General features: G+C 59.1%; 54 protein-coding genes and 1 pseudogene. 17 read left to right on the forward strand and 38 right to left on the reverse strand.

Translation table 11 applies throughout. The features are described 5' to 3' along the window. The 30 genes from DWX39_RS06120 to DWX39_RS06265 all read right to left on the reverse strand — a co-directional run. The coding region (locus DWX39_RS06120; protein ID WP_147336378.1) for a hypothetical protein at window positions 1-397 on the reverse strand (397 nt) is incomplete at its 3' end. 383 nt (window positions 398-780) lie between these two features. Further along, window positions 781-1,347 carry a hypothetical protein gene (locus DWX39_RS06125; RefSeq protein ID WP_117758844.1) on the reverse strand — a complete coding sequence of 189 codons (567 nt, stop codon included), beginning with the start codon at window positions 1,345-1,347 and terminating at the stop codon, window positions 781-783. An 8-nt stretch (window positions 1,348-1,355) separates the two neighbouring features. Further along, window positions 1,356-1,868 (reverse strand): hypothetical protein, encoded by a 513-nt coding sequence (locus DWX39_RS06130; RefSeq protein ID WP_117758845.1) that lies wholly within the window; start codon window positions 1,866-1,868, stop codon window positions 1,356-1,358. Between the two features lie 21 nt (window positions 1,869-1,889). Then, window positions 1,890-2,441: a hypothetical protein gene (locus tag DWX39_RS06135; RefSeq protein WP_117758846.1), complete on the reverse strand. Its 552-nt coding sequence runs from the start codon at window positions 2,439-2,441 to the stop codon at window positions 1,890-1,892. A gap of 9 nt (window positions 2,442-2,450) precedes the next feature. Continuing rightward, entirely contained in the window at window positions 2,451-2,660 is a 210-nt protein-coding gene (locus DWX39_RS06140) for a hypothetical protein (protein ID WP_117758847.1), read from the reverse strand. Between the two features lie 107 nt (window positions 2,661-2,767). Next, the gene (locus DWX39_RS06145) at window positions 2,768-3,304 is read right to left on the reverse strand and encodes a hypothetical protein (RefSeq protein ID WP_117758848.1); all 537 of its coding nucleotides are present in this window, start codon (window positions 3,302-3,304) and stop codon (window positions 2,768-2,770) included. A gap of 16 nt (window positions 3,305-3,320) precedes the next feature. Then, window positions 3,321-4,499 (reverse strand): hypothetical protein, encoded by a 1,179-nt coding sequence (locus tag DWX39_RS06150; protein ID WP_147336379.1) that lies wholly within the window; start codon window positions 4,497-4,499, stop codon window positions 3,321-3,323. Between the two features lie 203 nt (window positions 4,500-4,702). Beyond that, window positions 4,703-6,664: a hypothetical protein gene (locus tag DWX39_RS06155; protein ID WP_117758850.1), complete on the reverse strand. Its 1,962-nt coding sequence runs from the start codon at window positions 6,662-6,664 to the stop codon at window positions 4,703-4,705. Window positions 6,665-6,846: 182 nt separating this feature from the next. Continuing rightward, complete coding sequence (locus DWX39_RS06160; protein ID WP_117758851.1) at window positions 6,847-8,175, reverse strand: hypothetical protein; 1,329 nt, start codon at window positions 8,173-8,175, stop codon at window positions 6,847-6,849. Between the two features lie 2 nt (window positions 8,176-8,177). Further along, complete coding sequence (locus DWX39_RS06165; RefSeq protein ID WP_117758852.1) at window positions 8,178-9,965, reverse strand: hypothetical protein; 1,788 nt, start codon at window positions 9,963-9,965, stop codon at window positions 8,178-8,180. Window positions 9,966-10,246: 281 nt separating this feature from the next. Next, window positions 10,247-10,888: a hypothetical protein gene (locus DWX39_RS06170; RefSeq protein ID WP_117758853.1), complete on the reverse strand. Its 642-nt coding sequence runs from the start codon at window positions 10,886-10,888 to the stop codon at window positions 10,247-10,249. Window positions 10,889-10,994: 106 nt separating this feature from the next. Beyond that, window positions 10,995-11,531, reverse strand: a complete 537-nt coding sequence (locus DWX39_RS06175) for a DUF5067 domain-containing protein (protein WP_117758854.1) — start codon at window positions 11,529-11,531, stop codon at window positions 10,995-10,997. A 120-nt stretch (window positions 11,532-11,651) separates the two neighbouring features. Then, window positions 11,652-12,281, reverse strand: coding sequence for a CPBP family intramembrane glutamic endopeptidase (locus DWX39_RS06180; RefSeq protein WP_117758855.1), 630 nt, complete (start codon window positions 12,279-12,281; stop codon window positions 11,652-11,654). After that, window positions 12,278-12,700 (reverse strand): hypothetical protein, encoded by a 423-nt coding sequence (locus tag DWX39_RS06185; RefSeq protein WP_147336380.1) that lies wholly within the window; start codon window positions 12,698-12,700, stop codon window positions 12,278-12,280. The genes DWX39_RS06180 and DWX39_RS06185 overlap by 4 nt, the downstream gene beginning before the upstream one ends. Before the next feature lie 35 nt (window positions 12,701-12,735). Next, complete coding sequence (locus tag DWX39_RS06190; protein WP_117758857.1) at window positions 12,736-14,847, reverse strand: DNA topoisomerase; 2,112 nt, start codon at window positions 14,845-14,847, stop codon at window positions 12,736-12,738. Continuing rightward, window positions 14,813-15,196 (reverse strand): helix-turn-helix domain-containing protein, encoded by a 384-nt coding sequence (locus DWX39_RS06195; RefSeq protein ID WP_117758858.1) that lies wholly within the window; start codon window positions 15,194-15,196, stop codon window positions 14,813-14,815. Before DWX39_RS06195 ends, DWX39_RS06190 begins: the two co-directional genes overlap by 35 nt. 5 nt (window positions 15,197-15,201) lie before the next feature. After that, complete coding sequence (locus tag DWX39_RS06200) at window positions 15,202-16,392, reverse strand: type IV secretion system protein (protein ID WP_117758859.1); 1,191 nt, start codon at window positions 16,390-16,392, stop codon at window positions 15,202-15,204. After that, complete coding sequence (locus DWX39_RS06205; protein ID WP_117758860.1) at window positions 16,389-17,288, reverse strand: hypothetical protein; 900 nt, start codon at window positions 17,286-17,288, stop codon at window positions 16,389-16,391. The genes DWX39_RS06200 and DWX39_RS06205 overlap by 4 nt, the downstream gene beginning before the upstream one ends. 24 nt (window positions 17,289-17,312) lie before the next feature. Beyond that, complete coding sequence (locus DWX39_RS10995; RefSeq protein ID WP_158561627.1) at window positions 17,313-20,309, reverse strand: phage tail tip lysozyme; 2,997 nt, start codon at window positions 20,307-20,309, stop codon at window positions 17,313-17,315. Window positions 20,310-20,417: 108 nt separating this feature from the next. Beyond that, window positions 20,418-23,219 (reverse strand): VirB4-like conjugal transfer ATPase, CD1110 family, encoded by a 2,802-nt coding sequence (locus DWX39_RS06215; RefSeq protein ID WP_117758861.1) that lies wholly within the window; start codon window positions 23,217-23,219, stop codon window positions 20,418-20,420. After that, complete coding sequence (locus tag DWX39_RS06220) at window positions 23,219-23,719, reverse strand: PrgI family protein (RefSeq protein WP_158561628.1); 501 nt, start codon at window positions 23,717-23,719, stop codon at window positions 23,219-23,221. The genes DWX39_RS06215 and DWX39_RS06220 overlap by 1 nt, the downstream gene beginning before the upstream one ends. Before the next feature lie 4 nt (window positions 23,720-23,723). Continuing rightward, window positions 23,724-24,014 carry a hypothetical protein gene (locus tag DWX39_RS06225; RefSeq protein ID WP_117758863.1) on the reverse strand — a complete coding sequence of 97 codons (291 nt, stop codon included), beginning with the start codon at window positions 24,012-24,014 and terminating at the stop codon, window positions 23,724-23,726. Window positions 24,015-24,516: 502 nt separating this feature from the next. Further along, window positions 24,517-26,622: a type IV secretory system conjugative DNA transfer family protein gene (locus DWX39_RS06230; protein ID WP_117758864.1), complete on the reverse strand. Its 2,106-nt coding sequence runs from the start codon at window positions 26,620-26,622 to the stop codon at window positions 24,517-24,519. After that, window positions 26,622-28,097 carry a hypothetical protein gene (locus DWX39_RS06235; protein WP_117758865.1) on the reverse strand — a complete coding sequence of 492 codons (1,476 nt, stop codon included), beginning with the start codon at window positions 28,095-28,097 and terminating at the stop codon, window positions 26,622-26,624. Before DWX39_RS06235 ends, DWX39_RS06230 begins: the two co-directional genes overlap by 1 nt. A gap of 146 nt (window positions 28,098-28,243) precedes the next feature. Beyond that, a complete protein-coding gene (locus DWX39_RS06240) occupies window positions 28,244-29,965 on the reverse strand; it encodes a hypothetical protein (protein ID WP_147336381.1) in 1,722 nt (573 codons plus the stop codon). 18 nt (window positions 29,966-29,983) lie between these two features. Then, window positions 29,984-31,405 carry a hypothetical protein gene (locus DWX39_RS06245; RefSeq protein WP_147336382.1) on the reverse strand — a complete coding sequence of 474 codons (1,422 nt, stop codon included), beginning with the start codon at window positions 31,403-31,405 and terminating at the stop codon, window positions 29,984-29,986. Then, on the reverse strand, window positions 31,338-31,796 hold the full coding sequence (locus DWX39_RS06250; protein ID WP_117758868.1) for a hypothetical protein: 459 nt from the start codon (window positions 31,794-31,796) through the stop codon (window positions 31,338-31,340). The genes DWX39_RS06245 and DWX39_RS06250 overlap by 68 nt, the downstream gene beginning before the upstream one ends. Window positions 31,797-31,806: 10 nt before the next feature. Then, window positions 31,807-32,139, reverse strand: a complete 333-nt coding sequence (locus tag DWX39_RS06255; RefSeq protein WP_117758869.1) for a MarR family winged helix-turn-helix transcriptional regulator — start codon at window positions 32,137-32,139, stop codon at window positions 31,807-31,809. Window positions 32,140-32,347: 208 nt separating this feature from the next. Beyond that, window positions 32,348-32,824 (reverse strand): hypothetical protein, encoded by a 477-nt coding sequence (locus tag DWX39_RS06260; protein WP_117758870.1) that lies wholly within the window; start codon window positions 32,822-32,824, stop codon window positions 32,348-32,350. Window position 32,825: 1 nt separating this feature from the next. Then, entirely contained in the window at window positions 32,826-33,113 is a 288-nt protein-coding gene (locus tag DWX39_RS06265) for a hypothetical protein (protein WP_117758871.1), read from the reverse strand. A gap of 243 nt (window positions 33,114-33,356) precedes the next feature. On the opposite strand from DWX39_RS06265, the gene DWX39_RS06270 reads away from it, so the two are divergent. Both DWX39_RS06270 and DWX39_RS06275 read left to right on the forward strand, forming a co-directional pair. Then, a complete protein-coding gene (locus DWX39_RS06270) occupies window positions 33,357-33,782 on the forward strand; it encodes a helix-turn-helix transcriptional regulator (RefSeq protein ID WP_117758872.1) in 426 nt (141 codons plus the stop codon). A 123-nt stretch (window positions 33,783-33,905) separates the two neighbouring features. Then, window positions 33,906-34,325, forward strand: coding sequence for a helix-turn-helix transcriptional regulator (locus tag DWX39_RS06275; protein WP_117758873.1), 420 nt, complete (start codon window positions 33,906-33,908; stop codon window positions 34,323-34,325). A gap of 85 nt (window positions 34,326-34,410) precedes the next feature. On the opposite strand, the gene DWX39_RS06280 is transcribed toward DWX39_RS06275, so the two are convergent. Then, the gene (locus DWX39_RS06280) at window positions 34,411-34,665 is read right to left on the reverse strand and encodes a hypothetical protein (protein WP_117758874.1); all 255 of its coding nucleotides are present in this window, start codon (window positions 34,663-34,665) and stop codon (window positions 34,411-34,413) included. 361 nt (window positions 34,666-35,026) lie between these two features. Here DWX39_RS06280 and DWX39_RS06285 point away from each other — a divergent pair, with 361 nt between their 5' ends. Then, the gene (locus DWX39_RS06285) at window positions 35,027-37,588 is read left to right on the forward strand and encodes a hypothetical protein (RefSeq protein WP_117758875.1); all 2,562 of its coding nucleotides are present in this window, start codon (window positions 35,027-35,029) and stop codon (window positions 37,586-37,588) included. 399 nt (window positions 37,589-37,987) lie between these two features. Here the strand turns inward: DWX39_RS06285 and DWX39_RS11230 are convergent, their stop codons facing one another. After that, window positions 37,988-38,815, reverse strand: coding sequence for a DNA cytosine methyltransferase (locus tag DWX39_RS11230; RefSeq protein ID WP_233512206.1), 828 nt, complete (start codon window positions 38,813-38,815; stop codon window positions 37,988-37,990). Window positions 38,816-39,154: 339 nt separating this feature from the next. After that, window positions 39,155-39,652: pseudogene (locus DWX39_RS11350) on the reverse strand (DNA cytosine methyltransferase); the annotation flags it as partial. Between the two features lie 277 nt (window positions 39,653-39,929). Between DWX39_RS11350 and DWX39_RS06305 the strand changes: the two are divergent. Next, window positions 39,930-40,238, forward strand: coding sequence for a BrnT family toxin (locus DWX39_RS06305; protein ID WP_117758891.1), 309 nt, complete (start codon window positions 39,930-39,932; stop codon window positions 40,236-40,238). Beyond that, window positions 40,228-40,458 carry a hypothetical protein gene (locus DWX39_RS06310; RefSeq protein WP_199411453.1) on the forward strand — a complete coding sequence of 77 codons (231 nt, stop codon included), beginning with the start codon at window positions 40,228-40,230 and terminating at the stop codon, window positions 40,456-40,458. Before DWX39_RS06305 ends, DWX39_RS06310 begins: the two co-directional genes overlap by 11 nt. A gap of 423 nt (window positions 40,459-40,881) precedes the next feature. Here DWX39_RS06310 and DWX39_RS06315 read toward each other — a convergent pair whose 3' ends face one another. Continuing rightward, a complete protein-coding gene (locus DWX39_RS06315; protein WP_117758876.1) occupies window positions 40,882-41,712 on the reverse strand; it encodes a PBECR4 domain-containing protein in 831 nt (276 codons plus the stop codon). A 731-nt stretch (window positions 41,713-42,443) separates the two neighbouring features. Between DWX39_RS06315 and DWX39_RS06320 the strand changes: the two genes are divergently transcribed. From DWX39_RS06320 to dcm, 3 genes are all read left to right on the forward strand, one after another. Beyond that, the gene (locus tag DWX39_RS06320; RefSeq protein WP_117758877.1) at window positions 42,444-42,746 is read left to right on the forward strand and encodes a hypothetical protein; all 303 of its coding nucleotides are present in this window, start codon (window positions 42,444-42,446) and stop codon (window positions 42,744-42,746) included. Window positions 42,747-43,059: 313 nt separating this feature from the next. Next, a complete protein-coding gene (locus tag DWX39_RS06325; protein WP_117758878.1) occupies window positions 43,060-44,520 on the forward strand; it encodes a MutH/Sau3AI family endonuclease in 1,461 nt (486 codons plus the stop codon). A 199-nt stretch (window positions 44,521-44,719) separates the two neighbouring features. Continuing rightward, window positions 44,720-45,982 (forward strand): DNA (cytosine-5-)-methyltransferase, encoded by a 1,263-nt coding sequence (gene dcm / locus DWX39_RS06330; RefSeq protein ID WP_117758879.1) that lies wholly within the window; start codon window positions 44,720-44,722, stop codon window positions 45,980-45,982. Window positions 45,983-46,014: 32 nt separating this feature from the next. On the opposite strand, the gene DWX39_RS11355 is transcribed toward dcm, so the two are convergent. Next, entirely contained in the window at window positions 46,015-46,647 is a 633-nt protein-coding gene (locus DWX39_RS11355) for a zinc-ribbon domain-containing protein (RefSeq protein ID WP_117758880.1), read from the reverse strand. An 85-nt stretch (window positions 46,648-46,732) separates the two neighbouring features. Here DWX39_RS11355 and DWX39_RS06340 point away from each other — a divergent pair, with 85 nt between their 5' ends. The 4 genes from DWX39_RS06340 (at window position 46,733) to DWX39_RS06355 (ending at window position 50,189) form a co-directional block, all read left to right on the forward strand. Continuing rightward, window positions 46,733-47,560, forward strand: coding sequence for a hypothetical protein (locus DWX39_RS06340; RefSeq protein ID WP_117758881.1), 828 nt, complete (start codon window positions 46,733-46,735; stop codon window positions 47,558-47,560). A 404-nt stretch (window positions 47,561-47,964) separates the two neighbouring features. After that, window positions 47,965-48,618 (forward strand): hypothetical protein, encoded by a 654-nt coding sequence (locus DWX39_RS06345; protein ID WP_117758882.1) that lies wholly within the window; start codon window positions 47,965-47,967, stop codon window positions 48,616-48,618. A 76-nt stretch (window positions 48,619-48,694) separates the two neighbouring features. Next, window positions 48,695-49,753 (forward strand): hypothetical protein, encoded by a 1,059-nt coding sequence (locus tag DWX39_RS06350; protein WP_117758883.1) that lies wholly within the window; start codon window positions 48,695-48,697, stop codon window positions 49,751-49,753. Between the two features lies 1 nt (window position 49,754). Continuing rightward, window positions 49,755-50,189, forward strand: coding sequence for a DNA-binding transcriptional regulator (locus DWX39_RS06355; RefSeq protein ID WP_117758884.1), 435 nt, complete (start codon window positions 49,755-49,757; stop codon window positions 50,187-50,189). Window positions 50,190-50,284: 95 nt separating this feature from the next. Here the strand turns inward: DWX39_RS06355 and DWX39_RS06360 are convergent, their stop codons facing one another. Further along, entirely contained in the window at window positions 50,285-51,772 is a 1,488-nt protein-coding gene (locus tag DWX39_RS06360; RefSeq protein ID WP_117758885.1) for a site-specific integrase, read from the reverse strand. An 827-nt stretch (window positions 51,773-52,599) separates the two neighbouring features. Then, entirely contained in the window at window positions 52,600-53,553 is a 954-nt protein-coding gene (locus tag DWX39_RS06365) for a DUF6273 domain-containing protein (RefSeq protein WP_117758886.1), read from the reverse strand. A gap of 246 nt (window positions 53,554-53,799) precedes the next feature. Between DWX39_RS06365 and DWX39_RS06370 the strand changes: the two genes are divergently transcribed. The 5 genes from DWX39_RS06370 (at window position 53,800) to DWX39_RS06385 (ending at window position 56,681) form a co-directional block, all read left to right on the forward strand. Next, complete coding sequence (locus DWX39_RS06370; RefSeq protein ID WP_117716125.1) at window positions 53,800-54,048, forward strand: hypothetical protein; 249 nt, start codon at window positions 53,800-53,802, stop codon at window positions 54,046-54,048. Window positions 54,049-54,050: 2 nt separating this feature from the next. Next, on the forward strand, window positions 54,051-55,469 hold the full coding sequence (locus DWX39_RS06375) for a hypothetical protein (RefSeq protein WP_117758887.1): 1,419 nt from the start codon (window positions 54,051-54,053) through the stop codon (window positions 55,467-55,469). A 362-nt stretch (window positions 55,470-55,831) separates the two neighbouring features. Further along, window positions 55,832-55,993, forward strand: a complete 162-nt coding sequence (locus tag DWX39_RS11005; protein WP_158561630.1) for a hypothetical protein — start codon at window positions 55,832-55,834, stop codon at window positions 55,991-55,993. A gap of 29 nt (window positions 55,994-56,022) precedes the next feature. After that, the gene (locus DWX39_RS06380) at window positions 56,023-56,286 is read left to right on the forward strand and encodes a hypothetical protein (protein WP_117716127.1); all 264 of its coding nucleotides are present in this window, start codon (window positions 56,023-56,025) and stop codon (window positions 56,284-56,286) included. 155 nt (window positions 56,287-56,441) lie between these two features. Next, window positions 56,442-56,681 (forward strand): hypothetical protein, encoded by a 240-nt coding sequence (locus DWX39_RS06385; protein WP_022093933.1) that lies wholly within the window; start codon window positions 56,442-56,444, stop codon window positions 56,679-56,681. A gap of 450 nt (window positions 56,682-57,131) precedes the next feature. Here the strand turns inward: DWX39_RS06385 and DWX39_RS06390 are convergent. Continuing rightward, window positions 57,132-57,608, reverse strand: a 477-nt coding sequence (locus DWX39_RS06390) for a hypothetical protein (RefSeq protein WP_233512207.1), incomplete at its 5' end; no start/stop codon positions are given.

The following is a 57,608-nucleotide window of genomic DNA, read 5'->3' on the forward strand; positions in this document are numbered from 1 at the left end:
TTGACCACTTTGTGCCGACATCCATCGCGGCCTTCACCTTAGAATATGCGGGAGACGCCTCGCCCTTCGCGGCGATGTCCTCGGCCACGGCCTTCTGCTCACCGAGCGTCCAGTCCTTCGCGTCCTTGGCGACGGCCGCCTGGACGGTCGCGGAAGCGGCACCGGTGGAGCCTCCGCCGGATGCGCCACCGCTCTCGGTGCCAGCGCTTGTCCCGCTGTTCACCGTATTGCCGGCCAGGTTGAACTGGTTGCGGATGGCGCCGGCAACGCCCTGGCCTGCGAACACGATAACCAGGCCGATAATCGCGATTAGCAGAACATACTCGATGATTGACTGGCCTCTGAGGCGGGTCGTCTTAGGAGCGACCCCCCCCCCGAGGCGAAAATGCCGCTGCATGCATATGCGGCTCCCTTCGCTCAGGGTTGGTAGATACGAGCCAAGGGTAGGGGTGGCGTAGGTTTTTGGGGTGGTCTTGCCGCTGCGGCACTCCAAGCAGCTCGGTACCTCACTTAGAACAGCAAACGGGACGCCTTTCTTGGCGTCCCGCAGTACAGCAACTTGTTATTATTCTCATCCCACCAAGGCTCTCTGAAGCAGCGCCACGCAGGTCGCTTCTTCTCACTCACCCACGAAAAAAGCCGTGCCAGATGAAATCACCCGGCACGGCGCCCCAAACACGATGGAGGGCGAGACAGGAAAGCTCTAGAGCATAACCCTCCATCTGCCCGAGTATCCCAAACGGCGAGAGGTGGCAACCCCTCGTGCCGCAAAGGCACACCTCAACGCTCCAAGGCAACTTCCACCTCATCCGCCTCAGCTTGGTCCCCATACACCTCTGCCAGTTCATCGAGCGAGACCGACGGCCCGTCCTGCTCACGCACCGTAACTCCGCGACGTTCATCCATATCTTGGTCGGCGTTGAGCCTGATTCGTCTAGAGACCTCATCGCCTGTCACACAGCTGGGCAGCTGATCGATGCAGATGGCGAGCGCGATGAGATAGTTCGTGTCATGCTCATCCACGACCTCCTCGAAGACGTTGTAGGGGATCATGGTAGCGGCACCAGAGTCGGCGGCAAGTGCCTCGGCAAACCGTGCCGCATCGTGCGCATCCCCAAGCGACCCGCGCTCCTGAATCGCCCCACCGCACGACCAGATTCCCGCCTCGTCGCGACTCCAGATCGTCACCTGTAAATCCCACCCGCGAGCAAGCGAGGAATCTTCGACGGCGTGGCAATCGACGAAGATAGGGGAGCGCTCAGGCTGCTTCACGACCCATGCGGCGCTATGGTGTACGAGGTCTTCTTTAGCCTTTTCCAGAAAATAGGGCTGATGGTGGGTTCCCATGTCGACTCCTAACGCTCATCGCTCGAAAGTTCGCAGTCCGCACCGCGCTCGTCCCGGCAAACAGGTTCAACGCTTACAGACCTTCCGTCCTCACGCCCGAACTGTTCATACATGTCAGGCGTGATATAGATGCCGAAACGCTCGGCGAGTTCCTCCTCGATACCCAGACCAGCATGCTCCACACCCACCGCGCACACGCCATCGGGCAGATTGAGTTCTCCTTTGCCGGCATGCTTGACATCGATATCGCCCCACGCATGGCCGCGGTGAAAGGTGGTGAGCTGGAGCGTGTACCCCGGATGGGACGTACGTGAGAGCATGTGCGAGACCCCGCGGCCGCTCGACCAGCAATACGCATCCATGGCGCCGTTCACGAGTCTCGAGAGCATGGCCGTCTCCTTGACCGTGTTGCGGGCGATGATCTCATCCGCCGCTTCAAAATCCCCAGACTTATACGCCACGATAATGAGATCCCTGACGGGCTCGAAATCGATTGGGTGGATGTTGCCGAAATTATCCATGGGTTGACTCCAACAGTTAATCTAGATGCCTACATGCAGGAGCTCCATTGCGCGGTCGCGGTCGAATGAGGCGGTGAGCTTGCCGAAGCGCTCGATATAGCCGATATGCTCGAGCCTCTTCACCAAGCGGCGGAACGGTTCATATTGCACGCCCGCCTGGTTGGAGAGCTCACGGATGGTAACGCGCTGCCCGACCGATTTCTCGAGCGCATCGATTGCCGCCATGTAGAACTCGCGCTCCGAGGGCGTCAGCTTGAAATGGCATGGGTCGCAACGGTCCGAGATCTTATCGACGGCCGTATCGGCGCGGCGGTACGCCTCGGTCGTGATGTGTCTCCCCGAGGCCTTCTCGAGGAGTGCGGAAACCCTGAGCAGCTGCAGCGCGGTGAGGGGGAGGGAGAAGTCGCCGCCGGTCGCGCTGACGGAGCATTTCTTGACGATCAGCTTTGCGATTTCGGTGGACGGCACTAGATTGAAGGACGAGTAGCCGCCGTCCAGCAGGTAGAGCTTGGCGAGCATCTCGACAAGCTCATCGCGGCTGAGGGTTATCTCGCAGGAGCCTTTGGCTATCATCGGAACCTCCTAGGCGATTGCCACGTTGCCAGACGGATCGAACTCGATGAGCTTCTTGACCTTGAGGGAAGTCAAAATCGACTCGAACGTGGACTCGACCGGCGCGGTGTTGATGTTTTCCCGAAGCTCGGCGCGGCTGACGGTATGGTCCCTGTTCTCGTATAGGTAGAAGAGCACCTGCTGTTCGGTCCTCTCGAAGATGTTGTCCTGTTCGTTCATCTTGTCTCTTTTCTCAGACGGCTCTATTTGCGGAACAGGATACGGGCATACGCGCGAACGCCGCTTTTCTTGCCGCAGCGGCACGCCTTCCGAAGGCGACGGAATCCCTATCGCTCCGTCAGCGGGGCCATATCGCCGAGATTGTCGCTCGCACAATACTCGTCCATGCGTTCCGCGATGTCGTCCAGCCCCTCTTCGAGCCTGAACCCCTCGGGGACATCGAGCGCACCGATGGAGCAGAGCTGGGTGATGGTCAAATCGAGATAGTCCCTGCCGCCGTCCTTTGACATTTCACCCAAAAGGGAAGGGGAGTTCTCAAGGTCGGGGTCCTTGATGGCCGCGTCGATGTTCCAATCGTTCGCCTCGATGCCCCTGCCCTCGAGAATGTCCGCCACGTCGCTGCGCGTCCATTTGACGGTGGCGTCCTCGATGATTTCCGGGTCGGCGATATCCCATGCGGCAGACAGGTCATCGACCTGCACGGCATCCCCCGACCACTCTCCGGTCTTGCCGTCATACCCATTCACGACTGCGAACGGCTCGTCTCCGCCGCAGAACAGAATCGCCGTCGAGCCGAACCTCACGAGCTCGACGTTTCCCTTCGGATCTGGTTTGATTCCGGTTTCCCGGATATCGATATCCATTTCGTCCCTCCTATAGTCAGGCTTTGACCCTTCCGCTACGCCCATACGCTTGCGTTGATTCGAGCTCGACGGCCTCCATGAGGTCGTCGAGCGACTCCATTCGCCCGTTGCCGCAGAAATCCCAACCGAAAATCGAGCAGATGTCCCGCTCGACGCCCGCGATATCGCCGCTCATCTCCGCCATGCGCACGATGAGGTTCTCAGCGGGCATCCCTCGCCGCATGCGCAGGCGCGACATCTCCCGGGCGAGCTCCGCATCTTCCATGGCGATGACCCTATCGCTCAGCGATTTGGATACGAACAGGACCCCGTATTTCCCGCCGCCGTGTGCCATGTGCGGGTTCTCGTCGAGGACCAGCTTGCCGTCTTCCACGACCAGCTCGAAATCCCGGGCATCGTCAACGAGGCGATAGCGCCCGCAGGCGAGATCGGACGCGAATTCGCCGACGCTGCGTGGCTGCGCCCTAGTGAAGGATTCGGTATCCGAGAACAGGTACTCGCAAAGGCCCGAGGCCGTATCCTCGAGGATCACGATGCGCCCCGTCGTGTCGATATCCTCGAGCATGGAGCAGACGTTATCGGTCGCGCTGGAATCGTAGAACTCCGCCTCGGACTCGAGGTCCCTGCCGAAGGCATCGCGGATGACGCCCCGCGCGAACCCGATATCCGAGCGCAGCTCGTCATAGACAGCCTTGTCTTCGCCAGCCGTCCGCCACGCGCTGTCCAGAATTTCATCGATAAGCCCGCCTGGAATCTCGACATCTGCAAAGTGCGAAGGGTCGGCGATTCGCGAGACGGCTTCGCGTGCCCAGCTCGCACCGATATCGTCGGCGAGCTCCTTGATTCGAGCAGGGCCGCTCGCCAAGACGACATGCCTGTCCGGTTGAGACGGGACCGCCGGCTCAGCTGCTTTGATCGCGATGGCCGCGAGGTTGCCGAGGTTGATTAGCCCATGGCTGCCTACCGCCTTTCCCAGAACCATCTCGTAGCTTTCCTCCTGGGGGATATCCCTCATCTCGCGAATCTTTTCAACAATCGAAAAAAGCCCGCTTGGGATGGCATAGATTCGCGCGGCTGCGGTGGCGCCGCCGTCACCTGACAAGATGAGCTGCCCGTTAGGCTCCGGGTAAAGGCGCTCCGAAGCCTCAACGCAACCGGAGATGAAGGCACCAGCGGCCGATCCGTTCCGTTCCACCGTCCACGAATCGCCTCGGCGGCAGAGAAGCGTCGCATCGGGTACCTTGAACCCTTCGAGAATGTCTATGGGTATTTCCCGCACCATCGCCGCTCCAGTCGAATTCGAGAATTACGCATACGTACATTCTGACTTTACGACCCCAAACGGCATCTAGCCCCCGCGGGGACAGAAATAGACCCGGACGGCCCGCCCGTCGGTCTCTAGAACTCGACGTCCTCGTCATAGAGATCGGGCTCTGGCCCCGCGATCACGAAGGGCCGGTCGCCCTGCCACGCATCCGCCTCGTCGCTCTTGGCGTCGCAGAGGTCATTCAGCGGCGCATCCTCGCCGCCGCCCTGCTGGTAGAACGCCAGAGCCGCGGCCTTGCTGCCCTGGCGTGTGGCCGCCCCATCGCGGTCCTCGAGCATCTTTTTGGCCTCCGCGGCGGCGGGGGACATTTCCGCACCTGAGGCAACTAGTTTTTCCTCGTAGTCGCGAGCGTTGAGCAGGCGTGCATCGTAGGCGTCCTCGATGCCGGCGACCAGGGCTCCCGCGCTGAACTCCCGAGGGCTACGGTAGTCATAGTCGAAGTTGTCGCGGGAATCCTCGCCGCTGACAGGATAGACGCGGACAGGCAATTCAGTTTGGAAGCTCGCCGTGAAGGGCTTACCGGACTGCGCATAGGGCAGCTGCCTGTCCGTGAGGAACTTGCTCACAATCATGCCGCCGAGGTCTTGGTTGCCGACCATGGTGTGGGGAGGCAGCTTGCACAGCAGGAAGTTCTTATCGGGGCCGTCCTCAACGGGAACGGTCTTGACCTTCATATCGCAGGGCGCGAAGGTGAGTCCCGTGTATTTGTAGCTCGCGGCACGGTGCGGCTCCGGCTTAGCGGCCTCCTTGCCCTGATAGGCCGCCGACACGGCAGCGGCCAAGTCACTCGGCATGATTGCCGTCTCGCCCTCGCCGGGATAGTCGATGCGTTGATTCTGCTCATCGTACTTGAAGAAATGTACATCGCGGTCGGAGCGGAAACCGTACTTGACCGCCTTTCCGGCATCCTTGTCCTGCTTCATGAACTCGCGGGCGGGCATGGAGACCTTCATGCCGGAAAGGTCCTTACCCCCGACAACGGTACCCTTCGGCATCGTCATGTTGATGCGCAGGCGCTCGTTGCCGTTGCGATCCGTATACGGCTTCACACGGACGTCCTTGTTCTCGAAGCTGATATTGATGTACTCGGGTTTCTTCGACTCGAATTCGTTTGCCATATCCTTCTCTGTATTCTTCTTATTCTTGTTCTCCTTGCCCTCATCCTGCCCGTGGGTTTCCACAGCCTTCGAATCGGCGGGTTCTGCCTCGCGAGCAGCCACCTCATCGCGGACGTCTTTGCGCCTGGATGCGGCATCGACTTCCGGCTGAACCAAGTCGCCTAGACTTATCGTCTTACCCGTAGGTTTCCTGACGGTCTCGATATGGATGCCGCCGTAGCCGTCCTCCAGGGCGCGGTCGACCATGCTCTCGAGTTTCATTCGCATTTCGCTTCCCTCGGGAAGGGACTTGATGGCCTCCTGCACGCTGATCGCCGCATTTTTGAAGCCAGCGATGACCTTCTCGCAATCGGGGGCGACGTCGACTTTCTCGACACTCTTTACGGGATGCTCCTTGCGGTCGAGTGCGACCTCGCCGCGGACGATGTCGATGATGTCGTGGTACCCGTAATCGAGCTGTCCGCTGATTCGCGGCCTGACCCCGCAATCCCTGAGAAAGGACCTGAACTGAGCAAGGGTATGCTCGGTAAGGCTGCCGCTGGGGACAAGCTCGTACTGGGCGGCGTCCAGCTCAAGCGCCGTCTCGATGGCGGCACGGTAGAAGGAGTCCTCGCGGTTGCCCTTATAGCTCCAGAAGCTATCGACTACAGGTCCGCAGACGATCACCGCATCCAGATCGGGGTCGATGGAGCGCTGGTTACGTTCGGCCTGCATGGACGCGAGCTCGACACAACTTTCGAGGGAGCCGTCCGTGAGCCGGATCGCCCGCTCATCGCCGCCCAATGCAGCGAGCTCCATCTCTCGGCGGCAGGACGGTACGGCGGCGGTACTGTAGCCCATCTCCGCAAGGGCGCCTGCGGTGAGATTGCCGAGCGTGTTGGTATTCGGGCCGTGCAGGTTGATGACCAAGGCCATGATGGCTCCCATCGTTCTCGCATTTCATATACGATTCAAAGTATGGGAGCCAATGGCCACCTGATGATCTATGGGACGGAAGTAGAAAGTGGGTCGCCCGTCTTTACCGGTAGTCTCCCGCGACACCAAAAAAGGGGCGCACCCGCAAATCGGCCGCGCCCCTTTTGCAATAAAGTCGAAACCTAGTAGTTCGCGAGATGTTCCGAGGCGTCGAGCATGGGAAGGCCGACGCCCTCCATGCCGTACCTCATCGATTCGGACACCTCGGTCTTCTCATCGCAAAGCGAATCAATGCTCTGCTCGCGTCCGACCGCCTTGTCGGGATCCATATACGGCTCGGTCGCCACGGACACGACCAGTTCGGCGAGCTCGCAATTCTGATCGATTGCGGCGGGCAGCTCAATTTCCTCGATATCGCCCTCGAACCCATCGGGACGGAAAGGCTCCAAGATAACCGAGTCATAATCCTCGGTATCGCGAGAATTGTTCGGGCGGTAGAAGTAGCAGGACTCGCCCTCGACCGTCACCGTTCCTTCGATGAAGTTGTCGTCGTTCGTGCAATCGATCTCGACTTGAATATCCGGCACGCCCGTGCGGATGCATTCCTCCGCCTGCGCCCGATTGGCGTTGAGGGTACGTTCCTCGGGTTCGATGCCGAAACGATCCGCCATCGTTTCGAGAAGCTCGGGGACTGACTGCGTGCTGATGACATCGCTGCCGGACAGGAGCATAGCCAGGCTGCCGAGGTCGACATCGTTGGAGCGGTCCCGCTCGGCAGAGTCGATAAAGGTCGGCTGAAAGGCGATGGGGTCGACAACAGGTCCGCTGTAGGGGATGTCAACTACGTTCTCGAATCCATGGAACAGATTCTCGTAGGCAAGCTCGGATGGGAAGACGTTGAAGACGCACGTGTCGCGGTCATGAAGACCGAGCGGGTCGTATTCAGTGGTCGTGACGAGGAGGTTGAACTCGGGAAAATAGCTCACCGTCTCACTCGACGTGAGCTTATCGAGTAGCTCCTTGGCGTCCGCCCCGACCGGACGCTCCGATATCTCGGAAAGCGGCTTGCCGTGCGACAGTTCAAAACTCTCCCGATTCGACATCAGGTGTTTTTGGTAATAAGAGGCGCGACGTACCATATCGGAAATGCTGCCGGCAGTGATGGTCGAACTCCACGAGAACAGGCGGGACAGCATATCGATTCGGCGGTCGTGGAAGGTGAATCCATCGGAATCCTGCTCGTATGAATCGATGATGGCGAGGGCCTTGCATTGCCCGCCCTCGAAAACCATATCGGATACATAGTCGCAGCCTTTGAAGAACTCACCGCTAGCGATCTCGTGGGTTTTGACGTTGAAGATGGCGGTCTGCCGTGTCTCCGGCTCTTCGCTCGGATCGAAACTGGAGGTGACTGCGAGAAGGTTGAACTCGGGGAAGAACGTCATGTTGTCGTCCTTGACGAGCATCTCGAGAAGCTGATCCTTGTCCTGGAAGCCATGGACTCTATACATAGCTACTCTCCGATTTCCGAATTGTCGTGATTGTTATATTCCTGGTCGCGATTGTCCGCATCGACATCCTGCGCAAGAGAGGCAACCTCGCAACGATCCTCGCACATATCGTCAAGGCTCTCGCCAAGCCCAACCACACTGTCGGCAAACTGCTGGCAAAACTCATGCGCCTCGCTAAGATCGGCGCAGAAACGACCGTTACCGCAGTCATGCCCATTGGTGAGAACCTTAGCATCGTAGCGTGCGCCCTGCTCATAGGCGAACGAATCCTTCTTGACCTCAGTAATCTGGAACTCGGTTTTCACGCCATCGTGATGCATGATGTATTCCTCGGCGGGCATATCGAGTGCCTTCTCGGCAAAACGCGGGCGGGAGCACATCTCGGGGTTGTCCCACAGGTCATGGATGAATGAGCTCTCATCTCCCTCTCGGTAGACGAACCCCATCGCCTCGATGCCATCCTTGGGAAGATGGAACCCGTCAACTGCTAGGTAATCCAAATAGAGGCGCCCGCCCTTGTCGGTCAGCTGGCGCATCTCCGCGCAGGCGTGTGCACCGAGGATTTCACAGATCGGGGCGTATCCGTCGGGAAGCGCACCGGTCAGGATCAGCGAACCGTTTTCATCCCAGATGCCATCGATTTTGCAGTCGGCGAAGATGTTGTCCCCGCTGGTATCGGACGGAGAGGTGTCCATCGCGTCAACGAAGTCCTCATAGACGGTGAATACGCAGGGCGTATCGCCATATCCATTGCGACCGCCCTTGACGAGAATCGGGTTTCCCCAGTTGTCGTTGATGAACTCAGATTGACCGATGCGGTCGGTATCGAAGAAATTATCGAGCTGATTGACCACTTCAAGGTAGCTATCGCCGACTCTTCCGATCATCCTATCGAAAACGATGCGCTGCTTGGGCTCAATCTCGGCATGCTTCTCGATGGCACGGTCGTTTTCCACATCGAAGCCCATCTTCTCGAGGGCTGATGCGATGTATTTACATTCCGAAGCCTCATTGGCAAGTGTCGCGCAATATGTCTCGCTGCAAAGCTCAACGTTGAACAGATTGTCTAGCGCCGCGATTTCAGGATCCTTGAGTACTTGCTTCAGGGAGTCCATATTCTTCTCGCAAGCGTCCGTCAGCTTGTCTGCACGTGCGGTTGAGAGCCTGCGCCCGTTCTCCTTGAAAAACGTCGCCTGCACCTCCTTGGTGCTGGCGCCATTGGCGTACGCGTTATAGCTCTTGGCTGTGGCGTACGCCACCTCTGCGATACCGATCTTCTCCGCATCGGTATCGTTCCAGCTGGTACCGTTGAAATTCGAGAAGCAAAGTGTTGCCTTTTTATCACCGCGGCTCAAATTGACCTCGATGTCATTGCCATGGTTATGGGAGGAACAGTCCACCTCGTTGATGATCTCAAACGGGTCTTTCGCATCGACAAACAACTCGACATCGGAGCTGACGTCCATAAGCTCATATCGGCTGGCACCCTCGAGCCAATCGATGATATCGTCGATGTTGTCGCGGGCATCTTCGAGCAGGCTCTCGTTGCTGACGGCCTCGAGGTGCCCATATCCGTTGAAGCGGTAGCAGTCGGCATCCGACTCAACGTGGCGGCTCTCGCTGAGAGCGGTCTCCACGTCCCAGCCGCAGAGCTTAGCGGCTTCCTCCACGGAATCATACGTATCGAAATGGCCGTACTGGTTTGCGGTATCATACGCTTTCGCGCAGTCCAGCAAATCGCTATCGCTTGCCTCATTGAGCAGGTAGTCTTTCAAACCGATGCGGTTCATAGTTCCTCCAGACAGTCAGGGTGGTCACACTCGAATCATCGCGCTCGGCACAAGCTGGAAATCCCAACGGGACACAAGTAGCTCTCGTGATTGCGTAAACGACTTCTACATATGCGAACTAGATTTATAGCCGTATGTGCTACGAACCCTTCCTCATCCGCATATCCCCCTGCTTTTCCTCGTTCTTATCCTTCTTTTTATTTTTCTTCTTCTTATTCTTCTTATCCGTGTAGCTCGGTAGCGCCTTATGCGCCTACCGAGCTACACACCAAGCCGAACCGTCAACGGTTTGCGTCCCCACGCTCCCCAAGATCCTCTTCGGCATCAAGCGAAGCTTCTTCGGTCTTCGCACTAACAAGCTCATCGAGCGACTCAGTGGCCTCGGGCTGCGCCTCGAGCTCGGCAAGGGCATCATCGACCTTCAACTCAACCTCCAGAAGCGTGAGCATCGAAGGCATGGTGAGTGTCTCATCGCCGAAAACCTTCTCAACCGCCTCGCTGGGCACATCGAAGAGGTAGCCGTCCTCATCGCGGAGCGTATCGACACCGGCGGGAGCAAGTTCATGGAACGTCAGAAGGGTCGGCGGTTCGCTGAGGACCTTACACGCAAGGGCTCCGCCGCACTCACCCCAGTCTGCACCATCGCGTGTAAAGGGGTGCTCATCGGGGATTGTATCGGCATCGCTGAGAAGGAAATAATCCCGTTCCCCCTCGGCACCGTACATGCGCTGCACGGCGAAAAACACCTGGCACTCCGAAGGTCGCTTTCCCCGATCGTCCATGGGAAACATAATGTCATCCAATGCAGCGAAGCATGCATCGATGATGGCATGCTGAACTGTCTCATCGTCCTCCGGATATTTGCTTCGAATCTCACCCCCGAAGGGCATGAAATCGTCCATCTTGTTCTCAATCTGACTCATAGCAGGTCCTTTCAAAGCGGTTTACCGCTTCCATACTCGATGTTTGCCGTCCACTGGCGCAGCAACGGGACAGAAGTAGCCCCACACCGCCAAGGCACCCAACTGCCTACTCGCCCTCTGTGAGCTTGCTTGGCATGATCGTCAGCAGTACCGCGCCGCCGCATTTGAATTTGATTTTCACGGGTGCCTGCAGGTTGTCGATATTCCAGATGGCAATCCCGCACGCAGTCTGCCCCGGTTCGACCTCGACCGACTCGGGGTTCCGATAGTTGCCCTCATCATCGTACAAAGCCCCGAATTGCAGGGTATCTCCATTTTGCGACGCAGACAGCATATCGATTGGCGAGATGATCATCTTGGTGTCTGAATTGTTCGTCAGCAGCAGGTCGCAGACGAGTACCTTCTGCACTCCGAGAGAACCGGACGAGGTTCCCGTCTCCGTTGAGGAATTGACCTCCCAAGACCCGCGTCCCAGGCGATATCCGACAACGCTGATATTCACCGAGGAATCGCCCAGTTCCGCACTCGCAGATTGAATGGTGTTTGATTGACCGCTCTGTATGCTTGCTCCGCAGCCAGCGAGACCCGCACCAAAACCGAAAACGGCGACAGCCGTCATTGCGGAAACGATAATTCGCTTCATGTCTTCATCCTGTCTATCTCGAAAGCCGCTTGGGGTACGGCCTATGACACAATGATAGCACGGCGATAAATTGCAGAAAGATTATCGGCTCGCCGTCGGAAATGCCCACAAGATCTATCGCTAGGCGAAGTAGGTGAGAACCAAGCCGAGAACCAGACCCGTCAGGTTGCAGACACAATGCGCGATGATGCTCGAGCTGATCCCGTCGCGCTGACTGAGACCGCCCAAGACCAAGGCGCAGACAAGGGCATATGCCGACTGCACGACATTGAAATGGAAGCAGGCGAACAGCACGGCTTGGATGAGGTTCGCAACCCAGAACGGCAAGCCGCACCGCTCCAATGCCGCCAGCGAGACGCCGCGAAAGCACAGCTCCTCCGCAACCGGATCGATAACGCAAAGCCGTAGCAGATAGGGGAGTGTGATGGCGACCGTCGCCGCGGTATCGATTTTAGAGACTATCGCGATAGTGCCGATTGAGACGGCTTGCAGCAAGACCCCGGCACTGACTGCGGAAAGCGCGGCAACCACCCCGAGGCGGCTGAATCCAAGACCGAAGAACCGATACAGCCAGGCCATGGCCGCAAGTGCGACCAGCGATGAGATGACATGCGCGGCATCTTCGGGCAGACCCACCGAAAGGGTTATCAACCCCGCGCCAAGAAGCGAGACACCGAACAGCGCGGGCGCGATGAAGACAATGCGCAGGGGGATACCATTACCTTCGGACTCGACTTCGACTTGGTTCACGCGAGCCCCCTCGCAAGCAGACGCCTACCGATGGCACGGCCGCCTTTCACGCAGGCGATGATACCGCCCGCTGCGAGCGCCGCAGTTGCAGCAAGTGCGACGACCCCGAGGGCCACGGTACCGGCATCAATTACAACCTCATCCTCAAGGGCTTTCTGCGCGATATAGCCCGAAAACCCGATAGACCCCAGGCATGAGAGCCCCGCCGCAAGCGCATCGCGCTCCGTACCATCCCACGTTTCAGTGCGGGGCTGGACGGAGAACAGGAACCCGTTCGCCAAATTGGCGAAGTCACCGACCTCAAGACCATTGGTCTCGAACAGGGGGCGGACGAGCCGAAACGCCTCGCCGTTATCTACATGTCTGCCGCAATCGGGCTTCCTGAGCACGATTACCGTGACCTCATTCGCTCTACCCATTGTACCCCTCGTGTCGCGACACCCTAATTCACCGTTCATTTCCGTTTCCCCTTCTCGTCGAACACGAACTCGATCTTGCCCGATTTGTCCGCAGCCAGCCTGAGCTTCGCACTGAATTCCTTACCGGTTTTCGACTTGAACCCCGAGATCTTCCCGGTTGTACCGCCCTCGAGCAGCTTTCCGAGCTGAGCCGCCGTCAGCTTCTTGCCCGCGACCGTCTTCCAGATGGTGAACCCGCATCCCTCGGTCTGGACCCAACTGCCGCCCTTATCGCGCTTGCCTTTGTTGGACGAGCAGCTGCACGCCTTCGCACCGGAACCTCGGTCGATGACGTCTGCACCGCATCGCGGGCATTTCCCGACGACCTTGGACCCAACGGGTCCCAAGCTGCCGAGCTTCTCGCCGTTTTTCTTCATGACCTCGATATCGTGGACAACCATATCGGTCACGGAGTTCACCACATCGTCCGCATCCAGCTCGAACCTGCCGACAGCCTCCATCTGGTTGAAGAGCCTCTCGGTGGCTTCAGGCGACGCTATCTGACACCCTCCGAGCAATTTGTAGGACACCGCGCCGCAGTCGGTGAGGGACAACGTTCCCTTCTTCTCCCTCATGAGGGCGCGGTCCTCGTCCTTGGTGATCTCGGCGAGCGTGCTGGTTCGCGTGGCGCCCGTGCCTACGTTGTACTTCTCGAGGCGCTTCGTGAGCCATTTCATGGTTGGCTTCTGCGGGCGCTTGTTGGCTCCCTCGAAACAGAAAGGCGTGGCAATCTTGCCGAATTCGGCGGTATTCTCCTTCTCGGCACCCTCCTGGGCTTCCTCCTGCGATGCATCGGAATCGAAAATCGCCTTGAAACCCCGCGACAGCGGTATCTGCGTCGAGCCCGTGAACTCGGGAAATTCCTTCACGTGCGCCTTCACGAGCTCATACTCATAGTCCTCCGCGAGCATCGACAGGTAGTTCTTGGCGAGCACGACGTAGATATCGCGGGCGCACTTGCCATATGCATCGAGCGCGGCGAGGGCAGTGGGAACGTTCAGTCCGGGTCGGTTGGCTCCGTGTGCACCGCCCTCCTTGACATGCGTCTTGCGGACGGTCCTGTGGGAGCAGATAGCGGGATCGACCCCGACGACCCCGCAGATCCTGTCAACGAGGGGCAACAGCTCATTGAACTGCTCGGGCGTGATCTGCTTGTCCTCGGTGCGCGGGTAGCTGACCACTTGGTCCTCATACATTTTCTGGTAGCAGGCCAAGACATCGGCGGGCTTGTGTCCGCGGCGGGCGAGGATGCCCGATAGCCCTGCGAGGTCGAGCAGCTTGCCGGGTGCGGTATGCTTCTTCGCCCTCGAGTCCTCGACCACGGCCGACTCATGGAGGACATTCAGGTCGACCTTGTCGGCGCTGTCGTGACGCCACGTGTCCCCGTCCTCATAGGTACGTGCGAAGACGTTCCCGTTCTCGTCGCGGAAACGCGCCTCGAAGAACGGCTTCTTGACATAGCCGTTGTACGCCTCGAGCTGGTCGCCCGTGAGCTTCACCATGACGGATTTCAGGCGCCCCTCGCGCACGACCGTGCGAAACCCGTGGTCGCGGGCGATGCAGGTCGCGGCACGCACGAACTGCATAGATGCGAGGTCCCACCGCTCACGCACGTGGGCCTTGACAAAGTCTCCGTCCTCCTCCATGGCCGCGAGCATCTTACGGCCCTTGAAGGCCTTCTGGACGCTCGTGGGAGCCTCGTCGGTGAAGTACATGCGGCTCGTCTTGCCGTGCCAGCCGCACTTCTCGAGCGCCTCCCATGCCAAAAGCTCACCCTCGCCGGAAGGGTCCACATCGGTCGCGATGCAGACCTCGTCCACACCCGTAAGCTCCCGCTTCAACTCGGAAATGACATCAGAGCAGCCCTTGAGCACGCCCTTCTTCCATGCGAATTGCCCGAGGTCCCAGGGCAGCCCTTCCAGCGACCATTTCTGCATGGCTTCGGACTGCTCGGCAGGCACCTGCTTGTCGGGCGGGAGCAGCCCCATGACGTGTCCTCTAAGGGCGCAGATTTTATACTGCACGCCGGCATAGGAGCCGGAGGTCCCGCTGAGCGCCTTTGCGAAGTTGCGCTTAGCACTCGGCTTCTCTGCGAGTATGAGAATCATTGCGGCTCCTTTCACGGGAGGGGAGGGTAGTAACTGGACTCTTCTTTTTACAGGCGCAATCGATATCTCGCGCTTTCAGCACGGCTCGGAGCATCGGCCCCTCATCGCTTCCCATGAGCCAGTCGCAGGGTACCCCCAGTGCCAGCGACAGGCGCAGGATGCATTCGTAGTTCGGCAAGCGCGTCCCCGACAGGTACTTCTTGAAGGAGTCCTTGCTGATGCCGCAGACGCGGCCGAGCTGATACAGGTTTTCGTAACCGCACGCCTCGGCGGCCCTGCGCAGGCGCACCTTGAAGCGGGCCTTGCGCAGGGCAACCGTGCGGTCGGTATCGGGATCGACCGCAACCATGGCTATCAGCCGCCGAGAGCGGCGCGGGCGAGCTGCGTCGATTTAGCAAGGGTCATGGCAACTACGCCACAGCAGGCGATGATTTTGACGAGCGTGTGGGCGACGTTCCCGATGCCGCTCAGGCCGGTTCCGATATCGCCGACAACCGATACGACCAGATAGGGGAACATATAGAGGACCACGACCATTACGACGCCGGCGAGACACAGCGCGAGGAACTGTCGAAGGTATCCCCATCCCCAGCTGCGGGTCTCATCGAATCCCATGAGGGCGAACGGGATGGGTGCGAACATGGCGGTAAGGTAGATCTCGATGGCGCGACCGATCATCATGGCGTACGAGATAATCAGGGTGAACTGTGCGACTATATAGGCAATGGCGACTTCGAGCAGGATGACCAGGCTTTCGATGATATTGCCGTCTTCGGGGAAGACGATAAGGTTGTCCTTGCTCCACCAGTCGGTACCGGCATTGGCTCCAAGCGAGCTGGCGGACGTGCTGGCGGTCTTGATGATTTCCAAGACGATGGAGTATAGGTCTTTGACGATTCCGACGCCGTTGCGGACCATGTACATCATGACGGCGCACCAGACGAACAGTGCGACGACCTCGCGGACCGAGGGCATCATGCCGCCGCCTTGATCCATCTTCTTGGCAATCTTGAGGAGCTGGAGCAGCATGCCCATGGCGAGAAGGGTGGCGGCAACTGGTTTGATGGCGCTGTCGGACACGTTGGTGACCAGGGCGGCGAGGTTAATTTTTCCGCTCGTATTTCCCAAGAGATGGTCAAAGTCGCAGAGCAAGTCAGACGCCGAGACGCAATTCTTTATATCGCCCAACGTGCATTTGAGCATGAGGTTGGCAATGGGTTGGACTAAGGTTCCGTTGAGGAACTTCATGATGCCCTGACCGATGGCCTCGGTCCAAGAGCCGATCATTTCCCCGACCTTGTTGACCAAGTCATCCAAGCCGAAAGCCGCGGCGCAATGCGGGGTCAGAAGCATGAACAGCAGCATGATTCCGAGCGCCAGCGCGAAAGACGCGCCCGCACGTCCGGCCGATGGGGACTTGATGCCATCGAGCTTGCACTCAACAGACTTTACGGCCGCAACGAGGTGATGTTTCGCCTTGTTGAGGATGCCTTCATTGCGGGCGTAATCGAGGGCTTCAACCCTGATGGCGGCTACGTCCATCATTGGACATCGACCTCCTCGAACTCATGGGTGTCGGTGTGGTAGATGACGAGAATGCTCGGCAGGGAATCCTCGGCTGCGTTCGTGGCGTTCTTGATGCCAAACGTCAGGGTGCGGGTGGACTCGTTGAAGTTCTCGATGACCGTGCCGTCCCACGTCAGCTCGGTCGTGGTGGAATGGTTTGCGAGCAGGTATTCGATAACGGAGCGCTTGAACTCCTTGATGCGGCCGTCGATGGCCTTTTTGAAGTTATCGCCCTCGATGCCGTTGAATTTGGCGCTCTCGGCGCAACGGTTGTTCGAATAGCCGTTCTCATTGTGGAACATATCGCACTTGAGCTCGAAATAGGTGTCGTTGCCCTCGCCGGTGAGTGCAGCGGGATCGACCCTGCTGAGGGTCATGATGTGGTCGTTGCCGGACGCGTCGATTACGGAGAAGACCACCCAGCTTAAAGCTCCCGTCTGGTCGCCGGCGATGGTATCCACCGCCGTGATTGCAAAGGTCTGGACCTGCTTTTTGGTCTTCTTGACCGAGCCCTTGGACTCTCCGTAAGACTCGATGATGATGCCGTCCTTGATCGTCATCGAACCGCTGCCGTCATTTGCCGCCCATTTCGAATTCTCGATCTGCTCGACGATTTGCTTGGTAGCCTGGTCGTAGTCTTTGATGGCGGAGCGCTGGCGTTCGGTCAGCTCGGTTTTGGAATCGCCGGCATCCCCCTTATGAGATGGCTGCTCGCTTTTCTGCTCCAACTGCCCGTGCGCATCGGCTGGGGCGTCGTTCCCGCCGCCCTTCGCGACGCAAGACGTGATACCGTTCATCGCGATGAACAACACGATGCCCGCCGCGACCGCGACGACCGCCGTGTTGTTCTTGAGGAACTCCATGAATTTATCCATCCTGTCTCCTTCCCAGTCTGAGGTTTATTTCGAAATGTCGATTCCGCCGATCCAGCCCCACTTGCAGCCGGTGCCGGCGCCGTAGAATCTGATGAAGGTATCGAGCGATTTGACCGTGATGGGACCCTCGTTGCTCATGACCTTGTTGTTGCCGATGTAGATGCCGACGTGTCCGTACGTGAGTCCGGGAGCACCGGTACCCGGATGGGAGACATCGGCGATAATCATGCCCACCTTGAGCTCCGACCTATTGGAGCTATGGCACCAGGAGCGACACATATCGCAGGCGTTGCCGCCGAAATAGCCGACTCCCGCCGCGCGGAAGACATTGGTCACCCAGGCGGCACACCAGCCCTGTCCGGGAGATGGGGTGGCGTAAGCCATGTTGACGACGGTCTGCTGACGGGCCGATGCCCCCGCGATCTGCGGGGCGCCCGTGCCGCCGCCATGGTCACCATCGCCGTCTGACGGGTTCGTCAACAGCTCGTAATACCTGTCGGCTGCCTCATAGCGCACCTTCAGGCGGGGGATTCCAGCACCTTCCCAGCCGTAGCAGAATTGCCTGACGGCGTCCTTCAGGTCGGTGGAGGCCAAGAATGCCCGTTTGCTTCCAGAGACCAAGGTTCCACCGACGGGATCGAGCGAGCGGTTCTCGGAGCCATCTGGGCCGTGTTCGGACCTGATGGTATAGGCACGGCTCCAATATCCCCAGCTGTCGTGGTCCCAGAAGAAATCGAGCTGGACTTGGACCTCCGTCCAGGACTTGCCGACGGACTTTGCATAGTTCACGAGGTTCGTGTGGCGCCCGTTCGTCCACTGGCAAAGGCCGATGCCGTTGGCGTTCGTGCCGCCGCCTTCCTCCGAACCCGGGTTCATCCCACTCTCGGCATACATGTTGCCCATGATGGCGGCAATCTGCAGGTCATCGAGCCCCTTCTCCCTGAAGAACGATGCGACCTGCGATTCAACCTCGTTCATTCCCTGAACCTCCTGATCGGCGCTGCCGCCGGATAGCGCCAGCAAAAGGATTAGTACGGGGACGGCGGCGAGGATGAGCATCCCGAAAGTCGAGCCGCCGATAGCGGTCGCAAGGGAGCCGACTGCCCCGGCGAGAGCGGCGGCAAGTGACTTCAGGAGGGCTTGGAGCGCGGCGATGGCATGCTGTGCCGCCGCTTTAAGACCAGCTGTGACCTTGCCGATGAGCGCGGCCTTCTGCTCGGCCTCGACAGCCTCGCCCGCCGCAGCCTTAGCCCTGGCGATCGACATGGAGCGGCGCTGCATCGATTTCGAGAAAGCGACACGTTGCCCATCCTCAGCCGCCCGCGCAGCCTTCTTCTCGGCCTGCGACATGAGCTGCGACTTGCTGCCGCCCTTGGCTTTGGCTCGGGCAGCCTTGAAGTCCCGAGCCTTGCCGCGGACATAGCGGCCGGCGCGTACCGCCTCGTCCGCCTTCTCGATCCCGTCGAGACTGCCCTCCTCATCGAACGCGAAGACCGCCGACTTGGCGGCTTCGGCGGACGAGGAGAAGAAGCCCCGCGCCCCGGCTTGCTTTCCGGCGGCCCTACTGGCCCTGATTGAACGGCCGGCGGCGACCGCGGCGCGGGCAGTGGAGCGGACGGCCGTGCCGGACACGGAATCGTCCCCGATGGATGCGGTGGCTGAATTCACTAACGCGTTTGCCGCAGCGGATTTGAATTTCGCGGCGGTCTTGGCGCGTTGCTCGGCTTTGGTGATAAATGCCGAGGCTTCCCTGTGGGCCGCAACCATATCATCGGAGGCCGCCCGAACGTGCTCCTTCTCGGCGACCACCTTTCGCGCGGCAGCACGGACGCTATCGGGGGCATCGGCGACATTGGAAACGGTACCCGTCACATCGCCATGGTTGTCCCCACTGTGGGGCTTACCGATACGCTGGGCGGTTCCACCCGCGCCCCCGCGCTCCGCCTGGTTCATGAATCCGAAGTCACGGGAATCGGATACCCCGGCTCGCTCGATCCCGTCGGCGGTCGTTCCGAGCCCGTCCTTGAAGCCCTCGGCTCTCAATGCGGAATCGGAAAATGCGGATGCCTGGACGCCCGAGTTCCATCCCGAGGCGTCGAGCGTCTCCAAAGCATCCTTCTCGGCTGCAGCAAAGTCCTGCTTAGCCTGCGAATAGGCGGCCCTCGAGTTATCCAGGTTTTCCTGAATCTTCTTGCTGAGGTGTACGTCGCTCGCTTTGCCGCCGGTAAACATATCGGCAGATGCCCACGATGCGGATGGACCCTGATGCGAGCCGAAACCGATTGCCTCCGATACGGCTTCGGTTTTTTCCTCCGCGCCGCCAGTGTCGGCGGCCACAGGGGAGGCGCCGCCAAAGGGTTGCTGACCTCCCTGCATAGGCGCCGAACTCTGCCCCGCACCGCTCGCGGGCTGGGAAAATCCCGCCCCGCCCGCATCATACGCGCTGGAGAAGGCATCGCGTGAATCGGCTTGCACGGACACGGCAGCGCCCTCGATGAAATCTCGGGAGCCGGCGATGCCGGCCGCATCGATGCCATCGAAAGATGTCATCATGTTTCGCCGCACGGCGGCGGCACGGTCGGAACCGCCCGCAAATGGGGTGGCAGTACCTTGCTGCTCCATGCGGGAGGTAAAGGCGCTGGGAACCTGTTGGATTGGCTGTGCGGCAGTCGGGGTGGCAGGACCCTGGGATGCCGCAGCAACGAAGCCCTGTTCCACGCCGCTTGTTTGCTGGCTAGGCCCCATCACGCCGGCGCTATAGGCGCTGGGGACAGCATCGCGGCTAACGGTCGATACCGCGCCGGGCGTGCTGGCCGCATCGGCGCTAGCGGAATATCCAGAACTGACCGCATCGACATGGCGGGAGAAGTCTGCGCCAACCCCCGCTGTGCGTTGCAAAGCATCGTCATATGCCGCCGCAGCCTGCTGCTGGCGCTCTGCCGCAGAGGACATGCTCGCCGTGCTGCCATCTTTCAGGTTAGACGAGGAACTTGCGTTTCCATATTTGGAATCGTCTGGCAAGATGTCCTCCTTCCAAAATCATTTGGGTTACGGTCTCGAAGTATCGACCCGGCACCCGGCAATAGACGGGCAGTTGCCGCTGCGGCAACTGCCCGTCTCCATATTTGGCTACACGTCCGAGCCGCTCTTAGAACTCTGGGAACCCTGCTTCGGCTCGTTGCGCTTCTTCTTGCGGCCGCGCACGCGCTTGCGGCGGCGGAACTCGTCCTGCGGGGCGACATTCTCGGCCGTACCGCCGTGCTTTGCCGCATCGAGCGCCTCTCGCGCCTTCTTCTCGGCCCACTCGTTCGGGTCCGTGGAGAACAGCTCATAGAGGTGGTTATCGGTCGGGAACTCGCCCTTGATCGGCACGCGGGCCGACCCGAATACGAGAAGGCCCCAACCGCGAGGGGCGCCCTCGTCGATGCAGGCGACCTCGAGCGGCGACAGTCCCAAGGCGTCCGCCCAGTAGTCGCGATCCTCCTTGGACTGCTTGAGCAGCATGATGAAATCGGAGTTCTTGACGATCGCGTTGGCGTCCTGGTTGCGGATCATGGATTCGGTCGACTGCGTGATGCCCGTCAGGTACATGCCGAACTTACGGCACTCGTTTGCGAATCGGCGGAAATAGTTGAGTACCGAGGGGTACTTGAACAGCGACTCCATCTCCTCGATGTAGAGCCATGTCCTGCGTCCCTGGTCGAAGTTGCTGTACATGATGTTTCGCACCGTCTCGCAAAATGAGATGAGCGCGAAGACGAGCATCGAGTCCGGCACGTCCTTGAAGTTCAGACCGACGGTGCGGGCCGTGAGGTCGATATCGGTCTCGTGGTTGAAGAAATTGGAGTAGCCGCTCACGAAGCGCTCGTAGCGAAGGGCGATGTTCTGCGCCATCGGCTCGGGCTGGCGCTTCAGCTCCTCGTAGAAGTCCTCGAGGATGGGTTCGCGACCGCCCTCCACGTTGTATCGGCGGAAAATGTTCTCGACGCAGCGCTGGATGATGGAACGCTCCTCCTCGGAGAATACCGTCATAGTCTCATTGGCGGCGGCAGCCGCCTGCGCGATCATGGCATCGGCCTTGAAAGCCACCTGCGTGCCGAAATCCTCGGACTCGCGGCGCTTGTCCATGCCGAGCGGGTTCAGGTGGGCATCGAGTCCGACTCCGAAGGAGGCATAGGTGCCTCCCGCATGCTCGACCAGCAGCTTGTATTCGCCGGCACGGTCGAAGATGATAACTTGGTCGTCGGGCTTCGAGAGTAGCGTGCCCTCGATCTCGTTCTTGGCGAAGAATCCCTTGCCCGATCCCGTCTTGCCGGAGATGAAGCCGACGGGACTTGCCAGGTTGGCTCGGTTGCCGAACACGAGGTTGTTCGACAGTTTGTTCTGGTAGTACCAGCTACCGCCCTCCTGCTCGAGCTCCTGGGTGGCGAAAGGGACGAAGATGCACGCCTCCGACGTGGTGAACGGGCGGGAGATCTCGATGTGGTTGAGGCCGAGGGGCAGAATCGAGTTCAGACCCTGGCGCTGGCGGTACTCGAGGGTCTCCACCTGCACGCCCGCAGAAGACGCGACATCGAGAATTTGCAGTACCTGCTCGGTCAGCTTCTCGGGGGACTCCGCCCACGTGTAGATGAGGCCGGAGAACATGAAGAGGTGCTGCTGCTGCCCTTGGAGCTGCGTCAGCAGGTCCTCTGTCTCCTCGCGGGAGTATCGCAGCTCAGAGGGCAGGATCGAGTAGTCGTAGCCCTGCTGCACGGCCTTCTTCTGCTCCTCGATAGTCTCGGCATCGATCCACGCGCGGCGGGTCTTGACGAAGTTAATCGCCTTGGACTTCTCCATGGGCTGGAGATACCAAGTCACCTCTATGGGCATCGACATGTTCACGAGGTTCGCGACGACCGTATCCTCGAGGGGGGAGTCGTACTTGCGCATGACCAGCACCTGGCAGTACTTGTCATCGACCTTGAAGTACATGTTCGAACCATCGGGCTTGAAGTTGATGCTCATCGGCGCGATGAAGTCCTTCGAGCTGTCGGGACTGTAGATCGACAGGTCGCGCTCGTAGTCGAACGTGAACTTGCGGTCGGGGCGCAGCAGGGATTGAAGGACGGACAGGCGCTCGAGACCTGTCATCGGCGTGACATCGCAGCGGATCTGCTCGAAATTGCCCGTCAGGTCGGTGTTGATGCGCGAGAAGCGGGTTCGTGCCTCGATGGGGTTGTTCGCGTGGATACCGATGGTCATGTAGCGGGATCGCTTGATGTTCGAGACGCCCTCGGCGAGCTTGTCGGAGAGGACCTCGTTCATCGTCTCAGCATCCTCCTTGAGGACGTCGTTCGCCTGGCGCGACGGGTCGTAGAACTGGCGGTCGCGGATTTGGTCATGGCGCAGCGGCGTGTTGACGACGGAGAACTGCACCGTGGTGTCGGCGGGGAAATAGTTGTAGATATCGCACATCGCCGCGAGGATGGTCTTCTGGTCATCGTCGCGTGCATTCTGGTAGGTGATGTCGTCGAAGGACAGGGTCTCGGAATAGTAGCCCTCCTCGACCTCGCAGATGCCGTTCTCGAACATTCGGTTGTATCCGATGGCGTCGACGACGTTCTTGGCGTTATCGCGCACACGGCGCTGCTCGGCGGTGAGTTTGTCGCTCTTGGCGCTGCGCTCCTTGAGCTTCTTGGTCACCTCCGCAGCGCTTTTCGCCTGCGTTCGCTCCGCCTCCTTCGCCGCGGCGCGGGCATCGCGGATTTCACTGCGCTTGGCGGAGAGCTCGCGGTCGAGCTCCTTATGCACCTTCTTGACGTAGCGTTTGCGCTCACGCTTGCTCATCTTCGCAAACTCGGGGTCGAGTTCGAAACCGACCTCACCCGGGCGGCGGAGACCCTCGGCGAGCGTCTCCATGTTCTTGAAGCTCTCGTCCTTGTTAGCCATTAGTCGCTCCAAAATTCTTCAATCTGCCTCTTGTTGGGGTCTGTGGTGTTCATCGGTTCAAGCGGCCCGCCCGGTTCCCACATCTCCAGGCCGTTGGTCTTGTAGAGTTTCGTCAGCACCTTGCTGTTGGCCTTCTTGCGCTCGTCCGCATATGCCCGCTCGAGGGCATCTGCCTCGGCCTTGAATTCACCGCGCTTGCTGGCGCTCACGTAGACCAGGCACTGCTCGTTGAAGTTGTGCGCGAGCCACAGCGGCGCGAACTTCTCGAAGTTCATACCGTGGGGCGTATAGAAGCCGATGAGGGCGGCGGGAGCCGCGGCGAGCCATACGAGGTAGATGACGTCGTTGATGTCCACGTGGAACACGAACGTGCAGAGCAAGCCGAAAGCCAAGGCGCAGCCCACCGCCGCTCCGATACAGATGATCGTGCGTGCGGTGAGGCCGCCGATGACCTTGGGCTGATACTCGGTTACATCCTTGTGGACCGGTACCGACAGCACCCGCTTAGCCTCGCACCCAGCTGGTGTCGAGCGTACCGAAGTACAGGGCTGCGGCAGACACGATGACGCCGCCGATCAGCGTGCCGACGCCAGCGGCGATAGCAGCGCCGTTGCCCGAGGCGCCGTTGTGGACGTTGATGCCGATGGTGACGCCGCCCCAGACGACCATGATGGCGCCCAGCATCTGAATACCGCCCTTGAGCAGGGAGGTGATGTTGCCGAGGATGCCGCCGGCGGAATCGAGCTGGCCGAGCTGGACGGTGGCTACGGCAAGGGCGTGGTAAATCGGGTTCATGTGTATTCCTTTCAGGTGTATCGGTGCAGATGTGCTAAATCGACCAAGTAGCTTGAAAATGCCTTATTGGTCCAAATGCGCCGAATGTGTTATTATGCGTATGCGCCGATAAGGCGCCAGGGTGAAGAGGTTCGTGAGAACCGCTGTCATCTCCTGTCTAGCGCACCCATGAACTGTTTGGGGCCCGCAAGGGAATGCAGGTAGGTCGTTCGCGGCCGGGGTGCGCACCGCATGTCAAGGCGTCGGGCCGTCACGGGTCCGGCGCTTTTCTTTTTCAGGTGCTTCGGTAGACATGCGATCCTCCGTACCGGGTACAGGGCGGCGGCGTGCCGACCCAATGGACGCCACGAAGATACACGGCGCGGCCGAAAGGCACCCACGTCTTGCCGCAGCGGCAACATCGAGGCATTCGCGCAGTTAACGACCTCGGGCAGATACAAAAAAGGGGCTCGCCGGACGCTCCCGTGAACCCCTTGCACAGAATCAATAGAGCCGCTGCCCTCTATTCCGCCTTGCCGGTTGAATCCGTATCGCGGGACTTGTAGTGCTTGCCGACCTCGGCATCCGATCGACCACGCAAAGGCATCCGCCGCGGCATCGACTTGGATTGACTCGCGAGGCGTGCGGAGTACTCGCGTTCCTCGCGGCGGCGCTTCTCCGCCATGTACTTCTTGATATCGAATCCGGGCGTATCGGCCATCATCCTGTAGTTCGGATGCTCCGTGAGCGGGTACTTCTCATCGACGATGGGGTTGGCGCCGTTGATGAGCACGACGCATTCCGTCTTGGGGAGCTTTGCCACCTCGGCGGGATCGATGAGGGCGCGGCCGACGGTCTGGCCGCTCTTCGACCAGCTGCCCTGTCCTCCGTGGCTCTGAGAGTAGTTCTCCTGGAAGACGGTCTGCTGGCCGCAAGAATCGGAGATGAACTCGCAGGTCGAGGTCGTGCCCTTGTTGGCCTTGCCGCCACCGAGATAAAGGACGGTATCGCAGCAGCCCACGATGGAGTCGGCGGTCGCCTCGTCGTAGAGCTCGGCGAGCTGGGACTTGGCCTGCAAGATGACCGACATCGCGATGTTTCGCGAGCGCAGGACGGAGATGAAGCCCGAGATGTCGGCGGGAAGCGACAGGGAGCGGTACTCGTCGAGGATGAAGTTGACCGGGCGCGGCAGCTTGCCGTTGTATTTCTCCAAGGCCTTGTGGCACAGGACTCGCACCGTCTGGTAGACCATCATTCCGTGCAGAAAGCCCAGCGTCCTTTGGTCCGTGTCGTCGAAGATGGCGAAGATCGCGTTCTTCGAGTCGGGGTCTCCGAAGCGCTCGAGGTGCATCTGATCCTCGCCGACGACAAGCTGCTTCACTTCGGCGGCGGTGAACGGCGCCAGGCGTGCGTTGCAGGTGATCAGAATCGACTTGAGCGTCTTGCCGGCTGCGGACTGGAACTTGCGGTAGTTCTCCAAGGCGTAGTCCTCGGTGGGGTCGAACCCGCGCTTTCCGTTCTTGTGGACGTTGTCATACGGTCGCTTGTTGTCCGAATGACGGCGGAAGGCCGACGGGACGAGGTCGAAGCGCTCGCCGTCCGCGCCGGTGTAGACCGAGATCTCCTCCGGTGCGTCCGAGGGGGTCGGGTTCTGAGCTGCACGCTCCTTGACCTCGGGATTCTTCGGGTTGCGCTTGACCCGTCGCATACCGGTCTCGATTTCGTCGAAGATGAGGTCCAGCGGGCTCTTGTAGTTCTCGTTGGACTCGGATGCCTTGGCCATCGACAGCAGCTTGAGAAGGCCGCCGATGTTGTAGTCCTGGGCGGGGCAGTAGTCGCGCATGAACGCGATGAGCGCCATGTAGAGCATCTTCTCGGACTTCTCCCAAAACGGGTCTCCCGAGCTGGACTTGGGAGGCGTCGTCATGGAGATGAGAAGTCCCGCGAACGACTGGATTTCGAGGTCGGTCCTGACGTAGTGGAGCGGGTTGTAGATCAGGGAGCGGTCGGGGAAGAACGTGTTGAACGAGCGGATCTCATAGCCGTTGTTCGTGAGCATGTTGCCGACATCGAGCAGGAGGTCGCCCTTGGGGTCGGTGATGAACAGGTCGGAATTCATCTGGCACACGTTGGGCTTCACATAGTAGCGCGTCTTGCCTGCGCCCGAGCCGCCGATGACCAGCACGTTCATGTTGCCGTCGTAGTTCATCGAGAAGCCCTCGCGGCTCCAAGCGCGACCGGTGCTCTTCGAGAGAAGCAGCGCGTTCGCAAATCCTTGCGGATTTTTATCCTCGATGAAAGGCGCGAGTTCCTCGGTGGTGGCCCACCGCGCCGAACCGTGCTCCTCGCCGACTCGGGTGTTCTTCTGCCCATAGACCAGGCACACCATGGCAATTGCCCAAGGGATGCAGATTCCGAGGAGCATGCCGAGCATGCCGGCGTCGTTCGTCAACAGACGGAACGGATGGGCGGCGATGAAGCCCCACATCTCCGCAGGGGCGGCCGTGAGGCCCTCGAGCATATCCGAATAGGAGCAGGCGCAGTCGACGAACCTGTTGCCGAGGTAGGCGAAGGGGAGGGTGGCAGCCGCCGCGCCCAAAAGCGGCGCCACCTCTTTCGTGACCTTCATTAGCGGTTCACCGTCTCGAGCGAGACGTCCTTCTCGGCTTGGGCAGCGGAGCGGGATGCGACATATGCGGCCTCTTCGCCCTTGTCACTCATCAGCTCGTCGATGTTGCGTTCCTTCATGCTGACGGGCTCGTAATCGGGGTCGTCATCGATACATTCGGCATCCGAATCGAGCTTGTCGGGCGTCCCGTCCCCATCGCGGTCCTCGGCGGCATCGCGAATGCCGTCTCCGTCGGAGTCCCCGGTGCCGGGGGCATCCTGCCCATCGGCATAGGGCGTGGAGAGGTCACCGTTATGGGCATCGGGGCGAGCCTGGACGCAGTCCGCCGTGGTCTTGCTGTTGGAGATATCCTCGTGTAGCTCGGCCTTGCGGGTCTCGCGCGACAGCGCCTCGTCCGCATCGGCGGCGCTCAAATCGCCATCGGCTCGGACTGCCGGCGCGGACTCCACCGTCTTCTCGGCCAGTTCCTCCTCGGCGATAGCCTCCGTGGATTCAGGTCCGGTCTTGCCGTCTGCGGCGTTGCCGGCGGGACTCTCCTCACCGCGTGTCTCATCGACGTCATCGAGACTCGGGGCGAAGACCCCGCCATCGTCCGGGTCGCGCACATCATGATCTGGGTCTACACCCTCATCTGCACGCTCATCGGCATCTGCACGATTATCGTCTCCATGCTCGGGCTCGACCTCGGACGTCGGCATATCGACACCCATATCGCCGCCTGCCTCGTCATATCCATCAGTCCCATCTTCGATGAGCGGAGGTTCGAATTCCACGCCGATGCGGTCCTTGTAGCGCTGGCGCATGAACAGCTCGCCGCGCTCGGGTCCCATGGCTTGGATCTTCTTTCCCTCGATATCGAGGGCTTCCAAGGCGTGATCTGCATCGCCTTTGTTGACGATGACTTGGTTGCCGATATGGCGGGCGTTGATGTCGTAATCCTGCAAGATGGAGCAATAGTAGGCGGCGTTGAACGAGGATGCCTCGTTCTCGAACTCTCCGAACGTGAAACGGGTGCAGTCCCCATCGGGCAGGCTTTTGATATAGCCCTTGTCCGCTTTGCCCTTATCGAGTTTGTCGAGATTGATGATGCGGGCGGCATATCGATGGTCTCGGCTGATGTCGTAGATGGCATCTTGAATGGTGTGGGTGCGCTTCCCGTGACTGTCCTTTCCGTCTTTCGGATGGACGAGGAAGTGGCCGACGACGGTGGAGTTGGCAAATAGTTTCGGGGAGATCTGCTTCAACTCGCGAAGGGTCGCCTGCGCTTCAGCGGGAGAATCGAACCAAGTCGTCGTATAGTCTTGTTTTTTCATCCCCTTGCCGTTGTTCGATAGGCCCTTGGCCGCCGACTTGGCGTCTCGGGCTTCTGCTCGCAAGCGGTTCGACTCATTGATTTTGTTCCTGAGCATCTCCCTGCCGAACATCTCGAGTATGTTGAGCAGCTTGATTCCGGCCTCATCTGAAATTGATGGCATATCCTCTACCTCCGAAGGTCGCTGTGACCAAGCCCAATGCTCAGCCACAGCGCAGGCTACATCGGAGAGAGAAACCCCCTTCGGGTCGTGCCGCAGCGGTTAGATTCAACCGTTTCGCATCGACTCAACGGGAGTGAAGGTGCCATCTAGCGCCAAACGCCCATCGATACGGACTGGCCGTGCTCGTTTTCGGCGAGGATGCTGCCGTCGGACTTGTAGATGAGCTTCTTGACGAGGAACTTCTGGAATCCCGACCCAAACGCGACGGTGGTCACCTCCCCGGGGAGAAGCCCATGGGGTAGGGCGAGGCTTTTGACGCCGTCGGCTTCCTGCAAAGCCGCCGAGGCCCCGTCCGCACGCGATGACTCATCGGCGAGCTTCATGTTGACGCGCTCGAGTTCCTTGGCGAGTCTGCTTGAATCCCGCTCGGCCGCACGTGCGCGGCCCTCGGCATCAGTCGCGCGTGCGGTGGCTTCCATCAGCTTGGACTCCGCATCCTCGAGGTCGTCCTTCAAGTTCGAGCATACCGAAAGCTGCTGCCGCAAGGCGCCGACCTTGCCCTTGTAGCTTTCCAGGTCTTCCCGCAGAAGCTCTACGGCTCGCGCCTTGCCCTCGGCTCGGTCGGCTCGTTCGCGCTCGGACTCGACCTCCTTCTGGAGACGCTCCAACTCATCCTTGTGCGAATCGCTGACGGCACGGTTGACCTCTTCCTGCTTGGAATCGAGCGCCTCCTGAAGCTCCGCGATACGCTTTTCGTATTCCGCCGCGTCCTCTTCGAGCTTGCCCTGTGCCGCCTGCACCTGCTCGCGTAGCCGCTCCTGACCGCGCACCAGCTCTCCGATTTTCTGATCGTAGTCATGGCGCTGGCGGTGGTTCTCCTCCCGTGCCGCCTGAAGGTCCGCCTTGATCGACTCGCTGTTCGCCTGCACGGCCTCAAGGGCTGCGGCCGCATCGGCTCGTGCCTTCTGGGTCTGGGCGAGACTTTTTCCGAGGGCCTCGTTTTCCCGCGCGAGGTCGCCGATCTTGTCGGCGCTCGACTGTTCGCTGTCGCGCAGGTGGCTGGCGCCTTGCCGCTCGACCTCGAGCGAAGACTCCAGCTCCTCGATCCGGCTCGATGAATCGCCGAGCTTACCCAGCAGTTCGTCCCGCTCGGCCGAAACCGTCTCGAGCTCGGCTTTGGTCTGGGCGACGGAATCGTGCAAGGCGGCGTTGTGGTTCTCGAGCCTCTTCATCTGCTCATCCGCAGCGGCCTTGAGCTGCCAGCAGCTCTCCCGAGCTTCCTCGAGCTGCCTCTCGCGGGCCTCTGCCTGGTTTTGGAGGGTGGACATGTCGAAGGCCAGCTCGCTAGCGCGATTCTCGGCCTCCTGTGCCCGAGCGACAAGGCCGTTGACCTCATCTATCGACATCCCGCTCGTGTTCTCTAAACGGGAGCGCAGGCCGAGAACTTCCTGACGGAACTCCTCCTTCTCGCTGCGTTCGCTCTCGATTTGGTCATTGGCCTCACCGAGACGTTCCAAGAGGCCCTGCGTCTTGCTCCGCTCGCTATCAAGGAATTCGAGCGTCTCCGCATTGATGCGCTTGAGGTTCTCAATCTCATCTGCGGCTGCGGCGTTATCTGCCGCAGCCTCCACCGCCGCAGCCATCTCGGCACACTTGTGCTTGAACTCCTCGCACTTGCGCTCATGCTCTTGCTTGGTTTTCGCGAGCTCGGCCTTTACGGACGAAAGTTCGGCCAAGGCCGAATCGCGCTTATCACGAGCCTCGTCAACGAGCCGTCTGGCCTCGGCGCGAGCGGCCTTCATGCGCCGTGCGCGGTTACGTGAGCTGTGAGCCGCCTTGCAGGGGGCGTCTGCAGGCAATTGTCCCATTGCTTCTCCAATCGGATCTTAGTTTTCCGTCAACTCGTCGATATCCTTCGGCACCTCGATGCCCTTGACCGAGCACATGTAGCGAAGGGCCTCGCGTCGGTTCTTCGCGCGGGGGGCGATCATCGCCGAGTGGTAATCGCCCATGAACGTCCAGATGATGCCCGAGGTCGTCTTGTTGGCGGTGAGGCAGTACTTCCTCGCAAGCGCCTCGGCTTCATTCGCGCATTCCGAATCGTTTTCGGGCGCATCCTCGTGGCTGGTTCCCGCAGATTTTCCGCTGGCCGCTCGGACCTTCTTCAGATAGAACCTAAACCCGTCCGCGCGGCGAAGCCAGTTGAGCGGGAACATCGCGTAGCGCTTGAAGGCGGCCGAGCCGCCTTCGGAATTCTGCGTCATGAGCTCATCGAGATAGAGGTCCCACGCGTCGCATATCTCATCGGCATCGGCACCCGCGTTCATGGCATCGCGGATCGCGTCCATGGTCCTCTCGAGGAAGATGCCGTCGCAATGCTTGGGAGACGAGTCGGCGATGAAGCGGGCCGCATAGCGGACCTCGGCGCTCCAGCCGCCTTCACCGCCCGGCTCGCCGTTTCCACTCCCTTCGCAATGTCTATCTCCCTCGTTGGGATTATCAGAAGAATAAGAAAAATAATTATCATTATTATTCTTATTATTATTTATATATACATCGCGTTCAGAAGAAGACAGGTCGCTATCCTGCGGTTTTGCTGCATCTCCGCAGCTAGATGACGCTGCGGTATCTTCATCAGATTCGACGTTTGCGCAGGTCGCGCCGATACGACAACTTGGCGCATCGTTGTGACAAAATGACGCATCGTTGCGCCAAGTTGACGCATCGATGTGACAACTTGGCGCATCGTTGTGACAAAATGGCGCATCAGCCTGACCTGCGGATTGTTGAAAACTCGAGTTTTCAACAGCCGAGATGTGACAAGTTGGCGCGTCAGCCTGACCTGTGCTTTGTTGAAAGTCGAAATCGAGGATTTGCCCGCCCCGCGAGGCGGAAACGGGTATCGTCGCCTCAATCGCGGCATTGATTTTCTCCTGGACGGCGAAGTAGGAGCGCGGCGATTTCATGCCGTTCGCCTCCCTGCCGGTACGGTACAGCTCGGTGTAGCCGATGAGGCCCGCCTTGCAGAGGCTGTCGAGCGCACGCTGGACGGAGCGGCGCGAGATATACAGATCGAGGGCGAGCTGGTCCTGCGTGACGTAGTAGCCGTATGCCGAATGATGGCTCATCGAGTAGATCTTGGCGTAGACCGACAGCTCGGCGCTGGATGCCTTGAGACCCAGCCCGGCCGGGTCCACCATCCAGTCGAATACGGTATAGAAGTTGCGGTCGAGCGCGTTATCAGGACATCTTGTCGTAGGCACCGTCGTCGACCTCGCTTTCGCTTGACCCGTCAGCCAGCTTTGCATCCTCGGTGCCGCTGTCGGCATCGGCGAGAACCGATTCCACGGCATCGTAATCGCACTTGAAGCTCATCGACAGGCCGTCCTCGTCCATGACGGCGCAGACGAGTCCCTTGGCAGCAAGCTCGTTGAGCGTCTTGAAGACTCGCGCGATGCCGTGCTCGGCCGCCCTGCGACTGCGGGCTGGGGCAGGGCAACCCTCATCGAGGGCCTGCGCGATATATTTCGAGGTGATGCGCTCACGGGCGGGGTCGTCGGTGCAGTCGCGCTCGAAGATGAGCGCGAAGACGATTGCCTTGGCGTTGTTGAGGCCGAGACGGCTCATCCAGCCGTACTGCTTCCAGTAGGTCTCTTGCTCCAGACGGTTGTTGCTACGATTGTTGTACGCGAAATCCATGATAGTCCTCCTATTTTGCTATCGACATGACTCTGCTCCGGCTGTTTCGGCCGGAAGGCGTTTCGATAGGAGAGGGAGAGCTGGGTGACTGCTCGCCGACACATGCGACCCAAGTGCTCGGCTCGTTCTCGCCGACATGGGTGCGCTCGATGTAGCCGCGTTCGGACAGATCGCTCAGAACACGCCTGACGGTCGTGACCGATGTGTTGCTGAGGAACGCGAGCTTAGGTTTTGAGACGCTGAGGCCCTTTTCGCCCGCTTCGCAGACCAGGGCGAAGATGATGAGCTCGTTTCCCGATAAATCGAGATCGCGCATCATCCACGGGTCGATGGTGAAACTCATTTGAGATCACCTGCCAAAGTGCACGTGCATGGCGAAAAGACCCCGAAGGGCTTGATACCCTCGGGGTCGATAGCTAACAGATTGCACGGATAGGCGGCAGCGTTCACAGCTGCACGCCCAGCAGGGCGGGTCATGCAGTTCATCTCCTATCGTCCGGCTTGGGGAACCGGTATGCTTTGATTTTGTGGCGCTATGCCGAGCTTGTCAACTAGGCATTTTTGAGAAGGGTCTTGAGTAGCAGCTTGCCGAGCTGGGCTTCTCCGATCTGGTCGATCAGTGCTTCGTCCACCTCAACTTCGTCGTTTTTCATAAGAGCCGCACTATCGGGCGCACCTGCGCCCAGAAGGGTCTCGCCTCCGAAGATATCCACGCCGTATTTTTTGAAGAGCGGGGCGTACTGCTCTTTGATTTTCTCCCTCGCAAGGCAGCGCTCGCTCACGCTCTTGTAGAGAGCCTCGTAGCTGATCCCCGCGAGCTTGAAGATATAATCGCGGTTGAAGGTGAAGCGGTTTTGGAGGCGTTGGTACTCGACGGTATCGGCGCGACACATTGATTGGAGCTTCGAGCGGCTGCAACCGAGGACTTTGGCGGCCTGGTCGGAGTTGAGAACGAGCGGGAGCTGCAAGAGCTCCTCATCGCTGAAGGATGCGGACTTGGCGCTCTTTTTGACTGCGGTATTCATCACGCTACATCTCCTCCGCGACAGACGCGAAGGATGGATTTGCCATGCGCTGCATCTGCTCCTCGACGGCAGAGTCGAACGCGTCCAAAAGACGGGCGGCGCCTTCCGCGGGCAGCATCGCCCTCACAAACACGAATTCACTAGCGGTCGGCTCGCGAAGGAAGTTGCACTGACAGTCGAGAAGCTCGGCCCCGCCGACCGATTCATTGATAGCCGTGGCGAACAATTTCGTGTCCTCGACGTAATCCAAGAGGATTTTGGATGCGGACTCCAGTACAGGGTTTGCGGTCATCATGTCTCCGTAACTAACGAACTACTTGGGGCATAGTTGACGAATATGGAATGGTGTTCCTCATTCGTAGCTACGAGCGAGATATTAACCCTTTTTTCTATTCTGGGCAATATAATTTGGAATCGTAATTTACATACGTGGAAATTACCTATTTGCGCGATTTATATCTACATACGCGAAAATGACTTCCAAATCATGTATTCTGTAGCCGGGTAGTAACCTGATCTACAGATAGGGGAGACCATGACCTTCAAGGAGATTCTTGAGAAGTACGGTATCACGGCATCGGAACTCAGCCGCAGGTGCGGGGTTTCGACTTCAACCTTGAGCACCTTCGTGAACGGCAGGTCGAAATGCCAGAACATGCAGATCTCCACGTTTCTGAGGATATGCAAGGGCTTGGACATTCCGTTTGAGACATTTGTGGAAGACCTGTTCGATGGTGAGGAGGAGAACCCAGGAAAGAAGGCGCTTCTCTCGGGCGACGAGGAATCCCTCGTGAGCGATTTCAGGGGCTTCAACGCGCAGGCGAAATCCTGCCTCATGCGCGTATCGAGCGCCATGAAATTGGATCCCACCAACATGCAGAGAAATCACGAGGTGCAGGTCGAGAAGATAGAGCCTGATGACGTGGAAACAAATCCGGATGGCGCAGGGGAAGCCGATTAGCTCGCCAGGCGGCACCGGCGCTTTTCAAGCTACAGCTACCGAGCTACATATGTAGCCATGTAGCTGCATAGCCGCCTACATGACGCTATACAGACATATCGAGAAAGATAGGAGTTCGATACCATGGCTGGGAAAAAGCCCACCGCGGCTCCGAAAAAGCAGGTAGCGGGCAAGGACCGCCCCTACTCTAAACTGGAGTCGCTCATCAAGGGATCCGGATACTCAAACAGCCAGGCGGCAAACCTTGCCGGCATTCCGGTGAGCACGTTGACGACGATTATCCGCCCTGAAACCGACTTGGGAACGGTCCGCGTCTCTAACTTGCTCGCCCTTTGCCGGGTCTTGAACATAACCATAGAGCAGCTCTTCGACACCGAGATGCCGGTAGCCGACGACACCGATGCCCCTGTCGGGCAGAGGCTTGAGTTGGTCACGCTGTTCAATCGCCTCAATACCGAGACCCGCGGCGAGCTGATTGGCATAATGAGGAGCCTTGCGAAAGACCCGAACCGCCTGATGGTCTGGCCGAGCGAACGCGACTGACCGATTTTACAGGTAGCCGTGTAGCTCGATACTCAACTACACGGCTACAGAGCTACACGCCTACCTAGCTGCCTGAATACCCGTGCTACTTCAGGCAGACGACATACCACTTGCCGCCGTCGGCGATAATCGACCTGCGGTGCGTCCTGTTCCCGCGACCGATGACATAGACATCGCGGACATACGCGAACCTGCCCGTGGTACGGGACGGGCACATGAGCGGCGCACCGCTACTCGAGATGGCAAACCTTCGCCCATCGGGCCAGATGATGCATGTCGGGTTGCCGCCCGCATCCTTCTCAACCGACACCTCCACGAGATTCAACTGATCTCCAACCATTCGCCCTCCACAAGACAGACATCGCCATACGCCCGCGAAGCCGCGGGCTTTATTGATTAAGCGTCCCACGCGGCTACCGTCCACATGGGGCGCTTGCCGCAGCGGCATGCTCAACGCTCATGTCAAGCCACGGCGATGGCGCTCGCTCGGCCTTTTCCTTCCATCGCTATGCATCAAAGCCGGCTACACAGCTACACGGCTACAGCCAAGCCGATTCCGCTGCTAGACGGCGCTTTACGAGGCAATCCCACGCAACCTTGACCGCCACCTGCTGCCGCTGCGGCAACAGGTGAATGGCAATGCATGGATTGGCGTATTTTCACGGGGCTAGCAAAACCTCCGAATGGAAGGAGACCTCGATATGCGCAAACGCGAGGCAAAGAACAAGAAGACGATTTTGAAGCCGGCGGTGACCATGGCCGTGACTGCAGGCCTCATGCTGTCCCCGGTCATGCAGACCATGGCATTTGCCCAGACGGCATCCGCAGACGGCGATCAGCTAACCACCCAGACCGACATCCAGAAGGTCACCGAGCAAGCCGTAAAGGATGCCAAGGCGACCATGGATCTCGCCAAGGGCAAGCTGGACGAGGCAAACGAGCAGCTCGATACCGCGAAGGCCGCCATGAATGCCGCACAGTCGGCACAAGCCGACGCCCAGACCGCATACGATCAGGCAACCGCCGACGCTGAGGCAGGTGAGGCCGATGTACAGGCCGCGTCCGATGCCAAGGCTGCAGCCGACCAGAAGCTGACCGAGGCCAAGGCCGCATATGATGTCGCCGCCGCAAAGCGAGCCGACGCTGCAAAGGCTGCCGAGCAGGCTGCTGCAGCCTACGAGGCCGCAAAGGCGGGACGCGCAGGCGCGTTCGAGAAGATCGAGACCACCAAGCAGGTATGGACCGACGCCAAGGCAGCGGTCCATACCGCGAAGAAGGCCGTCGAGAAGGCCCAGCAGGGCGTCGACGAGGCCGAGGCTAAGGTTGCCGACCTCGAGCAGCAGGTATCCGATGCCCAGGCGGCCGAGGATGCCGCCCACAGTCAGCTCGATGCCCTCCAGTCCGAACTCGACCAGGCAAACGCCGAGCTTGCAGACGCCCAGAAGACGTTCGATGAGAAGCAGGCCGAGTTGGATGCGGCGCAGGCCGACATGGAGGCCAAGAAGGCCGATTGGTACGGCAAGGTCCACGCCTATCTCGATGCCTTCGGCAAGTGGGGCGATGCCGCTATCCAGAAGCTGACCCAGGCTAAGGATACCGCCCAGTCCAAGGCGGCAGATGCCCAAACCGCCCTCGACCAGGCGAACGTCAAGCTCGAGGCGGCCAAGCAGGCCGTCGCCAACGAGCAGACCCGTCTCGATGCCGCAAATGCCACCGTTCCCCAGGCAGAGCAGAACATCCAAGACGCGAAGGCCGCTCTCGCTGCAGCCCAGGACGAGTACGACCTCATCAAGTCCATCGCGGACTCCCTGCCCCAGTATCGCCAGAACCTCGATAATGCTCAGCAGAAGCTCGAGCAGGAGCAGACCGCCTATACCGCAGCCGCAAATGCCTACTACCAGGCTCAGGTCGCAGGCACCGCGACCGAGGAAGAGCTGACCTCCCTCATGGATGCGGTCAACGCCGCCCGTGACACCTTCCAGCAGGCACAGGACATCTACAACGACATCAAGGTCGCTGTTGACGAGCGTGAGGCCCAAGCCGCCACGCTCGGTGATAAGCAGGCCGCGGTCGATGTTGCCCAAAAGGCAGTCGATGCCGCGCAGGCCTCCTACGATGACATCGTGAACAACTACATCCCGACCTGCGAGGCACAGCTCAAGACCGCCAAGGATGATCAGGCGGCCGCACAGCAGGCCGTCGCGGCCGCGACCGACGCCAAGGCCGCAGCCGACAAGGCCGCCAAGGATGCGTCCGATGCGCTGGATGATGCCCTGAACCATGCCGGCAATCTCGAGCAGCTGAATCAGGCTCAGCTCGAGGCGAACAAGGTCTTTGCCGATGCTTCCTCCAAGTATCAGGGCTTGAAGCCTGGCGTTGAGGATGCCGCCGGCGTCCGCGACCAGGCGAAGGCTACCGCAGACGAGAAGCAGGCCGCCTACGACCAGGGCGCGGATGAATTCGATGCCGCGCATGACAAGACCGCTCAGCTCCAAGGTCAGCTTTCCGATGCCAAGACCGCCTTGGTCGAGGCTCAGAAGTCCCTCGAGGATGCCGTAGCCGTGATTGACGTGAAGAAGGGCGAGCGTGCCGCCGCGAAGGCCGCCTACGAAAAGGCCTTGGGTGACTACGAGGATGCGGTCACCGCCGAGCAGAAGGCGCTGGATGCCAAGGAGGCCGCCGATGCCGACCTGGCTGCGGCCCAACTCGCATATGACGAGGCTGAGACTGCCTACCAGAAGGCCGCCGTGGCTGCCGCTACCGCTGCCGCAGGCAAGGACGAGGCGGAGCAGAAGCTCGCCGAGCTCAAGGCCGCTGCCGACAAGGCCAATGGCACGTTGATCGAGGCAACCGCCGTCGTCAAGCTCGCTCAGGGCGATGTCGACACCGCTTCCGCCGCCGTGGATGAGGCTCAGGCCTACTACACCGCAGCCGCCCAGGACTACAAGAACCTCTCTGATGCCTACGAGGCTTCCAAGACCGAGAATGGCAACGGCACCATCGCCGGCGGTAACACCGAGACCGGCACCGAGGACGGTAACGCCAACGGTGCCGGTGGAGCCGGAACCGACCAGGCTGCGGGTGCGAACGGCAAACAGGCCCAGGGTGAGCAGGCTCAGGCCGCTGCCGCTTCCGACCAGAAGGCCCTGCCCCAGACGGGCGACTCCACCGCGCTCGAGGTGAGCGTCATCTCCGGCATGGGCGCAGCCGCGATTGCCGCAGCGGGCATCGCACGCCGCCGTGGTCTCCATGCTGCACTCTAGATCCTAGCGGTCTAGACCCAAAGCCCTTTCCCCTCGAGAGGAGGAGCCGCCGAAATGGTGGCTCCTCTTTTTTGCTTCACTGCGTAGCTGCACGTCTACCGAGCTATCTTGTTACACGACTACGGAACTACAGAACTATTCGGCTACACCGCTGCCAAATGATTACATTCGAAGAGACTCCCTCATATCAGATGATTACTTTTCTTATTCTTCTTATTCTTTTCCTCATTCATCTGGACAATCGTTTGGCAAGCTCGTCTATGCGTCTATGCGTCTACAGAGCTACCGAGCTACATAACTACACGCCTACTGAACTGCGTGTTCACACGCAGACTGTTGGCAAGAAAAGAGCGCCCCGGAAGGCGCTCTTTGAATTCAGCTTGAGTTCCGTTGAGATGCCTAATGCTCATCGACCGCCGCGATACGCCTGCCAATCCATCTCATGACGGGAACCGCCATGGAATTGCCGATGGCCTTGTAGCGCGGCCCATCGGGACATTCCTCGGCGGGCTTGCCCTTCCATCCGATAAGCGTATGCCCATCGGGGAAACCCTGGAGGCGTTCGCACTCGAGCGGGGTGAGACGACGCACGAGCATGGGATTAGCCCCAACATACTCATCAGCGACCTCCGAGGCAACCATCGCGCCATCGCCACCGCATTTGAGAGTCGGGCAGACATTGCGGCAGATAGCCGTATGCGCATTGAGGTCGCCCATGGCGATAGGGTCGCTCCCGCTGCCGGATGCGACCATGTGCGGATGGTTCGCAAGCAGCGTGAAGGCGGGGTCGCCGTCCGCACCGATTCCAAGACCCGTTCCGCGCCCGAGCTTCTTGTCACGGGTTGCGACTTGCTCATTGATGGGATAGGTGCCGCCCGTGCATACGAAAGTGGTCTGCTTCATGCCGGGTCTGGCGGCAAGCGCCCCGCTGAGGGTTCCGTCGCCGACGATGCGCACCTCGTTGCGCACGTTCTGCGCAAATCCGAATGGCGGCAGGGAGCTGTTTTCGCGAGCCCAGACGGCGGGACCGGATGAGGTATCGAGGGTCGGGAAGACATCGGACATGCCGACCCCCAAGCCGTTGCTGCTCGAGTGGGCGGTCTCGCAGACATATGTCTGAATATTCGTGCCGTCCACCACAACGGGGGCATCGTCCTTGCCCATATGCGCGGTAAGGCATCCCGTGATTTCATCGCTGATATGGCAGTGTGCCTGCGTGCCCGTCATGCAGACAATGTTTTGGCCCCTATCAGCGCACGGTGACGAATCGCCTCGGGCCGTAAGGCATCCTGCGACCTCCGTGCCGTACTGTGACATCGCCATATAATGTTGACCGGTGCCACCCAGAGGCAAGACTGCCGGTGCGTGCCAATCAGCCGTGAGCGTGTTCGCCTGTTCCTCCGCATAGCCTATTGTGTTGGCGCGGGGCGCAGCGCTGTACTTGAAGCCTGCGCACGCAGCGCTGCGTCCAGCTCGGCGGGCAAGCTCCTTCCTCTTTTCACGGCTCGATTGAGGATTCCCTGACAGGCAGTCGGGCTCAAAGAGAACCTCTGCGGGGGATTCGGCTCCAAGATGTCCGACAAGAAACAGACGGCGGCGTCGCTGGGCCACTCCGAAGAATTGCGCGTCCAGAACTCGCCATGCGAGACTATACCCGAGTTCATCCATTTCCCTGAGCAGCTGTCCGAAAGCCCCCCCATCTTCGCTCGTGAGCGCTCCTGGGACGTTTTCCCATAGAAACCAGCGAGGACGAAGTTCCTGTACGCATCGAATGTACTCGAACATAAGGCCGGACGCGCCTTTGAGGCCTTCGCGCTTACCCGCCACCGAGAACGATTGACACGGGGATCCGCCAACAACAAGGTCGATAGCTCCATCGATTTCTTCCTTCCAGTCGATTTTTGTGATGTCTCCCAGATTGGGAATGTCTGGCCATCTCTCGGCCAGCACGGCGCACGGGAACGGCTCGATTTCCGAGAATGCCACCGGCTCCCAGCCTAGCGGCTCCCAGGCGAGCGTCGCCGCCTCGACGCCGGAAAAGATGCTTACATAGCGAAAGCCCAAGGGGTCCTCCTGACCGCGAACCTACAACGGTTCCCAGTCTCCGGCACCCCGAAAAAACCGAAGGAGTCTTGCCGCTGCGGCAATCTCCCAGCTAGATAGCCGTCTACCGACCCATATCAAAGTGAGGTTTTCGCCCTATGCGGCTACATACCTACCGAGCTACACAACTACATACCTACCGAGCTACACAAATAAATAGAAAGCCCGCAGCTCGATATCTACTTCGTCCGATAAAGTAGATCTTGACTTATATGTACCGAATATGTATCATGTCAGTATGATTAAGAATGGATACATAGAATTCGAGTGGGACGAGCGCAAAGCCGCCGTCAACGTGAAGAAGCACGGAGTGAGCTTCGAATCGGCGGCCGATGCGTTCTCGGACCCATACGCCCGCGTTGTGCCAGATGCCAGGCATTCAGACTACGAGGAGAGGTTCTTCCTGATAGGGATGGACTTGGAATCGCGGGTGCTGACGGTCTGCCACTGCGAGAGACACGGCGGCTCGACCATCAGGATAATCTCGGCGAGAAAATCGACGAGGACAGAGGAACGGCAGTATTGGAGGTATCGAAATGAATGGTAAGGACGAGATTATGGAGATGCCTGCTGAGGTCGACTTCTCCGAGAGCGTTCCGAATCCCTACATTGGCAAGGTCCGCCGCCGCGTCACCATGAATATCGACGGCGAGAACATCGACTACTTCAAGGCGGAAGCCGCCCGTACGGGCGTGCCGTACCAGGTCATTATCAACATGTTTCTCACCGAGTGTCGCGAACAGGGAAAGCATCTTGCATTCTCCTAGCGTACTGGTTAGTGAGTGGTGCGAGGTGAGAAAGTAATGGTCTTAAGGGTCGTGCTGCAAGCGCGGCCCTTTTTCATGTCATTCTTCGGTGCCCGTTGCTATCGCAGATCCGCTCAGACCACGGATCCAACTGCACCATACGCCTATCGAATTACGCAACTACCGAGCTACATGACTACAAAGCTACACAGCTACGCCGTCCCACATAAAGCTCCTAACTAAGCTCTTAGCAAAACAAGCGGGACGTCCCAACAGACGTCCCGAGAGCAAGGCGGCTTGTTATTATTCTTCTCCTTATTATCGATGCCTCAACTCACCCAGCTTTCACCGACCGCTATGTTACCGAGCTACGTACCTACAGAACTACATAGCTACATAGCTACACAGCCACATGCCCACCGAGCTACTCGCCCACACGCATAGCTACCTACTCTTCCCAGCAGCAGGGGAGGGCGGCGCACCCTTGAACTGTTCGCGCTGCCGATTGAGCTTATTGAGCTCCTTGGCAAGTGCGGTCTTGTCTTCAGCAAGCTCATCGATGCTCATGCCCTCATTCGGACTCAACCCCAAGACCTCATCCATGATGGACGGGTATGCCTTCTTCAGTTCGTCCGCGTTTCCAAAACTGCGGATAATGAAGCCGAGGTTCGTCCGGCTCTGTTCGAGCAAACCCCGATCGACGTATAGCAGGGTATCGTAGCGTTTAGCCGAGGCATCTTTGCTGAGCATGGCCGTAATCGGCAACCTTTGACCGCATGACTTCTCGTCAACCTCGGCGGGCTTCAGGAGCTGCAAACTGCTCGGCACAAAGCAGGACGAACTGTGGTATTGGGCATCCACCTTCAGGCAGCCTATGGCAAACTGCGCCGTATCGCCCGATACCCATATATCCGCATTGACTTTTGTCGATAGGGGATTGACCTCGCTGACGTGGGTGGCCGTGCTGATAAACGCGTTCATCATGCGAGCGGCCGTGATTTTGGACGGAAAGTATTGCGAAAGCGAGCTTCCCAGATCGTGGGGCGTCAACGTACCCGCAAGTGCCTTCTTATAGAGCACCCACGGCTTGACATTACATCGGTTGATATCGATCCCGACGAGGTGGTTAAAGCGCTTCTTGGAAAACGACACCTCGAGCATACGGGCATCGTCTCCCGAACCGTAGCAGATAAGGAAGTCCTTGCCGCACAGGTTGCGGTCATATCCCCGTGCGAGATTGATAACCCGCCGGACATCCCTCTTGTTCGCTTTCATGGTGGCCTCCTTGTCTTTTCGACAAGGATGGCCCGGTGAATTGGAACCCCATCTTTCATGCCGCAGCGGCATCCGTCGCCTATGCAGAATCGCCCATGATCCACATTGGCAATATTCGTGTAGTATTTCCTGGATTTAGACCGAAACGGCAAAAAAGAAGGAGGGCGCGAAGCCCCTCCTTCTGGACAGCCTGTATCCCGGTTCCCTGCCTGCCAGTTCACTCTCTCCGAAGATATCGGAGCGCTTGGGGTCGTGCCCCTATTCATGGGAAATTCTATCGCGGCCATGCCCGCTAGATACGTCACGCACACCGTATCGAACGTCAGGTTTACCAGCCGGGGCTGAACCCTCTTACGAGAGCGAGAATATTATAGCATCCACAAACCCGAAATACCTTGACGCATTTGAGAACTACCAAGATATGAGCCTATATCGCCATATACCCACCGAGCTACATAATCATCCAACTGCATAGCTACCTACCTACACAGCTACATAGCTATTTGATTACGTGCGAACTTATGCACCTCACTTTGTTGTCCATGCACTCGGAGTGATAACACCTAGTGCATCTGAATTGAAATAATCGCGTGATGCGCTGGAAGGGATATTTCAATTCGAGCAGTCGAGTGTAAGGGAACCGCAGCGGCAATTCATCTACGGTGGCCCGGTTGCTTTCCCTGCGCTACAATAGAACATGCGTTCGCTAGCCATTTGAAGGGAGTATCATCGTGGGGGAGAGCGAGAAATCCATCCGCTTGGTCACCGCCTTGGTCGAATGCCGCCCAGACGGCGAATATGCTCCCTGGGGGATCAAATGGTATGACGGCAAGATTTACCCATTTAACCGCATCGAGTCCTACAGCCCCCGCTCGTGGGCGCTCGGTCCGAAACATCAATCTGAGTCTTGGCGCGTGGTGATGGGGGACGGCACCTGTCGAGACATCTGCCATTACAAAGATAGCTGGTATGTTGTCCACGACCCCGACAACGACACCCCCGCGGCAAGCGCCCCGCAGGGACCCTGCAAGTAGCCCGCTACTGCACTACCCATCCTCACGGCTACCGAACTACACAGTTACACGCCTACATAGCTACCTAACTACAAACCTACCGAGCGTCTAGCCTACACACCCAAGCAAAACGGCAGGTGAGCCACGCAAAGGCTCCCTGCCGAGCCAAGCGCCTTGTTATTATTCAAGATTGCTTTCCGGCAGCGGGAAATAGCTTCAGCCATCCCATAACATCGCCCCCGCCCGTACCGCCGAGCGGACCGCGCCCCGCAATACCTCCCATAAACCAGAATGATCGCTATCCTTGGTCGTAAGGGAGACAGAAGGGGAGAGCATGGCCAAGGGAAACCACAGCTTCACTGAACAGGAGATCCGTAAGCGCTTCGGCGCCATCATCGGCCATACCGTGGCCGAGGTCGATACCGCCGGCGTTCTCACCGCATCGGCGGCATCCCGCAACAAGGGACGCATCGGTGCAGTCATCGAGCAGTCGGTGCTTGGCTATCCTGCAGACTCCGATCGCCGTCCCGATATCGTCATCGACGGGCAACCATGGGAGGTAAAAGCCACGGGTCTAAAAGAGGGCGCCCGTGGCGGCTGGTGCGCGAAGGAACCCATGTCCATCACCGCCGTGGCGCCTGAGGGCATCGTAACGGAGAGCTTCTCTACCTCCGCCTTCTGGCACAAGGCCGAGCGCCTGCTCGTCGTCTACTACCTCTACGTTCGTCCCGGCAGGGGAGTGAAAGTCGAGTACGCGGGCTTCGAGTTCAAGGGCTACGACCTCCACACGTGGCGCGAGGTAGACCGATGCCGCCTGGAGGCGGACTGGACGACCGTGCGAGAGTTCGTCCGCACCGCCCTCAAGGGCGATGTCGATACCGAGATGCCGAACCTCTCTACGCTCATCAACCCCCAGCTGCTCTACCTCGACACCTCGCCGAAGTGGCCAAACAGGCCGAGGTTCCGCCTGAAGGCATCCCTCGTCACCCAGATGGCACGTGAGCGCCTAGATGACGGCCTGCACATGATTCCCGACCAAGGCGGCCTGTCCTCGATGAGTGAACTCAAGGCGCACCTGCACGGTATCTCCGATGCCTGCGCCGGTCAGACGCTGGAAGAACTCGCCGCACCGTTCAACCTGCCGATTAAGACGAAATCTGGCCGCGAAAACAAGTCCCTCGCCGAGCAGGTAGTAGTCAGGCTCTTCACAGGTCATGCTGGCAAGATCTCGCAGGTCCCGCTTTTCGCCAAGGCCGGAATCGTCTTCAAGACGATGACGCTGACACCCACAGGCGGCAGGACTGAGGATATGAAACTGACCCCCTCAATCGACTTCGATGAGCTGTGCGACCCATCGGTGGAGTTTGAGGATTCCTCGTTCGCGGTTCCCTTCATCGACTCCACCATGGTCGTGGCCGTTCTCGAGGAACGATACCGCAACTGTCCGCTGCATCAGTGCCGTTTCATTGGATTCAACACCCTTTGGCTCGGGACATACCTCGATGCCGCCAGGGCGCTCTGGGACGGCATGCGCGGCCTCATATTCCGCGATGGTCTAGTAGATGCGCCCGTCCTGAAAAAGGACGGTACGCCGCGCGTGACGCCCAAGACGGGGATACCCATGACGGCGCCCAACTGGCCGAAGAGCCGCGACGGCGTCCTGTTCGTCCGAGGAACCGGCACCGACGCGAACGATAAGCCCCTGACGGTTAACAGAGTTCACATGTACCGCCAGAACGTCTGGATTAAAGGAAAGGAGTTGGCCGAGCAATTCGGTCGCGAGCCTTCTATCTAACTTTTCAGCTTCCCCACCCATCTTTCCAGCTTTCCACCCAACTTTCCAGCTTTCCAGCTCAAGTGTTAAGTTAAGTGGAAAGTTGGAAAGTTAAGGCAACCCGCCAGCCGACGCAAATTTCACTTCCGATCTTTACCTTGTCCGCGAGATCGATTATCATCAATCACGCAAGAATGGACACAGCAGCGATTGGAGAAACGTGTCTGAGATCAAGATTGCCGAGCTCTTCGCGGGCGTCGGCGGGTTCCGTCTGGGCCTAGAAGGCTACGCGGACCCGTACCATCCCGGGTTCTACATGAAGCCCGCCGGTCCCTTTACCACCATCTGGGCGAATCAGTGGGAGCCACCTGGAACCGAGTCCCGCCAGTTCGCCGCCCGCTGCTACGCCGAGCGCTTTGGCGAGGGCTCCGTGGTGAACGAGGACATCAACAGAGTTTTGGAGAAGGCCGAGGCGGGGGAGACCAAGATTCCCGACGTCGATATGGTCGTCGGCGGCTTTCCGTGCCAGGACTACTCCGTGGCTCGTCCCCTCAACCAAGCCCACGGCATCGAGGGCAAGAAGGGCGTCCTGTGGTGGGACATCTACCACTTCCTCGAGATGAAGAAGCCCCGCTTCGGCCTATTCGAGAACGTCGACCGCCTGCTCAAGTCCCCCGCATCCCAGCGCGGGCGCGACTTCGCCATCATCCTGAGCTGCCTCGCCGACCTCGGCTACACGGTCGAGTGGCGCGTGGTCAACTCCGCCGAGTACGGCTTCCCGCAGCGCCGAAAGCGCGTCTACATCTTCTGCGAGAAGGATGCCGTCGATACCGACATGGCCGGTCGCATGCAATGCGGCGTCATGGCCAAAGCGTTCCCCGCCGTCTACCCCGACGAGATGGCCGAACTCGATGTCCTGCCCGACCCCTACGAGAACTCGACACGCTTCGGCGTCGGCCAGAAGGTCTCGCAGTTCAAGAACGCCGGCGTGATGCAGGGATGCCATGTCCTCACCTGCGACTTCGCCGAGGACTACCGCGGCGAGCGCCGCGTGCTGGGTGACGTGCTGGTGGACGAATCGGACGTACCCGAGCAGTTCTACATCGCCGAGGAGAAGCTGCCCGACTGGCGCTATCTCAAGGGAGCCAAGCGCGAGGAGCGCACCAACAAGAAGACGGGCTTCACCTACACCTACTCCGAGGGTGCCATGAGCTTCCCCGATTCCACCGAGAAGCCGAGCCGCACGATCCTCACCGGCGAGGGCGGCACCGGCGCGAGCCGCTTCAAGCACGTCATAGAGTGCTCCGACGGCCGCTTCCGCCGCCTGGTGCCGGACGAGCTCGACCAGCTACAGGGGTTCCCCAAGGGCTGGACCGACACCGGCATGACCGACGGCCACCGCGCCTTCTGCATGGGCAACGCCCTCGTTACGGGCATCCCGCACCGCATCGGCAAGGCCATGGTCGAGGTCTACGGCCTATAGATACCAAAAGGGGAGGGCTTGGACCCTCCCTTTTACTTTCCGCATACGGGGCAGTTGCCGCTGCCCGCCTTCCTCCGATAAATGATCGCCTGCCACTCATGGCCCTCGTGACATCGCCACCAGACCCTTTTGGATGAACCCGCAACGACATCGGTGGGTTCCAGTTCCCCATTGCGCTCGTGATTCCATTCCGCCGCGATTTGGGGATGCGTGGTCGCCAAGTCGTTGATGCCCGTCACCGCCACCCTATTCGTACAGCATGGACACGAACAGGACCGCAACACGGTAGCCGGAAAGGCATCCCATTCATAGCCGCACCTGCGGCAACGGACGGTCAGCCTCGTGTTGGCTCCCGCATACCTGCCTGTGATTTCGATATCAGGGCAGCAGGCCGCCGCCCGCTCGGCAAATGCCTCATGCGTCAACATCCTCGATTTCCCCGATGACTTGCCCGCAGCTGCCCGGCCGCATTTGGGGCATCGCGCGTTCCGGCGCAGCATCGAGTCGGGGTTGCCGTCCCATACGTTGCCGCACACAAGGCAGCGACATGGGAGGGGAGTACCGATACCGGCGTATTCGCCGACAACCTCGAACTCGCTGGCGGCGTAGTGCGAGTTGCGGTCGCGCAGCCGCCCGAGGAACTCACCTTGGCTTATTTTTCCCATCTTTCTCTCCCCGAGATCTAGACGACCAGATGCGACAGCGATAGACTTTTACCGAACGGAACTTCCAAGGAAGAGGTTAAGCCAAATGGAGCAGAACGAGAAGACCGACCAATCCGCAATTGTCATCTGGGTCACCGCCCTCGAAGGCGCGTCCTTCGAGACCTATCGCAAAGACCCGAGCGTCGGTGCCGAGATTCGCCTTCCGCTGGCACCCGCACAGCTCGCTGACGAACTCGCACGCGAGGCGGAACGCGAAGGGGTCGAACCGAAATCCCTGCGCCTCTGCGGATGGAAATACCTCGGTCGCTTTGCGCCTTTCGAGTGGCTCCCACTCAATGAAATCGGTACCGCCGAGGACGCGAACCTGCTCGCGGCGGCGATCATGAGCGACCCCGACATCGATTGCGATGTTCTCTTCCAGTACTGCGACCTCCGCGAGATCTTCGAGCCACTCGGATACATCAACGTTGCTCTCCAGTACGATGCCCTACCGTATCGCAAGTGGTCGAACCCGCTTAATCTCAAGGAGATTGGGATGGACGACCTCAGCCTGCACGAGAAGTGCGCCCTGCAGCTCGGCTGGGAACTTGCGGGAAAGGATGATTCGCGGGACCGTGCCGACATGTCCGTTGATGAACTCATCGATTTCGGCGAGAATGAAGCCGAGAACCGTGATTTGGTTGTCTGGCTCCACGGCTACATGGATCCCTACGAGGGCGAGATCGATACTGCGAGGTATTCCAAAGAGCACATCATCGAGACTTGCGAGAGACTCAGGTGCGTCATCGATTTATCTCGCCTACCCGAGCCGGAGGAATGTTTGGACGATATGGCGCGGGCGGCTGAGTCGGCGCTCGAAGAAAACAAGGAAAATAACCTTGAGGGTGAACATGAGGAGGAAATCCCGTTCTAAATAACTTTCGATGAAGCGGGTCCCGGCGGGGGTCCGCTTTATTTTGGGGCCGGCGGGTGGGGAGGACAGACCGTCTCTCTAAACGTCTCTCCAAGGTTAGAGAGACGATGGTAAGGCTTCGGGGGTTACTCGGTCGAGGACAAGAATAATGACAAGTTGATTGGCTCTGTTAGACCAAGATTTCAAAAGTTCTCTTCATCCTTCTTCTTTTTCTTATTTTTGTTTTCCCTATTCTTCTCATTCTCCCTGATAGATCGCCTCGGAAACTACGGATTCACCCAGCAATTACAGCAGGATAAAGTCCACCGAAGCTCGAACTTCCCCTTGCAATGTACCCCCTTTGGGGGTATACTTATTAGCAACAACACGCGGGTCTGACCCGCAAACCGAACTAGGGGAGAATAATGGCTGAAATCAATCAAACCGCCGACGAGAAGATGTACACCGTCAGCAGTCGCGAGACAATCTACGAGGGTAACGGCAAGGACACCGACGTGAATCCACTTTGTGACTCTGACACCTGGTACGAGGGCGCTGGGCGTGTCGAGGCGCTGCGTACCGTCCGCGAGTATGCCGCGGACGTGCGCGACACGGGCAAGGTCGAGGTCTGCGAGCGGGGCATCGTTCGCAACGTCTTTGAGGTCTGTGAGACCTTGCTTGATGAGGATGGGGATGTTATCGGCGAGGACACCATCGAGATTGTGGACCCGCTCGACCGCATGCCCGAGCTACGCGAGTTCGCTGACAAGGCCGACCATTGCAATTGCCAGCTCCCGAGCTACATCACCGGCGAGTGCAAGTGGGTCGATGATGTCGAATTCGACGGCAAATGCTACCGGCTCTACCGCTTCGAGCATTCCGCGTGGGGCGATTTCAGCGCGTACACCGACAACGGCTCCAACCTCTGGCTCCCCGCAGCCTTCTTCGATTACGGCATAAAGACCGCCGATGGGCTCAAGGAGGTACTCGAAGCCGGACGCAGCGAGTGGTGGCAGGACTGGCAGAGTGACGACGAGTTCGACCAGATTATCTACAAGCTCTTCGCCGCCGAGTGCTAACGCTCAGCTAGAACATTTTGCAACGGGCGCGACCGCAAAAAACGGACCGCGCCCGACACTGAGAAAGGACTAGCCCATGGCAAAACGTTATCCGCTTTCCCGCGCATCGAAGGAATACGACCGCCTGACCGGTCTCTACCCCCATCTGCCCAAACTGGTCGCCCCGTATCCCCAGATGAACTCAGGCGATAGGAACTGTCTAGAGATGGCACTCGATATGCTCGACGCATGCTCCGCAAGGACAGGGATGCCGATTGACCTGACCGACACGGCATCGACCGTTGACGGTCGATGGGTCATGTCCGATGACCTCCCATGGATTGCGAGGTGGCACGCATGCAGGCAGGTCTACAAGATTGACCGCACAGTGTCCGACACGCTGGTCGAGCAGGAACTAGACGGAGACCTGCCGGTAGAGCTGCTTCATCGCATGCCGTATCCGATTATCTATGTCGATGCACATGTGCCGGTGAGCTGCCAGACCACCAAGCGCTGGGCAGATGGCTTTTTCGCCTACTTGGACCGCGACCTCATGGGAGAACTCGGCATGACGTTCGTCTACCTCATGGACGATGGAGCGCGGTCGCGCATGTCCTTGGTAATCGAGGACGGTGCTACGCTCGAGACGTGCCTGGCGCACATCGCCGACATCGACGATGTGCTCGACGAGCTGACGGGAGGGGCGATGTCCAGAAACAGACTCTCCGACCCCGAGGAGCTGGCATGCCTGCGCTATTGCGCCACGGCCTCGCTCAACCTTCTACTTTTCGTACTTTCTGCCGAGAACGGCGCGGAGATTGTCTACACGCCGCCGAAAACCCCAAGGGGGCAGAAAGCCGGCAGGCGCACGAACACCGAGACCGTCCGTATGCTCGGAGCCAAGATTGGCAGCGCCATCGGCGCGGCACGCCGAGTCAGATACACTCCGCATCAGAGGACAGGAGAGCGCACCGTGGCGCCTCACGTTCGCCGAGCCCATTGGCAGAGCTTCTGGACTGGAAAGCGCAAGGGCCGCAAGGACGGCAAGTTTGGTGACGAGCTGGTGGTCAAGTGGATTCCGCCAATTCCCGTCAACCAGGGCGCGGGGGAGGTTACCGAGACCGTCCATCTGAACTCGACCGAGGCAGGCGAATAGGATGGCGAGGGGAAAAGCCGATTTCAGGGCCCGCCGCGAAATGCTGGGACTCACCCAGCAGGACGTGGCGGATGCCCTCAACGCCAACGTGAAAACAATCAAGAACTGGGAGAACCCTCGCCAGACGAGATACCGCATCTCCGATGCCGCATGGGAATACCTCGACCGTGCCGCCGATATCCAGGCTCAGCAGGTGGCATACGCCCGCTCCGTAATCGAGAAGCACGCCGAGGTATTTGCCGAAAGCCCGATTGTTGTGCCGATAACCTACTTTAGGGATCAAGCCGCCTATGACGAGTGCGGGCGGGACGCAGGCCCCTACGGTCAGGCAAATGCAACCTCCCGCGCCATCGCCCGCGAGCTGGAGCGCATGGGCGTCCAAGTCGAGTTCCGCTATGCCGACAGTGCAGACGCATCGCCCGATTCCGACAGCTGATTCCAAACTGAAAACGGAGGGGTTTCCCTGCCATTCGGCAGCGCTGCCCCTCCGCTAGATACCTGCCCGCGGCAGTGCCGCCGCCGGCGCCCTCATCAAATCACTGTGGCCTCGGCAGGGATGGCTCCCAGCACCGCCGCGTACTCGGTGGGGTAGAGCCGGCTGATTGTCTTCACGTCGCGGATGACGATATTGCGGTCGTCCGGCTCAGTGATGCCGTACCCGAACGCCTGGAGCGTCTCGACGGCCTCCTGGATGCGCTGTTGGAACATGGGACCCGGATCGACCCGAAGCCCGAGGTAGCCGCGCCAAAGGCATGGCGAGACGCGCAGCATGTTATGGATTTTGGAGATCGGCTCGATGTCGGCGTAGACGTTGAGCGTCACCATGGCGTCCTTGTGCCCTAGGATTGATTGGAGCGCCTTGATATCGCCGCCCTGGCGGATCCACTGCGTTGCGAACGTATGGCGAAGGCCATGGAACGTAATCAGCTCGTCGTTGGTGCCCATGAGTCCGTTGGTCTCCGAGAACGTCTTGAACGCGCGGCGCACGTAGCTGGTCGTCGCGAAGGACGCGCCCGGCTCAGACAGGATATAGCAGTCCCCGATTTCGGTCGAGCCCGCCAGACCGCGCGAGCGCAGCTTATCGAGGTCTATGCCGTGAATCTCCTTCAAGAAGGGGAGAAGACCCACCGGGTCGATGGGGATGGCCCTGCAATCATGGGTCTTGGTGTCCTTGATGAACGAGCCCATCCCCTTCGCATACGCCACCGAGTGCCTGACCGAGATCAGCCCCGCCTCGAAATCCACGTCGCACCACCGAAGCCCGCAGACCTCGCCGATGCGCATGCCGGTGTGCAGGGCGAGCACGACCGCCCGCTTGAAGCGCGAGTCGGGCATCATGGAGCAGATGGAGTTGAGTTTCGGCACGAGGTCCGACCTGAGCGCGTTGCGCGGCCGTCCGATGATGCGCGGGGCCAAGGCACCGTCGAACGGGTTCTTGCCAATGGTGTCGTTGCTTCTCTTGACAAGCACCGTATAGAGGCGCTTTCCCAATTTAAACGCCTTGTTGAGCGTATCGGGGGCGCAACCGAGCGCGATCCTCCGCGCAGACCATGCGTTGATGTCGTCGGTCGTGACCTCGTTCACGGGAATCGCCCCCAGCTCGTCGCGCTCGATGTGCAGGGCGCTGAAATGGTAGTCATCGCGCGTGGTCGGGGTGATTCGGTTCATCTGCAGGCAGAAGTCGATGAATTTCTCGAGCGCGACCCCCAAGGGGAGAAGCGCGTACTCGTCCGCCTCGAGCTGCGCCTGCCGCTCCTCGGCTGCGACCCTCAAGCCCTCGGCCTCGGCGAGCTCCGCCGCGATCTCGTCCCTGAACTCCGCCAAGGCATCCAGAGCGGCCTTCTTGCCGCGGGTGCTATCGCTGAGGCATGCGATGCCCGTGTTCCTCGTCCTCTGCGTGCGTCCCCCCGTCTCCTCGTCGATGAGGCTAACGACGGCCTGCCACCTCCCCTTGTTCTTCCTGACCGACCCGCTTCCACATATGCGTAAAGTCTTATTGCTCTCTTTTTCGCTACCCATTTTGCTCCCAAAACACTTCGTGATTCCAGATAGGAATATCTACCTGCGGAAACTCAAAAGTCGGTGATTCCGGAGCCTCCGGAGTCACCAGAGAATCACCGACTGCGCTATGAGTTTGTAAGTCGAATTATAACGAGATGTAGAAACCTGTGTTTACCTGCGATAATTTACATATGCGGAAACAGCTTACATGCGCTATTTGCGCGTGCTATAATAAAAAAACCACAGGTAGAGCCGAAAATAGGGGTCTGGGGGTCAAGGGGTCGCTGGTTCGAATCCAGTCGTCCCGACCAGAAGTTTGCAGGTCAGGCACTTAGTGCCTGACCTTTTTTGTTTTAAGCAATTGCTTAATTTTCAGTAAGCAACAGGGTGCCAAAAATCTACCTACGCGATAATCGCCTTTTGCGGCTACTTGCGCGTTTTGCACGCGCTTGAGCCGATTTATTAACGCGATATGAATCTACATACGCGTAGCTGGTATACAGCCGAGTACGGGCTGTATTTATCGCGGCGATTTACACAGATATAGCGACTGTAACGGACAAGCGTGTCGCTGTATTTATTCCAGTAGTTCACTTGACCGGTGGACAAGTGAGCGGTTGCAACGAAACGGCAAGCGGGATGGGCCCTATACGAGGGCGCCGCAGAGGTAATAGAGGTGAAGTGCGGCAGGCGCTCTGAGAGGCGCAGTACGACCCCTTTTTCCTCGAACCGACTACCTTTGTACCATGAACCTCAAATTGTTCAAGTAATCGCCAAAAGAAAGGCCCGCGCAGGATTGCACGGGCCTTTCACTAGACAAACTAGAAGACAAGCTAGAAGACAGGTTAAAAACACCAGGCGAGGCATATGCAATACGAGTACGTCGCGCCGTAGTCGTTATAGTTACCGTTGCTATAGATACAGCGGAAGTACGCGGAGCCGCTCGGATCCACGGAGCGCGTCCAGTGATAAAAGCTCGACGACACCCCTGAATGGTTCGAGTACGTCACGCCCTTGGATTTGTAGTACTCGTACTGGGTACCGTCGGTCTGGCGGTCTCCGTAGATCTCGGTCATCGAGAGCAGGAAGACTTTATCGGTCGTGGCCGATGGGGCGCTGGCACTGCCACCACCCTTGTTATCGGTCATCTTCGTGACGGCCTTCGCCTTGGACTGGAGTTCGATCGGTAGGAGCGACCAGAGGTCACCGGAATTGAGGCGGCCGCGGATCTCCGATTTCTCCCAGCCGCCGGCATTGGTGCTCGTGGCGTTCATTCGCTGCTCGTCCATGGCAGTGTTGGTTACCTCGAACGTGAGCCCAGCCTTACCGGAGCCGTCCCCGAGGTCATCGTGGTTGATACCGATGATGCGATACTCGAGCGTCTTGCCGTTCGTCAACTTCATCGAGAACTTCGTCCCCGCGTCCATCGCGGCCTTCGCCTTTGCGTACGCCGGCGACGCCTCGCCCTTGGCGGCGATGTCCTCGGCCACGGCCTCCTGCTCGTCGAGCGTCCAGTCCTTCGCGTCCTTGGCGACAGCCGCCTGGACGGTCGCGGAATCGGCTCCCGCAGAGCCGCCGCCGGTTGCGCCGCCCTCGACCCCGCCGGTCGTCCCATTGCTCACCGTGTTGCCGACCAGGTTGAACTGGTTGCGGATGGCCCCCGCCACGCCGGGTCCCGCGAACACGATCACCAGGCCGATGATGGCGATGATCAGGACGTACTCGATGATAGATTGGCCTTGGAGGCGGGTTCTCCTAGGAGATACCCCCCCCCGAAGGTTAATTGCCGCTGCATGCATTTGCGGCTCCCTTCGCTCAGGGTTTGTAGATACATCGCCGAGCGTAGGGCTATTTCAGATTTCTGCATCGGTCTTGCCGCAGCGGCAAACGTAATTAACTAAACGCCTTCGCGGCGCAATCAACCGCTCACTCAATCGAATTTGTTGCTCAACAAATTCGCAGGTGAGGACAGTAGAATTGGTGTTATCGGAAGTGACGGATGACCGCCGGTGTCGAAGCTGGCGGCCGAGAAGAAAGGACCGAAAATGAGAACTATGGAGCTGATAATCTTCTTCCTGCCTCTCCTGGCGATCGCCGCCAACATCTGCGGCGTGGCGGAGCTCGTTAAGATTGCCAGGGCCAAGGGGCATTACACCAATGACGCGGGAATCCTCTGGTTCATCGGCCTTTTCGGCACGGCGCTCATGGTCGGCCTGATCGTCTGCGCACTGCCAGACCGAGCTGCGCCGGCGCCCAGCGCAAAAACGGATGAAGACGCCCTGCCCGAGGTGTAGACATGTCAAAGTACAAGATCGTCTACCGCGACGCCAACCCCTCCTGGCAGGAACTCTGCCCCGTCAGGGTACTGGCCGTCCAGGTCTCCAGGGACACCGAGACGGGAGCTTGCTTCCTCCAGACAAAGATCGTCAACGTATCGACGAAACCCATCAGCCGCATAGAGTTCACGGTCGGGCTCGAGGGCGAGGGAGGGGAGACGGAGAACGTCGACTTCTCGCTCCTAGATGCCGACCTGCCCGCCGGCGAGGTGCTCAGGCCCAAGGCGGTGAGAATCAAGCTGTCTGTTATCACCGGCTCGCGTGCCGTTGTGACCCGAGCGGACTGCGAGACGTCCTTCGACGACCCGGTCGACATCGATAACCCCGCGCCACTCGCGCTCAACGGAATCGAGGAGTCGGAACGCGATGTCCTGCTCTCCGAGATGGGCGCCGATGCCTGCAAATGCTCGGGTGTCCATTCCGAGCACGAGGGATGGTGGCAGTGCGGCTGCGGGGCGGTGAACCTCAAGCGCGGAACCTGCTGGAACTGCGGCGCCGTGCGCGAGAAACTGGCGGATCTGGAAGATGCCGCGTTCCTGGATGAATCCAGAAGGGACAGGGTCTACAAGACGAGCGTCGCGATACTCGAGAAGGGCAACAGGAAGGAAGCTGAGGCCGCAAAGGAAAGCCTCGAGAGGCTGGCCGAGCAGGGATACGGGGACTCGGGCGAGAAGGCAAGAGAGGCCGGCGCGAAGATTGCGAACCTCTCCAAAAGGAGGAAGAAAATAGCCGTCGCGGCTGTCGCGGGCATCGTCCTGCTTGCCGTCATGGTCGCCATCTCGCCCCTGCCGTCCATGCTCGAAGCAAGGGCGGACATGAAGGCGGAGCAGGAGAAAATCGAAAGCGTCGCGATTGAGCAGACCGTCGAACTGGGAACATATTCGGGCGAGCTCTCGGCTTATACAGGAAAGGATATCGAGGGCCAACCGATTGAATGGATAGTCCTCCACAAGGAGGGCGACAGGGCTCTCCTCATGACCGAGCATTGCATCGATGAGATGGAATTCAACGAGAATGGAGACGTATGGGACTTCAAGTCAAGCTCGCTGTATAGGTATCTGAACGGACCCTTCATAGAATACGCCTTCAACGATGCCGAGCGCGGGATTTTAGCAGGCGACGTAACGATTCTAGACTCCTGGAGCGATTACCTTAGCGAGGATAATATGTACGCGACTCTAGCCGGCACGGACGTCCCCGAGGCATGGTGGGCTTCCGATATAGAGAAATGCGAAGACGATTCATATGGGGCCTACTACGCCGGTCAACCCTTGACTAGTTACATTGACGAAGAAGGTGGCATCTCCTGCGGCGACCTCGGCAGCACGCAGGATTCGACTCTCGGAGTTCGCCCAGCCATCTGGGTCAAATTGAATTAGCAATCGATTTTTCCATCGGTTAAATTGTGAAGGTGGCTTCCGAACCATCGGGAGCCACCTTTATGCGTTCACTTGAACTTGGCTATTGCCGTGCCTTGGGAAGGATTACGCCGGGGGCATTCTTGTTGGAGTTGCCATGCAGTGTATTCGGGCTGACGTTTCAGTCGGAACAATCCAGATGAAGACTCCGGCACTGCTCAAACATTCCCGTTTAGTCATATACGTCACTGAAATCGCACTTGGCACCGAGACCAGTTACGTCCACATCCGCGTCCGGAACGAATCGAAGCGGTATCCCGTTTCAAAACGAAGCCTCGGTCCATGAAGGAGACTTTCCCATATACATAGATTAAGATAATACCGTGTATGACGAATATGAACTTGAGCATATTCCGTCCGTATTCATACTGGATGATCAAGGAAACATCATCGGCTTATCCGAAGGAGAGGAAGAACCTCTTGCCTTATTAAAGAAATACGCCAAATACAACGGATATAAAGCGGAAGGAGGCGACATCAAGTAACTATCAAAGGCCAGATTAAGGAGCCAGCCATGAAGAAATGCCTGCCCTCCATCGTCTCAGCAGCTCTTTGCCTCTCCCTTGTCATGACACCATTTGTGCCCGTTGCGGCAGCCCATGCCGACGAGGGATCTCCCGCCGAGAGCAGCGAGATCTACGTCGGAGACAACTACGACGAAAAGTACGATATATCCCTTTTTTTGAGCGCGGGCGCTGCACGGATTCATATTCCAAGGCGTGGTGCGATTCTCACGGATCTGCAAATAACCGCACCGTCCCTCACAAGGTCACGCTGAACACGAAGGAGGAGGCTTGCCTGCGCGATCTCTAGCTTGCTGGCACCGCTGAAGTTATCGCCGGTCTCGTGACAACCGGTCCTAGCGGCGGCTTTTTTGCAACCGCAATGACATCGTACCGACTTTTCACTTGCATGTTCTGAAAGGAAGTTGCCATGTTGTCGCAAAATCAATCGAGATACTTGACCACAATCGGCTTTGCCCTGCTTGCATTACTCTTTGCTAGCGACCTCTTGCTGAAACCGCCCAAGGAACTCGTTTCGCTTGCCATAGCCTGCATTTCCGCCCTTTACTTTACGGCAACCCTATTCGTCGGACTAAAGGAGAGGAAAAAAGGCGCAGTCGTTGCATCTGCCGTAGGCGTGATCATAGCCATTGCCTCATTCTTTATCTGACACATTGGTGATCTAGGGGCGATATCGTAGGAATACGACCGGGAGAGCCGGGACCAGATTGCCCGGGTTGCCCGGTCGGCTCGCGCGACGGCGCGGCGGTTCCACAGAAAGCTCTCCGGACTTCACACCGTTTCTGATCGCATTGTAGACAGCCATCTCGTCTTCGCTGTCGGCGAGCACGCGGTGTGCGTCGTCGTTTTGGATGTCCAGTAAATCTCGAAGGTCCTCCATGCACCAGCGTCCGAGATTTGGCCATGCGCGTTGCGCGAGCTGATAAGTGTCGATTGCGATGTTGTAGTTAAAGTCCAGGCCAAAGCCGTCCCAGGCAGAACGGCTTTGTTTCCTTGATTATCAACTTTATCCGGACACTTCCCGCATTCATCCGTGCGTGTACGGATGAATGCGGGGCTCGATAGCCCGGCGGCCTGATCGGCAGGCCGCCGGGAACTCTCACTCCTCGATAAAAGCCGGCACCCGGTTAGTCCTGCGCATCTTGAAATCGCCAGTTTCGTGGGAGACGTAGAGAATGCCGTCCATCCCGTCTCGCGATGCATATGAAAGGTGAACAGAACCGCAATCCGCTCCATCATCGTCGAGAAGATCGAACGAATTCGGATCGCTCGTTGCGGCCAAACGACCACTCAGACAAGAGCCATCGCCATTACAGATTTGCCATTCCATGTCTTCGCCTGCAAGAATCGCCATAGACGGCCTGGTCGCGCCATCGTTGACATACATCCCGTCTATGCCAAAACCGTTCTCAGCGCCATCGATAAACGATTGCTCGGACCTATACCTCGCAAATGATGCACATAGAACCATTGCAAGACAAAGTACAGAGCCAACAATCGCTATCTTTGCATAGCTCTTGCCTATCATGTCATTCACCTCGCTCGTATGTATCGAGGTATTCCTGCTTGAGCGTCT

Origin of the sequence: Collinsella sp. AF19-1LB, from assembly GCF_003459655.1 — a bacterium.
In the GTDB taxonomy this organism is placed as follows: Bacteria; Actinomycetota; Coriobacteriia; order Coriobacteriales; family Coriobacteriaceae; genus Collinsella.

Excerpts from the sequence above, each read along its gene's own strand:
- DWX39_RS06360 (WP_117758885.1), bottom strand. The coding sequence starts at position 51,772 with ATGGGTAGCGAAAAAGAGAGCAATAAGACTTTACGCATATGTGGAAGC.
- DWX39_RS06365 (WP_117758886.1), bottom strand. The coding sequence starts at position 53,553 with ATGCATGCAGCGGCAATTAACCTTCGGGGGGGGGTATCTCCTAGGAGA.
- DWX39_RS06130 (WP_117758845.1), bottom strand. The coding sequence starts at position 1,868 with ATGGATAATTTCGGCAACATCCACCCAATCGATTTCGAGCCCGTCAGG.
- DWX39_RS06325 (WP_117758878.1), top strand. The coding sequence starts at position 43,060 with ATGGCCAAGGGAAACCACAGCTTCACTGAACAGGAGATCCGTAAGCGC.
- DWX39_RS06140 (WP_117758847.1), bottom strand. The coding sequence starts at position 2,660 with ATGAACGAACAGGACAACATCTTCGAGAGGACCGAACAGCAGGTGCTC.
- DWX39_RS06355 (WP_117758884.1), top strand. The coding sequence starts at position 49,755 with ATGGCGAGGGGAAAAGCCGATTTCAGGGCCCGCCGCGAAATGCTGGGA.
- DWX39_RS06310 (WP_199411453.1), top strand. The coding sequence starts at position 40,228 with ATGAATGGTAAGGACGAGATTATGGAGATGCCTGCTGAGGTCGACTTC.
- DWX39_RS06165 (WP_117758852.1), bottom strand. The coding sequence starts at position 9,965 with ATGAACCGCATCGGTTTGAAAGACTACCTGCTCAATGAGGCAAGCGAT.
- DWX39_RS06370 (WP_117716125.1), top strand. The coding sequence starts at position 53,800 with ATGAGAACTATGGAGCTGATAATCTTCTTCCTGCCTCTCCTGGCGATC.
- DWX39_RS06315 (WP_117758876.1), bottom strand. The coding sequence starts at position 41,712 with ATGAAAGCGAACAAGAGGGATGTCCGGCGGGTTATCAATCTCGCACGG.
- DWX39_RS06285 (WP_117758875.1), top strand. The coding sequence starts at position 35,027 with ATGCGCAAACGCGAGGCAAAGAACAAGAAGACGATTTTGAAGCCGGCG.
- DWX39_RS06225 (WP_117758863.1), bottom strand. The coding sequence starts at position 24,014 with ATGAACCCGATTTACCACGCCCTTGCCGTAGCCACCGTCCAGCTCGGC.
- DWX39_RS06245 (WP_147336382.1), bottom strand. The coding sequence starts at position 31,405 with ATGCAAAGCTGGCTGACGGGTCAAGCGAAAGCGAGGTCGACGACGGTG.
- DWX39_RS06145 (WP_117758848.1), bottom strand. The coding sequence starts at position 3,304 with ATGGATATCGATATCCGGGAAACCGGAATCAAACCAGATCCGAAGGGA.
- DWX39_RS06250 (WP_117758868.1), bottom strand. The coding sequence starts at position 31,796 with ATGGATTTCGCGTACAACAATCGTAGCAACAACCGTCTGGAGCAAGAG.
- DWX39_RS06255 (WP_117758869.1), bottom strand. The coding sequence starts at position 32,139 with ATGAGTTTCACCATCGACCCGTGGATGATGCGCGATCTCGATTTATCG.
- DWX39_RS06230 (WP_117758864.1), bottom strand. The coding sequence starts at position 26,622 with ATGAAGGTCACGAAAGAGGTGGCGCCGCTTTTGGGCGCGGCGGCTGCC.
- DWX39_RS06275 (WP_117758873.1), top strand. The coding sequence starts at position 33,906 with ATGGCTGGGAAAAAGCCCACCGCGGCTCCGAAAAAGCAGGTAGCGGGC.
- DWX39_RS06375 (WP_117758887.1), top strand. The coding sequence starts at position 54,051 with ATGTCAAAGTACAAGATCGTCTACCGCGACGCCAACCCCTCCTGGCAG.
- DWX39_RS06350 (WP_117758883.1), top strand. The coding sequence starts at position 48,695 with ATGGCAAAACGTTATCCGCTTTCCCGCGCATCGAAGGAATACGACCGC.
- DWX39_RS06190 (WP_117758857.1), bottom strand. The coding sequence starts at position 14,847 with ATGATTCTCATACTCGCAGAGAAGCCGAGTGCTAAGCGCAACTTCGCA.
- DWX39_RS06340 (WP_117758881.1), top strand. The coding sequence starts at position 46,733 with ATGGAGCAGAACGAGAAGACCGACCAATCCGCAATTGTCATCTGGGTC.
- DWX39_RS06345 (WP_117758882.1), top strand. The coding sequence starts at position 47,965 with ATGGCTGAAATCAATCAAACCGCCGACGAGAAGATGTACACCGTCAGC.
- DWX39_RS06215 (WP_117758861.1), bottom strand. The coding sequence starts at position 23,219 with ATGGCTAACAAGGACGAGAGCTTCAAGAACATGGAGACGCTCGCCGAG.
- DWX39_RS06195 (WP_117758858.1), bottom strand. The coding sequence starts at position 15,196 with ATGGTTGCGGTCGATCCCGATACCGACCGCACGGTTGCCCTGCGCAAG.
- DWX39_RS06380 (WP_117716127.1), top strand. The coding sequence starts at position 56,023 with ATGAAGAAATGCCTGCCCTCCATCGTCTCAGCAGCTCTTTGCCTCTCC.
- DWX39_RS06305 (WP_117758891.1), top strand. The coding sequence starts at position 39,930 with ATGATTAAGAATGGATACATAGAATTCGAGTGGGACGAGCGCAAAGCC.
- DWX39_RS06270 (WP_117758872.1), top strand. The coding sequence starts at position 33,357 with ATGACCTTCAAGGAGATTCTTGAGAAGTACGGTATCACGGCATCGGAA.
- DWX39_RS06135 (WP_117758846.1), bottom strand. The coding sequence starts at position 2,441 with ATGATAGCCAAAGGCTCCTGCGAGATAACCCTCAGCCGCGATGAGCTT.
- DWX39_RS06160 (WP_117758851.1), bottom strand. The coding sequence starts at position 8,175 with ATGTATAGAGTCCATGGCTTCCAGGACAAGGATCAGCTTCTCGAGATG.
- DWX39_RS06185 (WP_147336380.1), bottom strand. The coding sequence starts at position 12,700 with ATGGGTAGAGCGAATGAGGTCACGGTAATCGTGCTCAGGAAGCCCGAT.
- DWX39_RS11355 (WP_117758880.1), bottom strand. The coding sequence starts at position 46,647 with ATGGGAAAAATAAGCCAAGGTGAGTTCCTCGGGCGGCTGCGCGACCGC.
- DWX39_RS06280 (WP_117758874.1), bottom strand. The coding sequence starts at position 34,665 with ATGGTTGGAGATCAGTTGAATCTCGTGGAGGTGTCGGTTGAGAAGGAT.
- DWX39_RS06125 (WP_117758844.1), bottom strand. The coding sequence starts at position 1,347 with ATGGGAACCCACCATCAGCCCTATTTTCTGGAAAAGGCTAAAGAAGAC.
- DWX39_RS06265 (WP_117758871.1), bottom strand. The coding sequence starts at position 33,113 with ATGACCGCAAACCCTGTACTGGAGTCCGCATCCAAAATCCTCTTGGAT.
- DWX39_RS11230 (WP_233512206.1), bottom strand. The coding sequence starts at position 38,815 with ATGACGGGCACGCAGGCACACTGCCATATCAGCGATGAAATCACGGGA.
- DWX39_RS06175 (WP_117758854.1), bottom strand. The coding sequence starts at position 11,531 with ATGAAGCGAATTATCGTTTCCGCAATGACGGCTGTCGCCGTTTTCGGT.
- DWX39_RS06385 (WP_022093933.1), top strand. The coding sequence starts at position 56,442 with ATGTTGTCGCAAAATCAATCGAGATACTTGACCACAATCGGCTTTGCC.
- DWX39_RS06170 (WP_117758853.1), bottom strand. The coding sequence starts at position 10,888 with ATGAGTCAGATTGAGAACAAGATGGACGATTTCATGCCCTTCGGGGGT.
- DWX39_RS06240 (WP_147336381.1), bottom strand. The coding sequence starts at position 29,965 with ATGGGACAATTGCCTGCAGACGCCCCCTGCAAGGCGGCTCACAGCTCA.
- DWX39_RS06205 (WP_117758860.1), bottom strand. The coding sequence starts at position 17,288 with ATGGATAAATTCATGGAGTTCCTCAAGAACAACACGGCGGTCGTCGCG.
- DWX39_RS06155 (WP_117758850.1), bottom strand. The coding sequence starts at position 6,664 with ATGGCCTTGGTCATCAACCTGCACGGCCCGAATACCAACACGCTCGGC.
- DWX39_RS06200 (WP_117758859.1), bottom strand. The coding sequence starts at position 16,392 with ATGATGGACGTAGCCGCCATCAGGGTTGAAGCCCTCGATTACGCCCGC.
- DWX39_RS06235 (WP_117758865.1), bottom strand. The coding sequence starts at position 28,097 with ATGCCATCAATTTCAGATGAGGCCGGAATCAAGCTGCTCAACATACTC.